Below are 56,369 nucleotides of genomic sequence, written 5' to 3'. Positions count from 1 at the left end.
CGGCAACCATGTGACGCCCCCGCCGTGTCGCAGACGCCCCGCACGGTCGCCGGCTCCCACGACGTGGACTCGCCGACCGACCACTGGGCGCCGACAGCAAGGCCCGCTGACAGCCCACGGCAAGGCCCCGCCGGGAGCCAACGGCAAGACCGCTACATCCAGCCGTCCGGCTCCGGCTCCGCGTCCATCTCGGGCCATTGGTCGTCGTCTCCCGTCGCCCCGGCGACCACGGGAGCGGTGCCGGGCGCCCCGCCCTCCAAGCCGGGTCCGCCGCCCTCCAGCGCGGCCAGTACCGCGATGACACCTTCCCCGTACGTCGTGAGCTTCTTCTCGCCGACCCCGCTGATGCCGCCGAGCCCTCGCACCGATGTGGGCCACACCGTGACGATCTCCCGGAGCGTGGCGTCATGGAAGATCACATACGCCGGGACGCCCTGCTCACGGGCCTGCTCGGCACGCCACGCGCGCAGCGCTTCGAAGGCGGGGAGCAGCGACTCGGGCAGTTCGGCCACGGCCGCCTTGGGCTTGCGGTCGCCGCGGCCGGACGAGGAGGACGTCGTACGCGCGGGCGCCGGCTTCTTCGGCTCCTTGCGCAGCGGCACCTCCCGCTCCCGCCGCAGCACCGCCCCGCTCGCCTCGGTCAGTACCAGCGTGCCGTACTCCCCCTCGACCGCGAGCAGCCCCTGCGCCAGCAACTGCCGTACGACGCCCCGCCATTCGGCCTCGGACAGCTCCTCGCCAATACCGAACACGGAGAGCTGGTCGTGGTCGAACTGGATCACCTTGCCGGTGCGCTTGCCCAGCAGGATGTCCACGATCTGGACCGCGCCGAACTTCTGCCCCCGCTCCCGCTGCAGCCGCACCACCGTCGACAGCACCTTCTGGGCGGCGACGGTGCCGTCCCACGTCTCCGGCGGGGTCAGGCAGGTGTCGCAGTTGCCGCAGCCCGCCGGATCGGGATCCTGACCGAAGTAGGCGAGCAGCTGGCCCCGGCGGCACTGAGCCGTCTCGCACAGCGCCAGCATCGAGTCCAGGTGGGCGGCGGCCCTCCGCCGGAACGCCTCGTCCCCCTCGCCGGACTGGATCAGCTTGCGCTGCTGTATGACGTCGTTGAGCCCGTACGCCATCCAGGCGGTGGAGGGCAGACCGTCCCGGCCCGCACGCCCTGTCTCCTGGTAGTACCCCTCCACCGACTTCGGCAGATCCAGGTGCGCGACGAACCGTACGTCCGGCTTGTCGATCCCCATGCCGAAGGCGATGGTCGCCACCACGACCAGACCGTCCTCCCGCAGGAACCGGGACTGGTGCGCCGCGCGCGTGCCCGCGTCCAGACCGGCGTGGTACGGCACCGCCTCGATGCCGTTGCGGCTGAGGAACTCGGCCGTCGACTCCACCGACTTGCGCGACAGGCAGTAGACGATGCCCGCGTCGCCCGCGTGCTCCTCACGCAGGAAGCTCAGCAGCTGCTTCTTGGGGTCGGCCTTCGGCACGATCCGGTACTGGATGTTGGGCCGGTCGAAGCTCGCCACGAAGTGGCGGGCCGTCGGCATCTTCAGCCGCTGGGTGATCTCCTGGTGGGTCGCGTGCGTGGCCGTAGCCGTGAGCGCGATCCGCGGGACGTCCGGCCAGCGCTCGCCGAGCAGGGAGAGGGCCAGATAGTCGGGGCGGAAGTCGTGGCCCCACTGGGACACGCAGTGCGCCTCGTCGATCGCGAAGACGGCGATCTTGCCGCGCGAGAGCAGGTCGAGGGTGGTATCCAGCCGCAGCCGCTCCGGCGCCAGATACAGCAGGTCCAGCTCGCCCGCCAGGAATTCCGCCTCCACCACCCGGCGCTCGTCGAAGTCCTGCGTGGAGTTCATGAACCCGGCGCGCGCACCGAGCGCCCGCAGCGCGTCCGCCTGGTCCTGCATCAGCGCGATGAGTGGCGAGACGACCACGCCCGTACCGGGTCTGACCAGGGACGGGATCTGGTAGCACAGTGACTTGCCGCCCCCGGTCGGCATGAGCACGACGGCGTCCTCGCCGGCCACGACATGCTCGATGACCGCTTCCTGCTCGCCGCGGAAACTGTCGTATCCGAAGACCCTGTGGAGCGTGGCCAGAGCCTCGCTCTCGGCTACCGCTGTCATGCCACCGATCCCGCCCGTCCCACCCATCGCTGTGCCCCCGTACGCCGTACCTCGACCACTGCCTCCACGATAGGGGCCCGCTCTGACAGTGCCGGAGTTATCCACAGGCTCCGTCCGCCCCGCGACCCACGGAACAGCAGCCCCTCACGCACCGCCGCCCGGCACCCCAGAGCAAGGGGTGCCGGGCGGCCGTACGTCCGGATCGGTTCAGCGCACGAACACTCCCGACTGGCTGGCCAGGTCCAGGAAGTACTGCGGTGCCACACCGAGCACCAGCGTGACCGCCACGCCCACGCCGATGGCCGTCGTCGTCAGCGCGGACGGCACGGCGACCGTCGGGCCCTCGGGCCGGGGTTCGCTGAAGAACATCAGCACGATGACGCGGATGTAGAAGAACGCGGCGATCGCCGACGAGATCACGCCGACCACGACCAGCGGACCCGCGCCACCCTCCGCCGCCGCCTTGAACACGGCGAACTTCCCGGCGAAACCGGAGGTCAGCGGAATGCCCGCGAAAGCCAGCAGGAACACCGCGAACACGGCCGCCACCAGCGGCGAACGGCGCCCGAGACCGGCCCACTTGGACAGGTGCGTCGCCTCACCGCCGGCGTCCCGTACGAGCGTGACCACCGCGAACGCGCCGATCGTCACGAACGAGTAGGCGGCCAGATAGAAGAGGACGGACGACACCCCGTCCGGCGTGGTCGCGATGGCACCCGCGAGGATGAAGCCCGCGTGCGCGATCGACGAGTACGCCAGCAGCCGCTTGATGTCGGTCTGCGTGATCGCGACGATCGCACCGCCGAGCATGGTGACGATCGCGACCGCCCACATGACCGGCCGCCAGTCCCAGCGCAGACCGGGCAGCACCACGTACAGGATCCTGAGCAGCGCGCCGAACGCGGCCACCTTGGTCGCCGCCGCCATGAATCCGGTGACCGGCGTCGGTGCGCCCTGGTACACGTCCGGCGTCCACATGTGGAACGGGACCGCGCCCACCTTGAACAGCAGACCCATCACCAGCATCGCCGCGCCGATGAGCAGCAGCGCGTCGTTGCCCATGGTGTCCGCGAGCGCCGGGGTGACGTTCGTGACCGTGCCGTCGACGACCTGCGCGATCGTCGCGTACGACACCGAGCCCGCGTAGCCGTACAGCAGCGCGATGCCGAACAGCGTGAACGCGGAGGCGAACGCGCCGAGCAGGAAGTACTTGACCGCGGCCTCCTGCGACATCAGCCGCTTGCGGCGGGCGAGCGCGCACAGGAGGTACAGCGGGAGAGAGAAGACTTCCAGGGCGATGAACAGCGTCAGCAGGTCGTTGGCCGCCGGGAAGACCAGCATGCCCGCGATCGCGAACAGCAGCAGCGGGAACACCTCGGTGGTGGTGAACCCAGCCTTGACCGCGGCTTTTTCACTGTCGCTGCCCGGCACCGACGCGGCCTGCGCGGCGAACGAGTCGACCCGGTTGCCGTGCGCCGCCGGGTCAAGGCGCCGTTCGGCGAAGGTGAACAGACCCACCAGACCGGCGAGCAGGATCGTGCCCTGCAGGAACAGCGCCGGCCCGTCGACCGCGATGGCGCCCATCGCCGCGATGCCCGCGCGGGTCGTGCCGTATCCGTCCGCCGCGAGCGCGATGACCGCCGCGAAGGCGGCGACAAGCGCCACGACGGAGACGAACACCTGTACGTAGTATCGGGACTTGCGCGGCACGAGCGCTTCGACCAGCACCCCGACCACCGCCGCGCCGACGACGATCAAGGTGGGCGACAACTGTCCGTATTCGATCTTCGGCGACTCGATCTGCGAGATCGGTTCGGCCGCGGTTGTCCACAGGCTGTGGACGACTGGTGCGCTCACTTGGCCGCCTCCACCTCGGGCTGGGGGTCCTTCTTCTCTACGTCGGACATGGTCTGCTTGACCGCCGGGTTGACGATGTCCGTGACGGGCTTCGGGTAGACGCCCAGGAAGATCAGCAACGCGACCAGCGGGGCCACGACCACGAGTTCACGCACCCGGAGATCGGGCATCGCCGCGACCTCCGCCTTCACCGGGCCGGTCATCGTCCTCTGATAGAGGACCAGGGTGTAGAGCGCGGCGAGCACGATGCCGAACGTGGCGATGATCCCGACGACGGGGTAGCGCGCGAACGTGCCGACCAGGACCAGGAATTCACTCACGAAAGGCGCCAGCCCGGGCAGCGACAAGGTCGCCAGGCCGCCGATCAGGAACGTGCCGGCGAGCACCGGAGCGACCTTCTGCACGCCGCCGTAGTCCGCGATGAGCCGCGAGCCGCGCCGCGAGATCAGGAAACCGGCCACCAGCATCAACGCGGCCGTCGAGATCCCGTGGTTGACCATGTACAGCGTCGCGCCCGACTGGCCCTGGCTGGTCATCGCGAAGATGCCCATGATGATGAACCCGAAGTGCGAGATCGACGCGTACGCCACCAGCCGCTTGATGTCCCGCTGCCCGACGGCGAGCAGCGCCCCGTAGATGATGCTGATCAGCGCCAGTACGAGGATGACGGGCGTCGCCCACTTCGACGCCTCCGGGAACAGCTGGAGGCAGAAGCGGAGCATCGCGAAGGTGCCCACCTTGTCGACGACCGCGGTGATGAGGACGGCGACCGGAGCGGTGGCCTCCCCCATCGCGTTGGGCAGCCAGGTGTGCAGGGGCCACAGCGGCGCCTTCACCGCGAACGCGAAGAAAAAGCCCAGGAACAGCCAGCGCTCGGTGTTGGTCGCCATGTCGAGCGAGCCGTTGGCCCGCGCCTCGGCGATCTCCTGGAGCGAGAAGTTCCCGGCGACCACATACAGGCCGATCACGGCGGCCAGCATGATCAGACCGCCGACCAGGTTGTAGAGCAGGAACTTCACGGCCGCGTACGACCGTTGCGTCGACGCCACCTTCTCGCCGTGCTCGTGGGCACGGTCGCCGAAGCCGCCGATGAGGAAGTACATCGGGATCAGCATGGCTTCGAAGAAGATGTAGAACAGGAAGACGTCGGTGGCCTCGAAGGAGAGGATCACCATCGCCTCGACGGCCAGGATCAGGGCGAAGAAGCCCTGCGTCGGCCGCCAGCGCCTGCTTCCGGTCTCCAGCGGATCGGCGTCGTGCCAGCCCGCGAGGATGATGAACGGGATCAGCACGGCGGTCAGCGCGATCAGCGCCACCGCGATGCCGTCCACGCCCAGCTCGTACCGGACCCCGAACTCCGCGATCCAGGCGTGGGATTCGGTGAGCTGGTAGCGGTCACCGTCGGGGTCGAAGCGCACCAGCGTCGTGATGGCCAGCCCGAGGGTGGCCAACGAGACCAGCAGCGCCAGCCACTTGGCGGCGTTGCGCTGGGCGGCCGGTACGGCGGCCGTGGCGATCGCCCCGAGCGCGGGAAGCGCCGCCGTCGCTGTCAGCAGTGGAAAGGACATCGGTATCAGACCGCCCTCATCAGCAGGGTCGCGGCGACGAGGACCGCCGCGCCGCCGAACATCGAGACCGCGTACGACCGCGCGTAGCCGTTCTGCAGCCTGCGCATCCGTCCGGAGAGGCCGCCGACCGAGGCCGCCGTGCCGTTGACGACTCCGTCGACCAGCGTGTGGTCGACGTACACCAGGGACCGCGTCAGGTGCTCGCCGCCGCGGACCAGGACGACGTGGTTGAAGTCGTCCTGGAGCAGGTCGCGCCGGGCGGCCCGGGTGAGCAGCGACCCGCGCGGGGCGACGACCGGGACCGGGCGGCGGCCGTACTGCGCGTAGGCGAGGGAGACACCGATGACCATGCAGGCCACGGTCGCGCTGGTGACAGTCCCCGCGCTGATCGGCGAGTCGCCGTGGTCGTGTCCGGTGATGGGCTCCAGCCAGTGCAGGAAGCGGTCACCGATGCTGAAGAAGGCACCGCCCGCGACCGAGCCGACGGCCAGCAGGATCATCGGGATCGTCATCGACTTCGGCGACTCGTGCGGATGCGGCTCCGCGTGCTCGCCTCGGGTCTCGGCGGCGGGCTCCACGCTCGGCTCGGCGGGGGAAGCCGTCTTGGCGTGGCGCCAGCGTTCTTCTCCGAAGAACGTCATCAGCATCACGCGCGTCATGTAGTACGCCGTGATGGCCGCGCCGAGCAGGGCCGCGCCGCCGAGGATCCAGCCCTCGGTGCCGCCCTTGGCGAATGCCGCCTCGATGATCTTGTCCTTGGAGAAGAAGCCGGACAGACCCGGGAAGCCGATGATGGCGAGGTAGCCGAGGCCGAAGGTGACGAAGGTGACCGGCATGTACTTCCGCAGGCCGCCGTACTTGCGCATGTCGACCTCGTCGTTCATGCCGTGCATGACCGAACCGGCGCCGAGGAACAGCCCGGCCTTGAAGAAGCCGTGTGTCACCAGGTGCATGATCGCGAAGACGTATCCGATGGGGCCGAGGCCCGCGGCGAGGACCATGTAGCCGATCTGCGACATGGTCGAGCCGGCCAGCGCCTTCTTGATGTCGTCCTTCGCGCAACCGACGATCGCACCGAACAGGAGCGTGACGGCGCCGACCACGGTGACCGCCAGCTGCGCGTCCGGCGCGGCGTTGAAGATCGCTCCGGAGCGGACGATCAGATAGACGCCCGCGGTCACCATCGTCGCGGCGTGGATGAGGGCCGAGACCGGGGTCGGGCCCTCCATCGCGTCCCCGAGCCAGGACTGCAGCGGCACCTGGGCGGACTTGCCGCAGGCGGCCAGGAGCAGCATCAGCCCGATGCCGGTGAGGGTTGCCTCGCTGGTGTCACCGGCGAGGCCGGGCTCCTCGTGGCTGCCGAGCACCGGGCCGAAGGCGAAGGTGCCGAACGTCGTGAACATCAGCATGATCGCGATCGACAGGCCCATGTCGCCGACCCGGTTGACCAGGAAGGCCTTCTTCGCGGCGGTCGCCGCACTGGGCTTGTGCTGCCAGAAGCCGATCAGCAGGTAGGAGGCGAGACCGACGCCTTCCCAGCCGACGTACAGCAGGAGGTAGTTGTCGGCGAGGACGAGCAGCAGCATCGCCGCGAGGAACAGGTTCAGATAGCCGAAGAAGCGGCGGCGGCGCTCGTCGTGCTCCATGTACCCGATCGAGTACAGGTGGATCAGCGAGCCGACGCCGGTGATCAGCAGGACGAACGTCATCGACAACTGGTCGAGCTGGAAGGCGACGTCGGCCTGGAAGCCCTCGACCGGCACCCAGCTGAACAGGTGCTGGCCGAGTTCGCGTTCCTCGGCACCCTTCCCCAGCATGTCGACGAAGAGGACCACGCCGATCACGAAGGAGACGGCCGCGAGGACCGTCCCGATCCAGTGGCCGACGGCATCGAGCCGCCGGCCGCCGCACAGCAGTACGGCCGCTCCGAGCAGAGGCGCCGCCACCAGCAGCGCAATCAGGTTCTCCACGATTCAGCGACCCCTTAGAGCTTCATCAGGCTGGCGTCGTCGACCGAGGCCGAGTGGCGGGAACGGAACAGCGACACGATGATCGCGAGTCCGACCACGACCTCCGCGGCGGCGACGACCATCGTGAAGAACGCGATGATCTGGCCGTCGAGATTGCCGTGCATCCGGGAGAAGGCGACGAGCGTGAGGTTGCAGGCGTTGAGCATCAGCTCGATGCACATGAAGACCACGATCGCGTTCCGCCGGATGAGCACTCCGGTGGCGCCGATCGTGAACAACAGGGCGGCGAGATAGATGTAGTTGACCGGGTTCACTGCGACGCCTCCCCGCTGTTCGTGCGCTCCAGGCGGTCCTTGGCGCGCTGCTCCAGGGCCTTGAGGTCGCTGATCGCCTCGGTGGACACATCACGGATCTGGCCGCGCTCACGCAGTGTCTTGCTGACGGTGAGCTCGGACGGTGTGCCGTCGGGCAGGAGGCCCGCGATGTCCACCGCGTTGTGCCGGGCGTAGACGCCGGGCGCGGGCAGCGGCGGCAGGTGCTTGCCCTCGCGGACGCGCTGCTCGGCCAGCTCGCGCTGGGTCTTGGCCCGCTCGGTGCGCTCGCGGTGGGTGAGCACCATCGCGCCGACGGCGGCGGTGATGAGCAGGGCGCCGGTGATCTCGAAGGCGAAGACGTACTTGCTGAACAGGAGGGTGGCGAGGCCCTCCACATTGCCGTTCGCGTTGGCCTCGGTCAGGCCGTTGAACTCGTTCAGGGAGGCGTTGCCGATGCCCGCGACCAGCAGGATGCCGAAGCCGAGCCCGCAGAGCAGGGCCAGCCAGCGCTGGCCCTTGATGGTTTCCCTCAGGGAATCCGCCGCCGTCACGCCGACCAGCATCACCACGAACAGGAACAGCATCATGATCGCGCCGGTGTAGACGACGATCTGCACGACGCCCAGGAAGTAGGCGCCGTTGGCGAGGTAGAACACCGCCAGAACGATCATGGTCCCGGCAAGGCAGAGCGCGCTGTGCACGGCCTTCTTCATGAAGACGGTGCACAGGGCGCCGATCACCGCGACGGTCCCGAGGACCCAGAACTGGAAGGCCTCTCCGGTGGAGGTGGAGTAGGCGGCGAGCTGCGCGTTCATGCGTCCGCCCCCTTTTCCCCGGCCGCGCCCGAAGGGCTTGCCGATGGATGCTGTTCGCCCTTGGAGACGGCGACTTGGCGCTCCGTGCCGGGCGCGGCTTCCGTCACCAGGCCCCGGTAGTAGTCCTGCTCGTCCGTCCCCGGGTAGATGGCGTGCGGTGTGTCGACCATGCCGTCGTCGAGACCGGCCAGCAGTTGTTCCTTGGTGTAGATGAGGTTGGCGCGGCTGGAGTCGGCGAGCTCGAACTCGTTCGTCATCGTCAACGCGCGCGTGGGGCACGCCTCGATGCACAGGCCGCACAGGATGCAGCGGGCGTAGTTGATCTGGTAGACGCGGCCGTACCGCTCGCCCGGTGAGTAGCGTTCCTCGTCCGTGTTGTCCGCGCCCTCGACGTAGATCGCGTCGGCGGGGCAGGCCCAGGCGCACAGCTCGCAGCCGACGCACTTCTCCAGGCCGTCCGGATGGCGGTTGAGCTGGTGCCGTCCGTGGAACCGGGGGGCAGTGGTCTTCTGCTGCTCCGGGTACTGCTCGGTCAGCCGCTTCTTGAACATGGCCTTGAAGGTCACGCCGAAGCCGGCCACCGGGTTCTGGAAACCGGGTTTGGTCTCCTTGGACTCCTCAGCCATCGGACGCCTCCTTTCCATCCAGAGATCCGTCACTGGCAGTATCCGGCCCACCACTGACAATCAGCTCCCGCTCGCCGCGCGAACGGCGCCGGGGCACCGGCGGCAGCTCCTGTCCCGGCAGTGGCGGCACGGGGAATCCGCCCGCCAACGGGTCGAAGCCCGGAGGCTCTTCAGTGGGCCGCTCGGCCGCCTTCGCCCGCTCGCGGAACATGTCGGCGGCGAAGGAGAGCAGCAGCAGGGCGAGGACACCGCCGCCGATGTACAGGGCGATGTCGGCGAAGTCGTAGTTCTCGTTCCGCAGCGTCCGCACCGTGGCGACGAGCATCAGCCAGACCACGGAGACCGGGATGAGCACCTTCCAGCCGAGCTTCATCAGCTGGTCGTAGCGCACCCGTGGGAGCGTGCCGCGCAGCCAGATGAAGAAGAACAGCAGCAACTGGACCTTGACGACGAACCAGAGCAGCGGCCACCAGCCGTGGTTCGCGCCCTCCCAGAACGTGGAGACCGGCCACGGGGCCCGCCAGCCGCCCAGGAAGAGCGTCACCGACACGGCCGAGACCGTCACCATGTTCACGTACTCGGCGAGCATGAACATCGCGAACTTGATCGACGAGTACTCGGTGTTGAAGCCGCCGACCAGGTCGCCCTCGGACTCCGGCATGTCGAAGGGGGCGCGGTTGGTCTCGCCGACCATCGTGATGATGTAGATCACGAAGGACACCGGCAGCAGGATGATGTACCAGCGGTCCTGCTGCGCCTCGACGATCGTCGAGGTCGACATCGACCCCGAGTAGAGGAAGACGGAGGCGAAGGCGGCGCCCATGGCGATCTCGTACGAGATCATCTGCGCGCACGAGCGCAGGCCGCCGAGAAGCGGATAGGTGGATCCGGAACTCCACCCCGCGAGGACGATGCCGTAGATGCCGACCGAGGCGACCGCGAGGATGTAGAGCATCGCGATCGGCAGGTCGGTGAGCTGCATCGTGGTGCGGTGGCCGAAGATCGAGATCTCGTTCCCGGCCGGTCCGAAGGGGATCACCGCGACCGCCATGAAGGCCGGGATGGCCGCGACGATCGGCGCGAGGATGTAGACCGCCTTGTCCGCGCGTTTGACGATGACATCTTCCTTGAGCATCAGCTTCATGCCGTCGGCGAGCGACTGGAGCATGCCCCAGGGGCCGTGCCGGTTGGGGCCGATGCGCAGCTGCATCCACGCGACGACCTTGCGCTCCCAGACGATGGAGAACAGCACGGTCAGCATCAGGAAGGCGAAGCAGAACACCGCCTTGATGACGACCAGCCACCAGGGGTCGCGGCCGAACATCGAGAGGTCTTCAGCGGCGAGGTACGGGCTCATGCCTCCACCTCCTTGGGGGCCTCGGTCGGTTGCGTCGCCGGGCCGATACGGACCAGGGAGCCGGGCAGCGCCCCGGTGTCGGAGGCGACGCCCCCGCCTGCGGAGTTCAGCGGGAGCCAGACCACGCGGTCGGGCATCTCCGTCACCCTGAGGGGTAGTTCGACCGTTCCCGCGGTTCCGGTCACGGCGAGGATGTCGCCGTCCTTGACGCCGGCCTCGGCGGCCGTCGCGGCCGACACGCGCGCGTGGGCGGCGTGCCGCGTCCCGGTGAGCGCGTCGTCGCCGTCCTGCAGGCGGCCCTGGTCGAGCAGCAGCCGGTGCCCTGCGAGCACGGCCTCCCCGGCGGCCGGCCGCGGCAGCACGCCCGCGGTTTCCAGCGGTTCGGTGGCCCGCGGCCCGTCCCAGGCACCGAGCCGGTCCAGCTCCGCGCGCGCGGTCCGCAGGTCCGGCAGCCCCAGGTGTACGTCCATGGCGTCGGCCAGCATCTGCAGCGCACGCGCGTCGGTCGGCGCGAGGGTGCGAGTCATGTGGTCGGGCTTGAGCGCGGCCTCGAAGGAGCGCACCCTGCCTTCCCAGTTGAGGAACGTGCCCGCCTTCTCGGCCACCGCGGCGACGGGGAGCACGACGTCGGCGAGTTCACTCACCTCGCTGGGCCGCAGCTCCAGCGACACCACGAAGCCGACCTCGTGAAGTGCTTCACGCGCGCGTGCCGGGTCGGGCAGGTCGGCGACCTCGACGCCCGCGACGAGCAGCGCCTGGAGTTCGCCCACGGCGGCGGCCTCGACGATCTGGCCGGTGTCCCGGCCGTAGCGGAGCGGCAGTTGAGCGACTCCCCAGGCCGCGGCGACCTCCTCACGCGCGCGCGGGTCGGTGGCCGGGCGCCCGCCCGGCAGCAGCGACGGCAGTGCGCCGGCCTCGATCGCGCCCCGCTCGCCGGACCGGCGCGGAATCCACACGAGGCGGGCGCCGGTCGCGGTGGCGACCCGTGCGGCGGCGGTGAGCCCGCCCGCCACGGCGGCCAGCCGCTCGCCGACGACGATCACCGCGCCCTCGGTGCGCAGCGCCTCGGCGGCCCTGGCACCGTCGTCCTCCAGGCCGACCCCGCTCGCGAGCGCGTCCAGCCACTCGGTCTCGGTGCCGGGAGCGGCGGGCAGCAGCGTGCCGCCGGCCTTCTCCAGGCCGCGCGTGGCGTGCGTGGCCAGCGCGAAGACCTTCTGCCCGTGTCCTCGCCAGGCCTTGCGCAGCCGCAGGAAGACGCCGGGCGCCTCCTCCTCGGCCTCGAACCCGGCCAGCAGGACCGCGGGCGCCTTCTCCAGGGAGGTGTACGTGACGCCCGTACCGTCGAGGTCCCGTCCGCGCCCGGCTACCCGGGCGGCCAGGAAGTCGGCCTCCTCGCCGGTGTGCACGCGCGCGCGGAAGTCGATGTCGTTCGTGTCGAGGGCCACGCGCGCGAACTTGCTGTAGGCGTAGGCGTCCTCGACCGTCAGGCGCCCGCCGGTCAGGACTCCGGTGCGCCCGCGCGATGCGAGCAGCCCCTGAGCCGCGATCTGCAGGGCCTCCGGCCACGACGCGGGGACCAGGTCGCCCTCGGCGTTGCGCACCAGCGGCGTGTCGATGCGGTCCCGCCCTTGCGCATACCGGAAGGCGAAGCGCCCCTTGTCGCAGATCCACTCCTCGTTGACCTCGGGGTCGTTGGCGGCGAGCCGTCGCATGACCTTGCCGCGCCGGTGGTCGGTGCGGGTCGCGCAGCCGCTGGAGCAGTGCTCGCACACGCTCGGCGAGGAGACGAGGTCGAACGGGCGGGAGCGGAAGCGGTAGGCCGCCGAGGTGAGCGCGCCGACCGGGCAGATCTGGATGGTGTTGCCGGAGAAGTACGACTCGAAGGGGTCGCCCTCGCCCGTACCGACCTGCTGCAGCGCGCCCCGCTCGATCAGCTCGATCATGGGGTCGCCCGCGATCTGGTTGGAGAACCGGGTGCAGCGGGCGCACAGCACGCACCGCTCCCGGTCCAGCAGCACCTGGGTGGAGATCGGGACCGGCTTCTCGTAGGTCCGCTTCTTTCCTTCGAAGCGGGACTCGGCGTTGCCGTGCGACATCGCCTGGTTCTGCAGCGGGCACTCGCCGCCCTTGTCGCAGACCGGGCAGTCCAGCGGGTGGTTGATGAGCAGCAGTTCCATCACACCGTGCTGGGCCTTCTCGGCGACCGGCGAGGTGAGGTGGGTCTTGACCACCATTCCGTCGGTGCAGGTGATCGTGCAGGACGCCATCGGCTTGCGCTGGCCCTCGACCTCGACGATGCACTGGCGGCAGGCGCCGGCCGGGTCGAGGAGAGGATGGTCGCAGAACCGGGGGATCTCGATGCCGAGTTGCTCGGCGGCCCGGATGACCAGGGTGCCCTTGGGCACACTGATCTCGACGCCGTCGATCGTCAGCGAGACGAGATCCTCCGGCGGGACCGCCGCCTCTCCCCCGCCGGAGGGAGCGTTGGTGGTCACGGTCATGCGTTCACCTCCGTGCGGTCGGCCCAGGCCGTCGACTTGGCCGGGTCGAAGGGGCAGCCGCGGCCCGTGATGTGCTGCTCGTACTCCTCGCGGAAGTACTTGAGCGAGGAGAAGATCGGCGAGGCGGCACCGTCGCCGAGGGCGCAGAACGACTTGCCGTTGATGTTGTCGGCGATGTCGTTCAGCTTGTCGAGGTCACTCATGACGCCCTTGCCGGCCTCGATGTCACGCAGCAACTGCACCAGCCAGTACGTCCCCTCGCGGCACGGCGTGCACTTGCCGCAGGACTCATGGGCGTAGAACTCGGTCCAGCGGGTGACGGCCCGTACCACGCAGGTCGTCTCGTCGAAGCACTGCAGGGCTTTCGTGCCGAGCATGGAACCCGCGGCGCCCACTCCCTCGTAGTCGAGAGGGACGTCGAGGTGCTCGTCGGTGAACATCGGCGTCGAGGACCCGCCCGGCGTCCAGAACTTGAGGCGGTGGCCCGGCCGCATGCCGCCGCTCATGTCGAGGAGCTGGCGGAGCGTGATGCCGAGCGGTGCCTCGAACTGGCCGGGATTGGCGACATGGCCGCTGAGTGAGTAGAGCGTGAAGCCCGGGGACTTCTCGCTGCCCATCGACCTGAACCAGTCCTTGCCGTTTTTCAGGATGGCGGGAACCGACGCGATCGACTCGACGTTGTTCACAACAGTCGGGCAGGCATAGAGGCCCGCGACCGCAGGAAAGGGGGGACGGAGCCGCGGTTGACCCCGGCGGCCTTCGAGCGAGTCGAGCAGTGCGGTCTCTTCACCGCAGATGTACGCGCCCGCGCCCGCGTGCACGGTGAGCTGGAGATCGATCCCACTGCCCAGGATGTTCTCGCCGAGGTAGCCGGCCTCGTAGGCCTCGCGCACGGCCTCGTGCAACCGCCGCAGAACAGGGACGACTTCACCACGCAGATAGATGAAGGCATGCGAAGACCTGATGGCATAACACGCGATGACAATGCCCTCGATGAGGCTATGCGGGTTCGCGAAGAGGAGCGGGATGTCCTTGCAGGTTCCGGGCTCCGATTCGTCGGCGTTGACAACTAGATAGTGCGGTTTTCCATCACCCTGGGGAATGAACTGCCATTTCATTCCCGTCGGGAATCCCGCGCCGCCGCGGCCACGCAGCCCGGACTCCTTCACATACGCGATGAGGTCGTCCGGTGACATGGCGAGTGCCTTGCGGAGCCCCTCGTATCCTTCGTGCCTTCGGTAGACGTCCAGCGTCCAGGACCTGTCCTCGTCCCAGAAGGCCGACAGCACGGGTGCGAGCAGCTTCTCCGGACTCGTGTCCTTGATCTCGGCAGCCAAGGTCATCACTCCCCCTCCTCGGCGGTAGGACCTGCTGGGTGGGCCGGATCGGAGGCCGAGGTGTCCTGCGGCGCGTCGTGCGAGCTCAGGTGCTCGGCCGGTGACGGCTCGTGTACGGCCCTGTCCTGCGGCTCGGTGTGCGGGCCGCCCTCCCGCGGATGGACCACGCGCGCGGGTGCGGTCTCTCCCCTGGCCAGGCGGAGGCCCACCAGCGAAGCGGGTCCCGCTCCGCCGCTCGCCTCGACGGCCCCCGGCCGCTCGTCGGGGAAGCCGGCGAGGATCCGGGCGGTCTCCTTGAAGGTGCACAGCGGCGCCCCGCGCGTGGGCTCGACCGGGCGTCCCGCGCGGAGGTCGTCGACGAGACGCTTGGCGCCGGCCGGGGTCTGGTTGTCGAAGAACTCCCAGTTGACCATCACGACCGGCGCGAAGTCGCAGGCCGCGTTGCACTCGATGTGCTCCAGGGTGACCTTGCCGTCGTCGGTGGTCTCGCCGTTGCCGACGCCGAGGTGCTCCTGGAGCTCCTCGAAGATCGCGTCCCCGCCCATCACCGCGCAGAGCGTGTTGGTGCAGACACCGACCTGGTAGTCACCGCTCGGCCTGCGCCGGTACATGGTGTAGAAGGTGGCGACCGCGGTGACCTCGGCCGTGGTCAGGTCGAGCATGTCCGCGCAGAACTGCATCCCGGTGCGCGTGACATGGCCCTCCTCCGACTGGACGAGGTGCAGCAGCGGCAGGAGCGCGGACCTGGAGTCCGGGTAGCGGGCGATGATCTCGCGCGCGTCGGTCTCCAGCCGGGCTCGAACGTCGTCCGGGTAGGCGGGCGCGGGCAGCTCGGGCATGCCCAGGCTGACGCCCCGCTCCGAAGAAGAGGTGGTCACCGGTCGACGCCTCCCATCACGGGGTCGATGGACGCGACGGCGACGATGACGTCGGCGACCTGGCCGCCCTCGCACATCGCCGCCATGGCCTGCAGGTTGGTGAAGGACGGGTCGCGGAAGTGGACCCGGAAGGGGCGGGTGCCTCCGTCGGACACGGCGTGCACCCCGAGTTCGCCCTTGGGTGACTCGACTGCCGCGTACGCCTGTCCCGGCGGCACGCGGAAGCCCTCGGTCACCAGCTTGAAGTGGTGGATCAGGGCCTCCATGGAGGTGCCCATGATCTTCTTGATGTGGTCGAGGGAGTTGCCGAGCCCGTCCGGACCCAGGGCGAGCTGGGCCGGCCAGGCGATCTTCTTGTCGGCGACCATCACCGGTCCGGGCTGCAGCCGGTCCAGGCACTGCTCGACGATCCTGAGCGACTGGCGCATCTCTTCCAGGCGGATCAGGAAGCGCCCGTAGGAATCGCAGGTGTCGGTGGTCGGGACATCGAAGTCATAGGTCTCGTAGTCGCAGTAGGGCTGCGTCTTGCGCAGGTCGTGCGGCAGGCCGGTGGAGCGCAGGATCGGGCCGGTGGCGCCGAGGGCCATGCAGCCGGCCAGGTCGAGATAGCCGATGTCCTGCATACGGGCCTTGAAGATGGGGTTCCCGGTGGCGAGCTTGTCGTACTCCGGGAGGTTCTTCTTCATCTTCTTCACGAACTCGCGGATGTGGTCCACCGCGCCCGGCGGCAGGTCCTGCGCGAGTCCGCCGGGGCGGATGTACGCGTGGTTCATCCTGAGGCCCGTGATGAGCTCGTAGATGTCGAGAATCATTTCACGATCACGGAATCCGTAGATCATGATCGTGGTGGCGCCGAGTTCCATGCCGCCGGTGGCGATGCACACCAGGTGCGAGGAGAGCCGGTTCAGCTCCATCAGGAGCACCCGGATGATCTTGGCTCGCTCGGTGATCTGGTCCTCGATGCCGAGGAGTTTCTCGACGGCGAGACAGTAGGCGGTCTCGTTGAAGAAGGACGTCAGGTAATCCATGCGCGTGACGAAGGTGGTGCCCTGCGTCCACGTGCGGAATTCGAGGTTCTTCTCGATGCCGGTGTGGAGGTAGCCGATGCCGCAGCGGGCCTCGGTGACCGTCTCGCCGTCGATCTCCAGGATCAGGCGGAGCACTCCGTGAGTGGAGGGATGCTGGGGGCCCATGTTGACGACGATGCGTTCGTCGTCGGCGCGGGCCGCGGACTGGACGACCTCGTCCCAGTCGCCGCCGGTGACCGTATATACGGTGCCCTCGGTGGTCTCACGCGGAGTTGCGTGCTGCGTGCTCATGAGTACGACCTCCGCTGGTCCGGAGCCGGGATCTGGGCGCCCTTGTACTCGACGGGGATGCCGCCGAGGGGGTAGTCCTTGCGCTGCGGGTGGCCCTGCCAGTCGTCCGGCATCATGATCCGCGTCAGGGCCGGGTGACCGTCGAAGACGATGCCGAAGAAGTCGTAGGTCTCGCGCTCGTGCCAGTCGTTCGTCGGATAGACGGAGACCAGGGACGGGATGTGCGGGTCGGCGTCCGGGGCGCTGACTTCCAGGCGGATCAGCCGGTTGTGGGTGATCGAGCGCAGGTGGTAGACGGCGTGCAGCTCGCGGCCCTTGTCGTGGAGGTAGTGGACACCGCTCACGCCTGTGCACAGTTCGAAACGCAGGGCGGGGTCGTCGCGCAGGGTGCGGGCGACGCGGAGCAGGTGCTCGCGTTCGACGTGGAAGGTGAGTTCGCCGCGGTCGACGACCGTCTTCTCGATAGCGTTGTCGGGGAGGAGGCCCTGTTCCTCCAGAGCGCCTTCGAGTTCGTCGGCGACCTCGTCGAACCAACCGCCGTAGGGGCGGCTCGCCGGTCCCGGGAGCCGGACCGAGCGGACCAGGCCGCCGTAGCCGGAGGTGTCGCCGCCGTTGTTGGCGCCGAACATGCCGCGCTGGACGCGGATCTCCTCACCGCCCTCACCGCGCTGGCCGGGGAGGTTGGAGGCGCCGAGGTCCTTTTCGGGGTTCACCCCGTTCGACGCCCCGTTGGTGCCGTTGGCGTCGCTCATCGCAGCAGCCCCTTCATCTCGATCGTCGGCAGGGCCTTGAGCGCCGCTTCCTCCGCTTCACGAGCCGCCTCCTCGGCGTTCACACCGAGCTTGGAGGTCTGGATCTTCTGGTGGAGCTTGAGGATCGCGTCCATCAGCATCTCCGGCCGTGGCGGGCAACCGGGAAGATAGATGTCGACCGGGACGATGTGGTCGACGCCCTGGACGATGGCGTAGTTGTTGAACATGCCGCCGGAGGACGCACACACCCCCATGGAGATCACCCACTTGGGGTTCGGCATCTGGTCGTAGACCTGCCTGAGCACCGGCGCCATCTTCTGGCTCACCCGGCCCGCGACGATCATCAGGTCCGCCTGGCGCGGTGAGCCGCGGAAGACCTCCATGCCGAAGCGCGCCAGGTCGTAGCGGCCGGCGCCGGTGGTCATCATCTCGATGGCGCAGCAGGCGAGGCCGAACGTGGCCGGGAAGACGGACGCCTTGCGCACCCAGCCCGCGGCCTGCTCGACGGTGGTCAGCAGGAATCCGCTCGGCAGCTTTTCTTCGAGTCCCATGACTTAAAGGCCCCTCAGTCCCATTCCAGGCCGCCGCGGCGCCAGACGTACGCGTAGGCGACGAAGACGGTGAGCACGAAGAGCAGCATCTCCACGAGCCCGAAAACACCCAGGGCGTCGAAGGTGACGGCCCAGGGGTAGAGGAAGACGATCTCGATATCGAAGATGATGAAGAGCATCGCCGTCAGGTAGTACTTGATCGGGAAGCGCCCGCCGCCGGCCGGCGTGGGGGTCGGCTCGATACCGCACTCATAGGCCTCAAGCTTGGCCCGGTTGTAACGCTTCGGACCGATCAGCGTGGCCATGACCACGGAGAAGATCGCAAAGCCTGCCCCGAGGGCTCCCAGTACGAGGATGGGCGCATACGCGTTCACCGCTCCTCGCTCCTCTCAGTCGGCACTGACTGCTGGCGGTTGGCCGGGCTCACCCACCCGCCTCACAGGTCCCACGAACCCCGCTCGTCCCGGCGAAGATCGAGAACATGTGAAGCAGGTCACAAGCCCAACTGCCTCGCATCCTATGCCCGACACTCTGTGATCTGCGACACGGGGTATTACACAAGCTTTGTGATCTCCACCACCTGACGAAGGATCATGAAGTCGGATGAGCGGTGATCTTCGCACGAGAGGCGTCCGAGTGATCACCAGAGGTGACATTTTCGCTCGTCGACCCAGCTGGAGGGCGGCATCTCCATATCAAGAGACTTCCCTTGCATGCAAATTCGCGCTGGACGTGAGGCCTTGATAGAGGGCCGCGTTCACACATCAGAGGGAGGGGCGGGCGAGGTATGGACGCGTGCACGCATTCACGAGCGGATTTCGTGGAGGCGCGCACGCAGGACGCACTCGACCCCGTGACCGTTGCGTGACCTCGGCCACACCCATGAGGGGCCGATGAGAACGGGGGTTGGCCACCTGTCCCAACAGGTGGTAGGTGGGGGGCAATTCGGGCGTAACGAAGAAAGGGCGTGATCACCGGCCAGATGGAGGCCGTCCGCAATGTCCGTTACGGCGTCAATAAAGAGCGACACACCCGGGATTCAGGGCTCCCATTGAACAACTGTGGCGCAGCACACGTTTCTTGAAGGTATGGAGGAGCCCCTGGTACCCGTTGTTCCCATGTCCCACACCGCTCACATACGCAGCCACCGGAAGCCCCGCCGCACCGCGTCGTCGACAGTCGCGATGCGGGCCGGAGTTGCCGGTGGCATCCTCAGCACCGTGGCAGTGGCCGGCACGTCCGCTTCGGCGAACGCGGCTGAGCCGGTGACGCAGACGCTCGAACTGCCCACGCTCACTGCCGACCTGGCCGCACAGGTCGAGCAGTCCGCGCAGGCCACCCAGTTGGCCGCGGCCACCTACGAACTGCAGGCCGAGCGTGACGCGGCCGCCGCCGCGGCGGCCCAGGAGGCCAAGAAGGACCTCGCGGAAGCGAAGAAGAAGGCAGAGGCCAAGAAGAAGGCGGAGGAGGCCCGTAGGGCTGCGGCGGAGGAAGCCGCCTCCCGCGCCGCCGAGCGGACGGCGCTCTCCGCCGACGCCGACACGTCCACGTCGGTGTCCGCGCCGGCGAGCGGCAGTGTCGCGACGGTCATCTCCTTCCTCCAGGCGCAGGTGGGCGACGCCTACGTCCTGGGAGCCTCCGGCCCCGACGCCTGGGACTGCTCCAGCCTGGTGCAGGCCGCGTTCAAGCAGGTCGGCGTGGACCTTCCGCGGGTCTCGCAGGACCAGTCGATGGCCGGCACCGATGTCTCCCTGTCCAACCTTCAGGTGGGCGACATCCTGTACTGGGGCGGCAAGGGCTCCGCGTACCACGTGGGCGTCTACATCGGAAACGGCCAGTACCTGGACGCGGCCAACCCCTCCAAGGGCGTGGTGATCCAGGATCTGTCCGGGTACCCGGCGTCAGGTGCGGTGCGCGTGCTCTGAGCCGCGCCACAGCGAACGTACGACCGGAAGGGCCGCAGCCGCTCGGGGGCAGCGGCCCTTCCGGTGGCGTTCTCCGGCCCGTTCAGCCGCGGTCGAAGGTTCCGGGCAGGCCCAGCCGGCAGCGGGCCTCGTCGATGCGTTTGAGCGGGTTCCATCTCCGGCGGGCGGGACAGCTGTTGAGGGAGGCACCCTGCGGCGGGCGGGCCGTCCGGGCAGCAGGCCCTCACCTGCTGCCCGGACGGCCCGCTGACCCGCCGGACGGCTACGCCTTCGGCGCCACCTTGCTCAGCCCGTTGATGATCCGGTCCATCGCGTCGCCGCCGGTCGGGTCGGTGAGGTTGGCCAGCATCTTCAGGGTGAACTTCATCAGGAGGGGGTGGGTCAGGCCGCGCTGGGTCGCGATCTTCATGACCTTCGGGTTGCCGATGAGCTTCACGAAGGCGCGACCGAGGGTGTAGTAGCCGCCGTAGGTGTCCTTGAGGACGCGTGGGTAGCGCTGGAGGGCGATCTCGCGCTGGGCCGGGGTGGCACGCGCGTGTGCCTGCACGATGACGTCGGCGGCGATCTGGCCGGACTCCATGGCGTAGGCGATGCCCTCGCCGTTGAAGGGGTTCACCAGGCCGCCGGCGTCGCCGACGAGCAACAGCCCGCGCGTGTAGTGGGGCTGGCGGTTGAAGGCCATGGGCAACGCGGCCCCGCGAATGGGCCCGGTCATGTTCTCCGGCGTGTAGCCCCAGTCCTCCGGCATCGACGCGCACCAGGCCTTGAGCACCTCGCGCCAGTCCAGCTCCTTGAAGGAGTCGGAGGTGTTCAGGACGCCCAGGCCGACGTTGGACGTGCCGTCGCCCATCCCGAAGATCCAGCCGTAGCCCGGCAGCAGCCGGTCCTCGCCCGGGCCCCGGCGGTCCCACAGCTCCAGCCAGGACTCCAGGTAGTCGTCGTCGTGGCGGGGGCTCTCGAAGTACGTCCGGACCGCGACGCCCATCGGGCGGTCCTCGCGGCGGTGCAGGCCCATCGCCAGGGAGAGGCGGGTGGAGTTGCCGTCGGCGGCCACCACCAGCGGGGCGTGGAAGGTGACCTCCCGCTTCTCCCCGGAGTCGCCCAGCTTGGCGTGCACGCCGGTGATGCGGCCGGTGCGGTCGTCGATGATCGGGGCGCCGACGTTGCAGCGCTCGTACAGGCGGGCACCGGCCTTCTGGGCCTGGCGGGCGAGCTGCTCGTCGAAGTCGTCGCGCTTGCGGACGAGGCCGTAGTCGGGGAAGGAGGCGAGATCCGGCCAGTCCAGCTGGAGCCGCACACCACCGCCGATGATGCGCAGGCCCTTGTTGCGCAGCCAGCCGGCCTCTTCCGAGATGTCGATGCCCATCGCGACAAGCTGCTTGGTGGCGCGCGGGGTCAGCCCGTCGCCGCACACCTTCTCGCGGGGGAAGCTGGTCTTCTCCAGCAGCAGTACGTCGAGTCCGGCCTTCGCCAGGTAGTACGCGGTCGTGGAGCCGGCTGGCCCCGCGCCGACGACGATCACATCGGCGGTGTTTTCGGAGAGGGGCTCGGTCACGACGGGATCTCCCCAAGTTCGAAATGTACGTGCCGACGGGCACTGGACATGGGCAGTCTATTCAGCGTTACTGATCACCCGGCTGAAGGGCTGCCCCGTGAACCGAGCACTTCCCGTGGTACGGCTCCGTGTCCCCACCGACGAGGACGCCGTCGCCTGGCACCGGATCTTCGACGACCCGGATGTCATGGAGTTCCACGGCGGCCGGTCGGCCGAGTTGTCCGTGTACGAGGAACTCACCGCCCGCCAGCGCAGACACGACGCCGAACGCGGCTTCTGCCTGTGGACCGTGCTCGACGAGCCCGGCGAGGTCATCGGCTTCACCGGCGCACAGCCGTGGGAGCGTGGCTGGGGCCCCACGGGCGAGATCGAGATCGGCTGGCGGCTCGGACGGGCGTACTGGGGGAAGGGGTACGCCACCGCCGCCGCGCGGCTGACGCTGGAGCGCGTGCGGGCGGCCGGGGTACCGAGTGTCGTGGCGATGGTCCTCGCCGACAACGCGCGGTCGATCGCGGTGACGCGGCGGCTCGGCATGCGTCTCGCCGAGGTCTTCACGACGCCGGAGTCGAAGCAGCAGGGACACTGCTACCGGCTCGACTTGTAACTCCACGTAACCAGCTGCTACAGAAAGCCACTTGACGCTTCCGGACAACACTCCCGTGCGGTTACCCTGCCAGTACCGCTGGGGGTGACATCTGTGCACATAACACCCAAGACGCCCGAAGTGCGCGTACCGAAGCTGGTCGGTCTGATGGCCATGGACGCGCGCGAGGAGGCAGAGGCTCACGGAGTGCTCCTCGCCGCACCCGACCGGCCCGACTTCCACCTCACGGTCGTCGACTATGTCGTACGGCAGTACCCGCTGCCCGGCGTCGAGGTGCCGCGCGGGGCCGTGGTCACCGTATGGTTCGACCTCGGCGAGGGCGAGGGCGGCGGAGGCGCGGGCGTGCGTGAGCCGCGGATCCCCAATCCGCCGAGGGGCGGAATGCAGCGCGAGCTGGACGCAGCCGGGGACGCCTTCGAGGTGATCCACTGAAAGGTCCCCCCTGAAAAGTGCCCCCTGAAATCTGGGTCAGCTCTCCTTGAAGCCCCGGTGCAGAGCGACCACCCCGCCGGTCAGGTTCCGCCAGGCCACCTTCGACCAGCCGGCCTTGCCCAGCCGCTCGGCCAGCGCGGGCTGGTCGGGCCAGGCGCGGATGGACTCGGCGAGATAGACGTACGCGTCGGGGCTGGAGGAGACCGCGCGGGCGATCGGCGGCAGGGCGCGCATCAGGTACTCGGTGTAGACCGTGCGGAAGGGCGTCCAGGTCGGGTGCGAGAACTCGCAGATCACGACCCGGCCGCCGGGCTTGGTCACCCGGTACATCTCGCGCAGCGCGGCATCCGTGTCCTGGACGTTGCGCAGCCCGAAGGAGATCGTGACGGCGTCGAAGACGTCGTCCCTGAACGGCAGCCGCGTCGCGTCGCCCGCGGTCAGCGGCAGCCAGGGGTGGTTCCGCTTCCCGACCTGGAGCATGCCGAGGGAGAAGTCGCAGGGGACGACATACGCGCCGCTGCGGGTGAAGGGCATCGAGGACGTCGCCGTGCCGGCCGCCAGGTCCAGGACCTTCTGGGCGGGACGGGCGTCGACGGCCCTGGCGACCTCCTTGCGCCACAGCCGGTCCTGGCCGAGCGACAGCACGTCGTTCGTCAGGTCGTACCGTTCCGCGACGTCGTCGAACATCGAGGCGACTTCGTGCGGCTGCTTGTTCAGGGAAGCGCGGGTCACGGCCCCATTCTTGCAGTACGGCTCCCAGCACCGGCTCAGGGGATGAGCCTCGGTCGCCGCTTCCCCGCCACGTCCTCCGCCCATCCGCACAACAGGACGAACACCGCGATCAGGATCCACCCGATCCCGAACATGAACCACTGGCTCTCCAGCGGCAGCCACTTCTCGAACGCGGGCACGTTCCAGAACTGGTCGATCAGCGGAACGGCGAGGATCAGGGCGATCTCGTGCCACAGGTAGATCGTCACCGCGCGGGAGTTGAAGATCGTGACGATCCGGTCCGTCCGCCGGAAGCCGGTCAGCCAGGCGAAGTCGATTCGGAAGTACGACTTCACCCAGAACAGCAGCGTCACGAAGCCGGCCGACCAGAAGGCCTGGGCGAGCGGGATGTCGTCGAGGTCGTACGAACCCGTCTCGGCCTGGTGCGTGAAGGTGTACCAGCCGCCGTAGCCGATCGCGGCGAGCGAGAGGATCACTACGGCGGCCGGCTTCAGTCGCTGCAGGACTCCGTCGCGGTGCGCGAAGCCGAGGATCCAGCAGAAGAGGAAGGTGGCGAGGTCGGTCAGCGCGCTGCCGAAGCGGTCGTCGGGGGGCTCCCAGAGGAAGTGCAGGACCAGGATCGGGGACAGGGACAGCAGCAGGACCGGTACCGGGGCCGGCCGGAACACCTTCAGCAGGAGCGGGGACAGCAGCACGAACCAGAGGTACGTCCGCAGGTACCAGAGGATCTCCCAGGCCTGGACAGCCCATGCGTTGCCCGGCGGGTCGCCGAGCGGCACGACCCAGAAGACGATCTGCCAGCCCGGCATCCAGCCGTGGATCAGCATCGCGAGGACCACGAAGAAGCCCCAGAACCAGAACGGGGGCAGGAGCCGGCGCATCCGGCTGCGCACCACCTTGAACGCCGGGCGCTCCAGGGACCTCGCCATCAGGGTGCCGGCCAGGCCGAACATGATGCCCATGGAGGGGAACACCATCCCGGCCCAGGCCCAGCCGAAGGTGTGGTAGGTGACGACGCGGATGAGAGCGACGGCCCTCAGGGTGTCGAAGTAGCGGTCACGGGTGGGGTTCTGTGCCGGACGGGCGGCAGCGGCCGGACGGTCGACGACCACGCCGCCCCTGCGATGCGAGCCCATCTCAGCTCGCCCCCGCCGGAGTCCCGACCTCACCGGTCCGCTTCAGCTTCTGCCAGCGGAGTCGGCCGCCGGTGAGGGCGGTGATGCAGGAGTGGATGAGGACGAGGTACATCATCTGGCGGTAGGCCAGTTGCTGGAGGGGCATCATCAGGAGGTAGCGGTACCGCTCCCGGTCGAGGCGGAAGGCGTACGCCGCGCAGACGAGCTGGACGCCGAGGACCGCGAGCCAGGCCAGCAGCGCCGCCTCGAAGTCGACGAAGATCATCGAGTAGACGGTGAAGACGTCGATGAGCGGGGCGAAGACCGGCGTGATGATCTGGAAGATGACCACCAGCGGCATGCCCACCCGGCCGAAGCGGCCGGAAGGGCCCTTGTCCGTCAGGGACTTGCGGTGCTTCCACAGCGCCTGCATCGTGCCGTACGACCAGCGGTAGCGCTGGGACCACAGCTGCTTCAGCGAACCGGGCGCCTCCGTCCAGGCCTTGGCGTGCTCCTGGTAGACGACCCGCCAGCCCTGGCGGTGCATGGCGATGGTGATGTCGGTGTCCTCGGCGAGCGTGTCCTCGCTCATGCCGCCGACCTCCAGGACCGCCGCGCGACGGAACGCGCCGATCGCGCCGGGGATGGTCGGCATGCAGCGCAGCAGGTCGTACATGCGGCGGTCGAGGTTGAAGCCCATCACGTACTCGATGTGCTGCCAGGCGCCGATGACGGTGTCGCGGTTGCCGACCTTGGCGTTGCCGGCGACCGCGCCGATCCCGGGGTCGGCGAAGGGCTGCACCAGCCGGCGCACGGTCTCCGGCTCGAAGACGGTGTCGCCGTCCATCATCACGACGATGTCGTGACTGGCGCTGCGCACACCGTTGTTCAGCGCGGCCGGCTTGCCCGCGTTCTCCTGGCGGATGACGCGGACGTTGGTCATGCCGAGCGAGTCGGCCGCAGCCCGCGCGATCTCCGACGTGCCGTCCGACGACCCGTCGTCGACGATGATGATCTCGATCGGATGGGTGCTCTTCGCCAGCGACTCAAGGGTGTTGGCGATGCACTCCTTCTCGTTGTACGCCGGGACGATCACGCTCACCGGCCGGGTGACCGGCGGTCCCCAGGTGAACCGGCGCTTGTTGCGCTGTCTGTAGTGGCGGCGGGCCAGGACCAGCATCATCCCGAACCGGCCCAGCACGGCCACGCCGACGACGATCAGCCCGACGGACAGCGTCGGCACGGTCCACTCGGCGACCGCGACGGCGGCGATGAGGGCCTTGCCCTCGTAGAGGGTGGCGCCGGTGGCGGTGCGGTGGGCGGCCTGGAGGCTCGCAGCGCCGTCACCGGGCTGCTGGCCGCCCGGCTGCTGACCGCCGGTTCCAGGGACACCCGCACCAGCCTGCTGGCCGGAGGACCCTTGCCCGGAAGCCGCCTGGCCGGACCCCGTCTGCCCGCTCGCCTCCTGCTGCTGGATCGCCCCGCTGATGGTGGTGAAGGTGTACCCCTTCGCCTTCATCTTCTTGATGTACGTCGGCAGCGCCTTGATCGTCTGCTCGCGCACGCCCCCCGCGTCATGGAAGAGGACCGACGCGCCCTTGCCGTCCTCCGGCGTGGCCCACTTGACGATCTTCGAGACGCCCGGCTGCTTCCAGTCGTCGCTGTCGGTGTCGATGAAGACGCTGGTGAACCCTTCCTCGCCCAGCTTCTTGTAGACCGGCCAGCTGTAGTTGTCGATGGCGTCCGTCTCCGAGGAGTACGGGGCGCGGAACAGGGTGGTCGTGATGCCGGCCGCGCCCGCGAGCGCGAGCTGCGTCTGGGTCATCTCCCGCTGGATGCGGGCGTCGCTCTGGTACGACAGGTCGACGTGGGTGAAGGTGTGGATGCCCACCTCGTTGCCCTGCTCGACCACGTCCTTCACGATGCCCGGGTAGCGGGAGACCATCGAGCCGACCACGAAGAACGTGGCGGGGACGTCGTACTTCTCCAGGATCTTCAGGACCTGGGGCGTGTACGTGGGGTTGGGACCGTCGTCGAAGGTGAGCGCGATGGTCTTCTCCGGCACGGAGACCGTGGTGGCCTGGCCGCCCCGGAAGGTGACGATCGGGCCGCCGTCGAGGATCTTGTCCGGGACCTTGCTGGAACTGGCGCCGCTGCGCACCCGCTGATCACCGCCGACCTCGGCGCGCAGATAGCCGTCGAGCAGCATGATGCTGGTCAGCGCCAGCAGGAGAAGCAGGGCGAGGATCACACGCGGCTTCTGCAGCGCCGCGGCCTTGCCTGCGGCCCGCTGCACCTTCGAGGGGGCTCGCCTGCGGCCGCGGGAGGACGTCGTCGAAGTCATGAGAGTGGCTGCGTCCCGGTCAGTTGGCGGCGGAGGTCGCGGTCGGGGTGGCGCTCGGAGTGGCGCTCGGAGTGGCGCTCGGCGGAATGCCGGTGGGGGTGCCCGTGGGCGGGGCACCGGTGGCGGTGCCCGCGGGCGGGGTGCCGGTGGGCTGCGCGGGCGGGGTGCCGGTGGGGGCGACGCCGCCCTGCGGCTGCTGGCCGCCGGGTCCCTGGTCGCCGCCGGGGGCGCCCTGGCCGTTGTTGCCGAAGGGCAGCAGCTGGGACGGGTTGAGCGAGATGCCCACGCCCATGAACGCCATGCCCAGGACGACCGCGTAGCCGAGGCAGACGACACCGACGAGGACGCCGATCCGGCGCAGCGCCTTCGACCGGCGCCCGGAGTTGTCAACGAACACGGGGCCTTCTGCGGAGGGCCCGCTGCCGCGTTTGCGGCGGCGACCGCGGACCGCGGCGCGGGTTTCGGTGGCAGGCTCGGAATGCATTCCCCGGATATTAGGGAGCCTTTATGTGGCAAAAACTCGGGAGTTCATATGAGACAGCCATGAGAAACGCCTCAACCTGTCCGTTCACTGTGAGATTACGGATTCTGCCCTCGTGAAGCCCAGCTCCGTGTGAGACATTCCCACCCCAGAAATCACGAGAGCGGGTGCGTACACAATGCGGAGTTTCCTGAGGCCGGCGGCCGGGCTCACCTGTCTGATCGCCCTGGCCACCGCGGGGTGCTCCAGTGGCTCCGCCGACTCCTCGGACGCGGCGGCCCCCGCCGGATCCGCGTCACCCGGCGCGACGTCCAGCCCGTCGTCCAGTACGTCGTCCAGCCCGTCGTCCAGCACCTCGTACGCCCCGTACGTCAGTGCCACGGCCGCGTCCGACAACGACTCCACGGGCTCCCCCACGACGTACAATCTGGCCTTCGTGATCTCCGGCGGCAGCGGCTGCACGCCGAAGTGGAACGGCACGGCCGCCATCGGCGATACGACCGTGCAGTCCCGTATCTCCGCGCTCAAGGAGTCCGGCGCCGCCGTCCGCGTCTCCTTCGGCGGGGCCTCCGGGGAGGAACTGGCGGAAAGCTGCGACAGTGCGCGCGAGTTGGCCGAGGCGTACGGCAAGGCGCTGGACGCCGCCGGGTCCGAGCAGGCCGACTTCGACATCGAGGGCGATGCGCTGACCGACTCCACGTCAGTCGAACTGCGCTCCAGGGCCATCGCGTTGCTTCAGCAGGAGCGCAGCGACCTGAAGGTGTCGTTCACGCTGCCGGTCATGCCGTCGGGGCTGGACGAGGACAGTCTGACGTTGCTGGAGTCGGCCAACAACAACTCCGTGCAGGTCGCCACGGTCAACCTCATGACCATGAATTACAGCGAGTCGTACGACGGGGACATGGGGGGCTATGCGATCACCGCGGCGAAGGCCGCGCACGATCAACTGGCCGATGTCTTCGGGCTGTCCGACGCGGCGGCGTGGCGTGGAATGGCGCTGACTTCGATGATCGGGGTGAATGACGTGGACGGTGAGACGTTCACGTTGTCCGATGCGGCACAGGTGCGGGCGTTCGCGGAGGAGAAGGAGGTCGCGTGGGTGTCGATGTGGTCCACGCTCCGGGATCAGGAGTGCGAGGACGGGAACGCGGACGACGATGACGCGGCCACCAATTGCAGTGGGGTGGAGCAGGAGGCGGGGGCGTTTGCGGAGGCGTTCGCCGAGTGAGGGTCTGTGACTGGCGCCCGCCTTACCGGCGTCTGTGCACCAAACGGCCCGCGCACACCGTCGCGATGCAGTCGCCGCCGTCGTCCAGGACCGCCAGATCCGCCCGGCCGTTCTCGGTGATCGCCGTGGGCCGAGGGTGCGGCACTACGAGCACGTCGTTCCGTGCCGCCGCCGCCCGGAGTTCAGCGGTGCCGGCGTACTCCTCCAGCACAGCCACCGCCCCCCGCTTCAGCACGGCGTGAATCCGTTCGCGCGGTGTCGGGGCGTCCGGGAGCGGGCCGTCGTACACGCGCGCGGGCCCGAGCACACCGCCGGGCCAGCGCCGTACCCGCGCGCCCGGGAACCGCTCCGTCAGCTCGGCGAGCGGACCCACCGCGGCGACCCGACCGCCGTCCACCGCCACGGCACCGCCCGCGACGGGCTCTCCGCTCCCCCAGACGGTCCGTACCTCGTCCGCCGTATGAATCGTCAGCACGGGTACGTCAGTTGGAAGCGAGCAGCTTCAGTTCGGGGTGTGCGGTGCCGCCCTCGATCGCGGTGGACGAGATGTGGGACATGACGCGCTCGTCGACGGGGTCGTTCGCCGGGTCGTCGTGCACGACGAGGTGCTCGTACGTGGTCGAGCGCTGGGCGGGCACGCGGCCCGCCTTGCGGATCAGGTCGATGATCTCCAGGCGGTTGGAGCGGTGCTTGGCGCCCGCGCTGGAGACGACGTTCTCCTCCAGCATGATCGAACCGAGGTCGTCGGCGCCGTAGTGGAGGGAGAGCTGGCCGATCTCCTTGCCGGTGGTCAGCCAGGATCCCTGGATGTGCTGGATGTTGTCCATGAACAACCGCGCGATGGCGATCATCCGCAGGTACTCGAAGAGCGTCGCCTGCGTACGGCCCTTCAGGTGGTTGTTCTCCGGCTGGTAGGTGTACGGGATGAAGGCCCGGAAGCCGCCCGTCCGGTCCTGTACGTCCCGGATCATCCGCAGATGCTCGATGCGCTCGGCGTTGGTCTCACCGGTGCCCATGAGCATCGTGGACGTCGATTCCACGCCCAGCTTGTGCGCGGCCTCCATGATCTCCAGCCAGCGCTCACCGGACTCCTTGAGGGGCGCGATGGCCTTGCGGGGGCGCGCGGGGAGAAGTTCCGCGCCGGCGCCGGCGAACGAGTCGAGGCCGGCGGCGTGGATGCGCCGGATCGCCTCCTCGACGCTCACCTCGGAGATCCGGGCCATGTGCTCGACCTCGCTCGCCCCCAGGCTGTGGATGACGAGCTGCGGGAAGGCCTGCTTGATCGCCGAGAAGTGCCGCTCGTAGTACTCGACGCCGAAGTCCGGGTGGTGGCCGCCCTGGAACATGATCTGCGTACCGCCGAGCTCGACGGTCTCGGCGCACCGCCGCAGGATGTCGTCCAGGTCGCGGGTCCAGCCCTTGGCCTCGTCCTTGGGGGCCGCGTAGAAGGCGCAGAACTTGCAGGCCGTGACGCAGACGTTCGTGTAGTTGATGTTGCGCTCGATGATGTACGTCGCGATGTGCTCGGTTCCGGTGTACCGGCGGCGGCGTACGGCGTCGGCGGCGGCGCCCAGCGCGTGCAGCGGGGCGTCACGGTAGAGGTCGAGCGCCTCCTCGGGGGTGATCCGCCCACCCTCGGCCGCACGGTCGAGGACGGACTGAAGGTCGGCCTTCTCGGTCACCGGAGCGTCCCTTTCGTCAAGGGTTGTGGACAGACCCAGCCAGCCTACGCCAGCCCTTTTGCCCGCCCTACCTCAGGCCGTGAACGCCCCGACCTCAGGCCGCGCACGCCCCGACCTCAGGCCGCGCACGCCCCGACCTCAGACCGCGTACGCCCCGACCTCAGACCGCGCACGCCCCGCTCAGCAGCCCGGCATACGCCCCCGCGATCAGGAACGGCCCGAACGGGATCGCCGTCTTCCGGTCCGCCTTCCGCGCGACGACGAGCGCACCGCCGTAGAGCGCCCCCAGCAGGAACCCCGCCAGCGTGCCGAGCAGCACGGTCGGCCAGCCGTACCAGCCGAGCGCGGCCCCCACGCCGAGCGCCAGCTTGACGTCGCCGAAGCCCATGCCGCCGGGGTTGATCCGGAACAGCACGAAGTAGCCGCCGCCGAGCGCGAGCGCGCCGGACAGGGCGGTGAGCCAGTCCCCGGTGTGCTCGGGGACGAGCGCGACCAGCCCGAGGAGGACCAGGACCGCCGCCGCGAGCGGGAGGGTCAGCGCGTCCGGCAGGCGCTGCACCCGGAAGTCGACGACCGCGAGGAGCACGCCGAGGGGGGCGAGGAGGAGCCACACGGCGACTTCGGGACGGGTGTCGGTGGCGGCGGCGAGGACGGCGCAGACGACTGCGGTGGTGAGCGGGAGGAGGGGGGTGGCGGGGCCGTACGACGGATCGGGGCACTCGGCGCAGCGCGCCCGCCCGGCCCACCCCCGGATCGCATGCCCGCCCGGACACAGCTCTCGCCACTCCTCCCCCGACGGGACGGAGAAGCGGTAGGCCGCGCGGGGCAGCAGCGCACCCGTCACCCCGCCCCACAGCGCGGCGACGATCACGAGGAGGCCGGTCACAAGGAGCCAGTATGGCAGCGGCAGTTCTACCGGCCCCGGCCCTTCGGCAGCATGATCGTGCGGGACACCACGAACGTCGCCGGAATCGCCACCATCGACGCGAGCAGCGGGGCGAAGCGGCTCCCGGCGTGCAGGATGTCGACGATGACGTACACCCCTGCCGTCGTGACGACGAAGCTCGTCGCGTTCGTCAGGGGGAACAGCAGGAACTTCCGCCAGGTCGGCCTCGTCCGGTAAGTGAACCGGGTGTTGAGGAAGAAGGACCCGATCATGCTGAGGCAGGAGGCGAGGAGGTGCGCGGCCATGTAGGGCAGGTGCGGCAGAAGCAGCAGATATAGGCCGTAGTACGTCCCGGTGTTGATGACACCGACGACCGCGAAGACGAGGATCTGCCCCGATATCGGGCGGGGCTCCGCCACGGTTCCGGTTCGCGCGCTCGCCAGTGAGTTGCTCATCACGGAATTACTCATCAGGTAATGAGGTCCTTGGTCGCTTGGCTGCCGCACGGTGCCTGGTCCTGGGTTCGCTTCACATTCGTGGCCTTCACCAGGAAGTGCGGGCGCCCCTTGACCTCGTAGTAGATCCTGCCCGTGTATTCGCCGATGATCCCCAGCATGATCATTTGCATGGCCGCGGCGGCGGTGACGGCCGTGATGATGGTGACATAGCCCGGGGTCTCCACGCCATTGATGAGCGCGGCGCCCACGATCCACGCCGTATACAGGCCCGTGCACAGCAGCAGTGCCATGCCGAGGTGGAGGGCGGCGCGCAGCGGGCGGTTGTTGAAGGAGAGCAGGCCGTCGAGGCCGTAGTTGAGGAGGCTGCGGAAGTTCCAGGAACTGCTGCCGTGGGCGCGGGTGGCGTTGTCGTACTCGAAGGTGGTGCTGGGGAAACCCACCCAGGCGAACAGGCCCTTGGAGAAGCGGTTGTACTCGGTGAGGTCCAGGATCGCGTCCACCACACGTCGGGAGAGCAGCCGGAAGTCACCGACGCCGTCGACGAGTTCGACGTCGACGAGGCGGTTGATGAGGCGGTAGTAGAGGCGCGCGGTGACCGTGCGGGTGAAGCGGTCGCCGGTCCTGGTCCGCTTGGCGATGACCTGGTCGTGGCCCTGTGCGTGCAGTTCCACCATGCGGTGGATCAGCTCCGGCGGGTGCTGGAGGTCGGCGTCCATGACGATCACGGCGTCTCCCGAGGCGTGGCGCAGGCCGGCGAGCAGGGCTGCCTCCTTGCCGAAGTTGCGGCTGAAGGAGACATAGCGCACGCGCGCGTCGAGTTCGGCCAGCCGCTGCAGCTCTCCCAGAGTCCTGTCGCCGCTGCCGTCGTCGACGTAGACGAACTCCATGTCGTGGCCGAGCGGCAGGAGTTCCTCCGCGATCTTCTGGGCCGCGTCGTGGAACCGGGCTATGACGTCTTCTTCGTTGTAACAGGGTGCGACGATCGAGATGAGCATGGTTCGGGTACTCCCCGTGAGGTTCGGTCGGCGAGCGGTGGTCATGCGCTCGGGCGGTGGTGTACGCGCCGTCGCCTGACCGCGGCGAGGACGCTGAGGACGATGAGGGTCAGCAGCGAGGCGGCGCCGACGGCTCCGCCCAGGCGCAGGCCCGGTGGGTGGAAGGTGCAGGTGAGGCTGGTCGAGGAGCCGTCCAGGGGGACGGCGATCAGGCCGTAGTACTGCTTCGCGGGTACGGCGTCGGCGTCCCCCGCCGCACAGCGCCAGCCGGCGATGCGCGGCGCGGCGACGACCGCGGTTCCCTCGCTGCCGGGCGGGAGTTCGGCGCGGATCGTGCCGTCGGAGACGGACACCTTCGTGGCGCCGGTGGTCTTCAGCTGGTCGACGGCGGTGCGCAGGCGCCCGGTGTCCAGGCAGCCGACCGCGTCCCCGGGGACGACACCCGGCCGGTTGGGGGACAGCTCGACGCGGAGCCGTCCGGAGGCCGGGACCGTGCCGAGGCGCTGCATCGCGGCGATCTTGGTGCCGGGGTCGGACCGGAAGCGCGCGGGGGTGCGCGCGCCGGTGATGCTCGCGGTGCCGGAGAAGTGCGGGGCCCAGAGGTACGCCTCGCTGCCGGCCCGGCAGGTGGCGGTGAGCGTCGAGTTGCCGGGGCCTTCGACCCGCAGGCCGGGCCGGCTGTCGGCGCTGCGCGGCGGCTGCTTCCCCGCGGGGGTGCGGACGGTGACGGTGGGCACGGTGTAGACCTGGGTGCCCAGCAGCAGTTCCTGGTTGCGGTACGGCGACGGCCCGTAGGCGGAGACGTCCGCGCCGGCGTCCGGCCGTACCGTCACCAGGGGCGGCACGTCCTCCCGGTCCACCGTCACCTTGGTGCCGTCCTGCGGGAACCAGTCCTGATGCGGGTCCGGCGGTGAGTGCACCCGCGCCCCGACGGAGAAGATCGCGTCCGTGACGGCGTTGTCCAGGCTCTGCACGCTGCGGCCACGGGAGGTGTAGCCGTCCCCGAGCGCGACGAGCGTGCGGCTGAGGACGTCGGAGGTCATGCTGCTGTAGTACTGGCCGCCCTGACCGCCCACCATCAGCGCGTCGTTGGCGACGGTCTGCTGCCGGCCCGGGTCGGTCCGGTACCGGGGCCAGCCGTCGGCCTCGGCGATCACCTCCGACTGCTGCTGCTGCCGCGGGCCCCAGGGCGCGTAGTCGTCGAGGTGGCCGTAGCGCAGCCGGGTGGCGACGGCGGAGGTGGCGGTGGCCTCGCCGACCTGTGTGCCGATGAGGAGGGTGACGGCGAGGCCGGCCAGGACGGTCTTGCGCCCGCTGTGGTGGCGGGCGAGCAGGGCCAGCCCGCACAGGGCGCCCGCGGCGGCGAGAAGGGTGAGCGGCAGGGTGAAGGAGCGGTCCGTCAGCGCGCTGCGGCTTGCGACGGCGATGATCAGCGCCAGCAGTCCGCCCGCCGCGGCCAGCGCGCGCCGGCCGGGAGGACCGTACGACAGTGCGTGCCAGGCGGCGATCACCAGCAGCCCGCAGAGCACGAAGGTCTGTCGGTACGGGCTGCCGTTCGGGGTGGAGAAGGCGTGCCAGAGAAGGTGGGTCGGGCCCCACTGGAACGACAGCGCGACGGCGGCGACGAGCAGCGTCCAGCCGTAGCGGATCCGGCGCGGGACCTTCCGGTGGAAGGGCAGCGCGAGGGCGAGCAGCAGCGCCGTGGTTCCGACGTAGATGGCCGGGCTGCTGAAGCTGTATGTCGTCGGCAGCAGCCGGGCCAGCAGGTCCTGCGTCGCTGCGGGGGTGAACGTCCGGACCATGCCGGGGTAGGCGTGCTTGGTGCCGAAGTACACGGTGACCACCAGCGGAGCCGCCAGCCCCACCCCGAGCGTGACGGTCAGTACGGCCCGTCCCGCCGCGGCGAGGCGTTGCCTCCGGTCGAGGTCCGCGAGCCACAGCCTGAGCAGCAGGACGAGACCGGCGGCGAGCGTGGCCATGTACGCCGTGTAGAAGTTGGCGATCCAGACGAGCGCCACGACGATCACGCCGAGCACCGGGCGCCGGCCGTTCAGCGCCCACTCGCCGACCAGGCACAGCAGCGGCAGGGCGAGCAGACCGTCGAGCCACATCGTGTTGTAGACGGCGGTCGCCAGCGTCCAGCCGCACAGGGCGTACGACGCACCGAGCAGCCCCGCGGCCCACCAGCGGCCGGGGCGCAGCCTGAGCAGCAGCCAGGCCATCGCGGCCCCCGCCGACGCCACCTTCAGCAGAGTGATCACATACACCGCGAGATCGATCTCGTCCCGCGGGAACACCCCTACGAGCAGGGCGAACGGGCTGCTGAGATACGTACCGAAGTCAGGCAGGAAGCTGGAGCCGTACCCGGACTGCCAGTTGACGAGGAGACCACCGTCGGCCCGCCCGTGCAGCAGGTCCCACAGGTGGGCGTGGAAGGGTACGTACTGGTTGCCGAGGTCGTTGACGCTTCGGGTGCGGGAGCCGAAGGGGTAGCTGCGGGCGATGATGTCGCCGGCGCAGAGGACGGCGACGGTCAGGGCCGCGGCCAGCAGGGCGGCGGTCGGGGCGGCACCGGCGGGGCGGTGGGGCAGACGGAGGCGGGGATGGAGGCGGAGGCGGAGCCGCGTCCGGGTTCCGGGCGCGGCTCCGGGCGACGGCGTTGCCGGGGTGGCCTGTTCCGTCCGTTCGGGACGGGTGGTCTGGTTCACACCCTGTCCCTGTCCGGGCGAACGGCTCGCGTTCCTGTGAGGAACGCCACTTGTAACCATTCTCGGCAAGCCTCCGAAGTACTGCGAGTGGTCGCCGTCTTAGATGAGCGCTGCTCACGAATGGTTGTGTGACTTGAGAAAAGTGCGGGTCCGAATTCCGGTTACGCGTACGGAGTTCCCGAACGGGGCGCCGCTAAAAGGTGACTAAAAGGTAGCCAAAGGACGTCCTGGAAACGGAAACCGCTAATTGATCTTCGACATCCGGGACGTCGGATTCCCCGACTCCGCGCTGTCCGACCGGTAGTCGAGATCGTCCCCGACCGGAGTGATCCGCACCGTCGCGGCGGCCTGACTGCATCCCGCGTGATTGCCCGCCGCCCCCACGGACGTCGCCACGATCTGCTGCTCGGACACGCTCTTCAGCGTCAGTACGTCATTGCAGACGAGGCCGAGCTGATCGGTCTGCCGGAGAGTCCCCAACTCCTCGCCCACGTCCGCCTTGTGGACGATGAGGGGGAAGGTGCCCATGGGAAGGCTGCCGTCGAGCGCGGTGGCCGGGCCCTCCCAAGTGCCGAGGTAGGCGGCGGGGACGGCGGTCGCGCTGCTGTAACCGGGCACCGGGCCGGACGCCGAGCTGGACGGCGAACCGCCCGCCGCGTCCTGCCCGTTGCCCTCACCCGGCAACAGGTCGAACACGACCACCGACCCCACGGTCACCGCCGCCAGCGCCCCCGCGATCGCCAGAGCCACCGTGCAGCTCACCTTCCGTCCCCGCCCTCCGTCACCAGGCACCGAAGTCGCCGCCACGGAAACGGAGAGCCTGCCGGGCCGCTGCGGTGACACCGTGGGCCCGGCATCCCGCGCCTGGGGCACGGAAACCGGCGGCGGGACGGGCGGCGTGGCGGATGGCGTGGCGAGTGGCGTGGCAGGAGGAACGGCAGGAGGAATGGCAGGAGGAATGACCGGCGGCGGCCCGAACTCCCCCGCGGAACCCGCAGAATCCGGCGAACCCGCAGAATCCGGCGAACCCGCAGAACCCGGCGAACCGGCGGAACCCGCCGAACCCGCCGTATTCACCGACGGACTGCTGAACCCCACCGGCCCGGACGCCACATCCCCCGCCGCCTCAAGATTCAGCAGCTGTACGGCACCCCGGCTCACCTGCTCCACCAGCGCCCCCGGCAGCCACCCACCGGCGACCAGCCGCGCCGCGCCCTCGGGAGCCAGTCGCCGGGCCACCTCGCCCGGCGCGGGCCGCGCACCCGGGTCCTTCCCGAGACATGCCGCCACCAGCGCCCGCAAGTCACCGGCCAGGGACCCGAGTTCGGGCTCTTCGTGTACGACCTTGTAGAGCAACGCCGCCGACGAGTCACCCGGAAACGGCGGCTCCCCCGTCGTCGCGTATGCCAGCACCGCCCCCAGCGAGAAGACGTCCGCCGCGCCCGTGACGCCCTTGCCGAGGATCTGCTCGGGCGACATATAGCCGGGCGAGCCGATCGAGACGCCGGTCGAGGTGAGGGACGCCGTGCCGTCCGTGGCCCTGGCGATACCGAAGTCGATCAACAGGGGCCCGTCGAGGGTGAGAAGGACGTTCGACGGCTTCACATCCCGGTGCACCAGCCCCAGTTCGTGCACCGCCGCCAGCGCCTCGGCCAGACCCGCACCCAACACCCGTACGGAAGGCGGCGGCAGCGGACCTCCGTCCGCGACCGCGGCGCTCAGCGACGGCCCCGCCGCATACGCGGTCGCCACCCACGGCACCCGCGCGTCGGGGTCGGCGTCCAGCACCGGCGCGGTCCACGCACCGCCCACCCGGCGCGCGGCGTCGACCTCACGCCGATGGGGGTCCCCCCGCGCGAGGTTGTTCGAGCGTGGGGGAGGGCGCGGAACTCCTCGTCGAGGGCGAAGTGCGGGTGCACGATCTTGACCGCGACCGTCCGGCCGCCGGAGCTGCGGCCCAGATAGACCCGCCCCATGCCGCCGGAGCCGAGCCGGCCGAGCAGCCGGTAGGGACCCACGGCGGTGGGTTCGTCGACATCGAGCGGTCGCATGGCGCCCCTCTCCCCCGCGTACGCCCGTCTCCCCGCGTACGCCTGCCGTCCCCGGCAGCCTATTGGTCCAGACGCTCCTACGGCTGGAACAGATTCACCTTCACATCCGCCGGGAAGCCGGTCGTGGGGCCGACGCGGCGGGCGAACTCGGCGACCGCCGCCAGCTGGGGACCCCCGAAGCGGAAGTCGAGGGTCGTGAAGTACTGCTCCAGGACCTGTTCGTCGAAGGCCTCCCAACGGGCCGCCTGCTCGGCGACCTTGGCGACCTCGTCGAGGGAGAGGTTGCGGGAGGCGAGGAAGGCCTCGTGGACCTGACGGGTGATCACGGGCTCGCGCTCAAGGTAGTCGCGGCGGGCCGCCCAGACGGCGAAGACGAAGGGCAGGCCGGTCCACTCCTTCCACAGCGTGCCGAGGTCGTGCACCTCAAGGCCGAAGCGCGGGCCGTCGAGCAGGTTGGCGCGCAGCGCGGCGTCCCCGATCAGTACGGCCGCCTCGGCCTCCTGCATCATCAGGCTGAGGTCGGGCGGGCAGGTGTAGTAGTCGGGCCGTACGCCGTAGCGGTCGGCGAGCAGCAGCTGGGCGAGGCGGACGGAGGTACGCGAGGTGGAGCCGAGGGCGACCCGGGCGCCGTCCAGCCGGTCCAGCGGGACCTGCGAGACGATCACACAGGACATCACCGGGCCGTCGCAGCCGACGGCGATGTCCGGGAAGGCGACCAGGTCGCCGGCGTTGCGCAGGAACTCCACGAGGGTGATGGGACCGATGTCGAGGTCGCCCTGGACCAGCTGCTCGCTGAGCTTCTCCGGAGTGTCCTTGGTCAGCTCGAAGTCGAGGAGGGTGCCGGTTCTCGCGAGCCCCCAGTACAGGGGCAGGCAGTTGAGGAACTGAATGTGACCGACGCGCGGCCGGGTGCGAGAAATGTCCACATCGCGAGACTAGACCCCATGGGGTACGGTGCACTCTTCAGGGTGCCGCTTCAGGGGGCCGCGAATCGGCTCACAGGCCCCGTCAGCCCCCGCCTGGATCTTCAAACTTCCGAGTGACGTGATCTTGGCCTCTATTGCTTTCGGCTGCCTGCGTGCTAGGCTCGCCGCAAGTTGCAGTTTGGTTTCCCTTGCAGTACAGAGCCTGCGGAGCATGTAACCGCGGGCTCTCGTCGTTTTCAGACGTATGCAGTTGTGCGGCACTGTTTTCACACTTGCAGGTTCTGGAGCAGGGCAACCCTTTGGGCCCAAGGAGGGCTTATGGCTACCGGAACCGTGAAGTGGTTCAACGCCGAAAAGGGCTTTGGTTTCATCGCCCAGGAAGGCGGCGGCCCCGACGTCTTCGTTCACTACTCCGCGATCAACGCGAGCGGCTTCCGCTCGCTGGAGGAGAACCAGCAGGTCTCCTTCGACGTCACCCAGGGCCCGAAGGGCCCGCAGGCGGAGAACGTCACCCCCGTCTGAGTCTTCGGCCTCGGAGCCTGGTGCTTTGATCCGGAACAGATAGCAGTACCCAAGGAGCCCCGCGCCGCACGGCAGCGGGGCTCCTGCCTTTCCCGCGCACATGCCCTCTCCGCGCACACACCTTTCCGCACACACACCTTTCCGCACACATGCCTTTCCGCACACATGCCTATACGTGCTGCATGACCAGCACGAACGTCGTCCCGGGCACCAGCGCCTCGTAGGAGTGCGGCACATCTGCGCGATACGACATGTAGTCGCCGGGCCCCAGATCGACCTCCTCGCCCCAAGGCCCCGCCTTCACCCGGCCCGTGCTGACGATCAGATGCTCCACACTCCCCGGAATGTGCGGCTCCGACTCCCGGGCGGCCCCCGGCTCCGCGCGCAGGTGGTAGATGTCCCGCCGGGCGCCGGGCGGGCTGGCGGAGAGCAGGGTGGCCGCGTAGTCCGCCCGTTCGGACGCGACCGTGGGCCCCTCGCCGGCCCGAATCACCTGAACGGCCGGTGCCGGCGGCTCCACCAGCGCGCTGAACGGCACACCGAGCGCGACTCCCAGCGCCCACAGCGTCTCCACGCTGGGATTCCCGCTGCCCGCCTCCAGCTGAGACAGCGTGGACTTCGCGATCCCCGCCCGCTTGGCCAGCTCGGACAGCGACAGCCCGGCCCGGGTGCGCTCGCGGCGCAGGGAGGCGGCGATCCAGGCGATGGGCTCACTCATGCGGTCCACTTCCCGTCGTTCGTTCTACAGGTACGTCTGTTCGCCTTGACGAACAACCGACCGGCGTTCATTCTGGAAAACATGCGTTCGCTTCTCCGAACACGAACACGCACACCGATGATGGCACCTCTCGTGCGCGACAGCGCCCTCGTCTGGCTGGCGAGCGGCGTGGTCGGCGTCTCCTTCGGCGCGATCGCGGTGGCCGGCGGGCTGCCGGTGTGGGTGCCGGTGCTGATGTCGCTGATCGTGTACGCGGGCTCGGCGCAGTTCAGCGCGGTCGGCGTGCTGCTGGCCGGGGGCGGACCGGTCGCCGCGGCGGCGACCGGGCTGCTCCTGAACACCCGGACGGCGGCCTTCAGCCTCGCCGTGGCGGACGTCATCGGCGGCAGGGGCCGACTCGCCCGCTTCCTCGGCGCCCACCTCGTCACCGACGAGACGGTCGCCTTCACGCTCGCCCAGACCGATCCGGTACGGCGCCGGGCGGCGTTCTGGGTCAACGGCCTCGGCCTGTTCGCCGCCTGGAACACCGGCGTCCTCGCGGGCGCACTCGCCGGAAGCGCACTCGGTGACACGGCGGCGTACGGACTCGACGCGGCCTTCCCTGCCGTCCTGGTGGCGCTGGTGCTGCCCGCGCTGCGCGAGGACGCGGGGATACGACAGGCTGCCGTGCTCGGCGCGGCCGTGGCACTGGCGGTGACTCCCGCCGTCCCGGCCGGCGTGCCGGTGCTGCTCGCGCTCGCCGGGCTCCTCGTATACGGACGGAAGCGGGCAACGGCGTGAGCGCGACGGTCGCGATGATGCTGGCGCTGGCGGTGGGGACGTATGCCTTCCGGCTGGTCGGACCGGTCCTGTACGGCCGTGTCGAACTCCGTCCGAAGGTCCGGGAATCGATGTCGGCAGGGGCGATCGTCCTGCTCGCCGCCCTCCTCGCGACCGGTGCGATGACCGAGGGCGGGGACTTCGCGGGGTGGGCGCGGCCGGTCGGGGTGGTGGTGGGGGGTGTGCTGGCGTGGCGCCGGGCGCCGTTCGTGGTGGTCGTGCTGGGCGCGGCGGTCACGACGGCGGTACTGCGGGCGGCAGGTGCGGGGTGAGTGTCAGTGGTGGTCGGTAGGGTCCCCGGTCATGACCGAAGCCGATTTCCTCACCGCCACCCGCACCTTCTACGACGCCATCGCCGAGGACTACGCCGACCTCTTCCGTACCGAGCTGGCCAAGCCGCTGGACCGGGCGGTGTTCGCGGGATTCGCGGAACTGGTGGGGGCAGGCGGTCGCGTGGCCGACCTGGGCTGCGGACCGGGGCGGGTGACCGCCCACCTCGCCTCCCTCGGGCTGTCCGTCTTCGGGCTCGACCTGTCGGAGTCGATGCTCACGATCGCCCGGCGGGAGAATCCCGAACTGCGGTTCGAGCGGGGCTCGATGCTGGACCTGGACCTCCCCGACGGTTCGCTCGCGGGCGCCGTGTCCTGGTACTCCTCCATCCACACGCCCGTGGATGAACTCCCCTCCCTCTTCACCGAGTTCCGTCGTGTCCTGGCCCCGGGCGGCCACCTCCTGATCGCCTTCCAGATCGGCGACAGGCCCCGGCGCCACGACCGCCCCTTCGGACACGAGGTGGTCCTGGACTTCCAGCGGCGACAGCCGGACCAGATCAGCGAACTCCTCCAGACCGCCGGTCTCGCCCCCGTCATGAGGATGGTGCGCGAGCCCGCCTGGAACGAGACAACGCAGCAGGCGTCCCTGATAGCCCGCAAGCCCGCATAGCCACAGCGTCCCGAAGGCGGGCGCGGTCCGGGCCAGGTCCGGTCTAGGTCAGGCCGATCGCCGCGCAGTCCGCCGCGTACTGCGCGGTGCAGATTTCCTCGACGGTGTAGACGCCGTCCTGGATCAGCGTCTCCTCGATGTTGTCCCTGGTGACGGCGACCACCGGCACCAGTTGGGCGGGGATGTCGTCCTGGGTGGGGCTGTCGACCCTGTCCTGGGTGAGTGCGTCGAACTCGATCGAGCGCCCCTGGACCTTGTAGACGGCCATTCTCGCGGCGTCGGTCGCCTCCTGCGCGAACGGCTTGTAGACGGTCATGAACTGGTCGCCGGCGACGATCCGCTGCACCGCGTCCAGATTCGCGTCCTGCCCGGTCACCGGCGGGATGCTGCTCGCGCCCGCCGCTTTCAGCGCCTCGATGACGGGACCCGCGAGGCCGTCGCTCGCCGCGTACACGGCGGCGAGGTTGTCCAGCCCGACGTCCTCGATCGCCTTTTCCATGTTCGCTTCGGCGACTGCGGGCGACCACTTGTCGGTGTCGTACTGCTTGACGATGTCGACCTTGCCCTCAAGTTCGCCGAGCGCGCCCGTCTTGAACCGTGCGGTGTTGGGGTCGTCGGGATCGCCGTTCATCATGACGACCTTGGCGGACGCCGCGTTCTCGCCGAGGCTTTCGACGATGGCGCGGCCCTGCACCTCGCCTACGAGCTCGTTGTCGTGGGAGACGTACGCGTCGATGGGCCCCTCCGCGAGCCGGTCGTAGGCGATGACCGGGATGTTCGCGTCCTTGGCCTTCTCCACGTCCGAGGCGATGGCCTTGGCGTCCAGCGCGTCGACGAGGATGACATCCACCGAGTCCTCGATCATCTTCTGGAACTGCTGGCTCTGCCTGGCCACGCTCGCCTCGGCGTTGGCGTAGACGACCTTGCCCTTGTCGTTGGTGAGAGCGGCGACTTCCTTCTCGATCAGCGGGTGGTCGAACTTCTCGAAACGGGCCGTGTCCTTGTCGGGCAGGAGGAGACCCACCGTGATGTCGTCGCCCTTCTCGGGGGACGCGGAGCTGTCGCCGCCCCCGATGCCGTCGATGACACCGCACGAGACCATCGAGAGGGCCGAGGCGGAGCAGGCGAGGGCTATGCCGATACGGCGTACAGCTGCCCTGTGGGAGAGTCGAGGGTTCACTACTGGAGCCTTCCGAAGCCTTCCGAGCGTAGAGCGGCGTTGCTGCCCGGGTGGCGGTAGCCAATGCCCCAACGGCATGTCACGTCAAGCAGTTGTCGTAACAAGGCTGCAACCGTTTCCCGCGATCATCGCCCGCCGCCGGCACGTCAGTTCGCGTACAGCCGCTCCACATCCGCCGCGAAGTCCCGCATGATCACCTCGCGGCGGAGCTTCATGGAGGGCGTCAGATGACCGGTGAACTCCGTGAAGTCCTGCGGCAGGATCGCGAAGCGGCGGATCGACTCGGGGCGGGAGACCAGCTTGTTCGCCTCGTCCACCGCACGCTGCAGGATGGCGGTCAACTCCTCGTCCTCGACCAGGAGTTCGGCGGGCACCGGGTGCTTGCCGTTCATCCGGCGCCAGTGGGTGATGCCGTCCATGTCGAGGGTGATCAGCGCGGAGACGTAGGGGCGGCGGTCGCCGAGGACGATCGCCTGGGAGATCAGGGGGTGGGAGCGGAGCCAGTTCTCCAGGGGGGCCGGGGCCACGCTCTTGCCGCCCGCGGTGATCAGGAGTTCCTTCTTGCGACCGGTGATGGTCAGGTAGCCCTCGTCGTCCAGCGCCCCGATGTCCCCCGTCGCCAGCCAGCCGTCGGGGGCCGCCGGGACCACTCCGCCCGCCTGCGGATCCCAGTAACCCCGCAGTACTTGATCTCCAGCCAGCAGGATCTCGCCGTCCGCGGCGATGCGGACCCGCGTGCCGGGGAGCGGCCAGCCGACCGTGCCCAGGCGGGGTTTGAGCGGGGGCGTGACGGTGGCCGCGCCGGTGACCTCTGTCAGGCCGTAGCCCTCGTAGATCTCGATGCCCGCCCCGGTGTAGAACGCGGCCAGCCGCCTGCCCAGTGGTGAGCCGCCGCAGATCGCGTACCGCACGCGTCCGCCCATGGCGTTGCGGATACGGCGGTAGACCAGCGGGTCGTAGAAGGCACGCGCGGTTCTCAGCGCCCGGCTCGGGCCCGAGCCCGTCCCCGTCTGTTTCGCCTCCATTCCCTCGCCGTATCTGATGGCCACGTTCGCCGCACGGTCGAACGACGAGGCCCGGCCGCCCGACTCCGCGCGGGCCCGTGCGCCGTTGAAGATCTTCTCCAGCATGTACGGGATGGCCAGCAGGCACGTCGGTTTGAAGCTCGCCAGGTCCGGCAGCAGCTCGTCCGGTTTCAGGCTCGGCGCATGGCCCAGCCGAACCCCCGCCCGTACGCATGCGATCGCCACCATCCGGCCGAAGACGTGCGACATCGGCAGGAACAGCAGCACCGACGCCTCTTCGCTCGTCCTCGCCTTGAAGATCGGATACAGGAGTTCGATCGCGTTGTCGACCTCGGCGAAGAAATTGCCGTGGGTGAGTGCGCAGCCCTTGGGGCGGCCGGTGGTGCCCGAGGTGTAGATGAGGGTGGCGAGGGTGTCGGGGATCAGCATCCCGCGGCGTACGTCCACCTCCTGGTCCGGCACCTGCTCGCCCCGCTCGACCAGCCGGTCCAGGTGGCCCTTCTCGATGACCCACATGTGGCGCAGGTCGGGCAGGCGTTCACGTTCGGGACCGAGGGCGGCGGCCTGGGCGGCGGTCTCGGTGACCAGGGCGACCGCGCCGGAGTCCTGGAGGATCCAGCGGACCTGGAAGACGGAGGAGGTGGGGTAGACGGGCACGGTCACCAGACCGGCGGCCCAGGAGGCGAAGTCGAGGAGCGTCCACTCGTACCTCGTACGGGCCATGACGGCGACCCGGTCCCCGGGGACCAGCCCTTCGGCGATCAGCCCCTTGGCCAGTGCGTGCGCCTGCGCCGCGAACTCGGCCGCCGTCACGTCGATCCAGTCGCCGTCATCCGTCTTGCGGCTGAGGACCACACGTCGCGGCTCCGCCTCCGCGCGGTCGAACGGCAGGTCGGCGAGCGAGCCGTGCGCCGGCGGCGCGACCAGCGGCGGTATCGACACCTCCCGCACCACTCCGTCCAGCCGCCGCACCTCCGGCGCCACGAGAACCGGCTGCCCGTCGTAGTCCAGGTCGATGCCGAATTCGGGGGTGTAGCCGGACGAAGACGTATGCGGGACCGACATGGGCAACTCCTGGTGCGTGCAGCTTCGTACCGCTCTGCTGCATGAGGTACGCGCAGCACATGCTGGGGCGTTCACCAGCGGTGCGCGGCCACGCGTGTTACCACTGGTTAGGTGGGAGATCGTACGGTGCCCAGGTGTGGAGTTCGTGCGGGTTACGGGGTGGTAAGGGGCCGGGGATGTGCAACCTCGGCGATCACTGGGCGGGCTGCCGACCGGACGTCAACCCACCTACTCTACCCGCGCGTTGAAGCCACCCTAAGGTGAGTAACTCTCACCTCCCGACCTGGTCTTACCTGGGGTAACTTTACTTCAGGGTAAGTAGAGTGTCCCGCGTGGGGAGATGACCATGGCCGACTTGACCGACGCGCCCGCGCTCGCGCCCCTCCTCGCCCGCGGCGCCCTGCTCTCCCCCTTCAAACGGCCCCGCCCGGACGCCGGCTTCCCCCGCCACCCACTCGTGCTGCCCGGCGTACGCATCGACCTCGCCCGGCTGGCCGCCTACGAGCGGGTCTGCGGGTTCGCCACCGGCGAGGACGCGCTGCCGGTGACGTATCCGCATGTGCTGGGCTTTCCGCTGGCCATGCGGCTGATGAGCGGGTGGGGCTTTCCGCTGCCGCTGCTGGGACTCGTCCATACGTCGATCGAGATCACGCAGCGGCGGTCGCTCGCGGCCACCGGGGAGTACGAAGTAACGGTCCAGATCGAGGGACTGGCGCCGCATCGGCGGGGCACGGAGGCCGCCGTCGTCACGGGGGTGCGGGCGGCGGGGGACGTCGTATGGGAGTCGAGGAGCACGTACCTCGCCCGGCACCGGACGGACGGCCGCACCGGACAGGCTCGGCAGGCGGACGGCCATACTGCGAAGACTCCGCAGGCAGACGGCCACACCGCACAGGCTCCGCAGGCAGACGGCCACACCACGCAGACTCCGCAAGCAGACGACCGCACCACGCAGACTCCACAGGCAGACGGCCACACCACGCAGACCCCGCAAGCAGACGACCGCACCACGCAGACTCCACAGGCAGACGGCCACACCACGCAGACTCCGCAAGCAGACGACCGCACCACGCGGACTCCGCAGGAAGAGGCGGGGCCGCTGCCCGTCGTCGCCGAGTGGCGGCTGGCCGGGGACATCGGGCGGCGGTACGCGGCCGCGTCCGGGGACCGCAACCCGATCCACCTCTATCCCCTGACGGCCCGCCCGTTCGGCTTCCGGCGGGCCGTCGCGCACGGGATGTGGACCTTGGCGCGTTGCCTGGCCGCGCACGGAGTGCCGGAACGGGCGCTGGTGCGGGCGCAGTTCAGGGCCCCTGTGCAGTTGCCGGGGACGGTGACGTACGCGGCACAGGGCGAGCGGTTCGAACTGCGGGGCGGCGACCGGACACAGGTGAGCGGCGCGGTCTACCCGGCCTGAGTCTCCGGCTCCTCCGGCGGGGTCCAGGGGCTGCCCGCCATCAGGTCGCCCAGGCCGGCCCAGGCGAAGTTCATCAGGGTCGCGGCGGCCTGGCGGGCGGTCACACCCGGGGTCGCGTTGGCCCAGGCGGCGAGCGACTCGGCGGCGCCGACCAGGGCCTCCGCGAGACCGGCGACCTCACGCTCCGGCAGATCCGGATCGTGGTGCGCCTCGCGGGCGCCGGCCAGGATCAGCTGGGTCACGAACGCGACGAGTTCCTCGCGCATCGCGGCGACCTCGGCGGCGAAGCGCTCGCCATGCGTGCGGGCCTGGAGGTGCAGGACCGACCAGCCGTCCGGGTTCCGCGCGGTGTGCGTGAAGAACGCCCCGAGTCCCTCCCAGAGTTGGCGGTCGGCGGGGAGGCTCGGGTCGACGCCCCCGCGGACCGCTTCGGTGAGAGCGGTCGCCTCCCGGCGGATGCACGCCGTGAAGAGGTCGTCCTTCGAGTTGAGGTACAGATAGACCAACGGCTTGGAAACACCAGCGAGTTCGGCTATCTCGTCCATCGACGCGGCCATGTATCCCCGCTGGCCGAAGGTCTGCACGGCGGCGTCGAGCATCTGCTGCTCACGTACGGCACGCGGCATCCGCTTGGTCTTCACGGCACCCATGGGGATCAGCCTACGGTCCGCAGGCCGCGGCAGAGCCTTAAGAGGCGTGCCCCTGCGCACGGGAGGCGTCGTCCGCCACGTCCTCCTGGGAGCGGTTGGCGTCCAGGTTGGCCTTCATGCGGTCCACCCTCTCGACGATCCGCACCGACGCCCGGTCCCGCTCCTTGCGCAGCACCACGAAGCTGATCGGGGCGGAGATCACCAGGGCGAGCAGGACGACCCACATGCCGTTGGAGTCGCCGAGGCCGCGCGGGGCCAGGCCGGAGTAGACGAGGCCCCAGACGACCACGAGGCAGCCCGCGAAGATCCCGAGGCGCATCAGCGTGTAGCGGAGCATCTCAATCCAGTCTTCCGATTCCAAAAGGTCCCGAGGTCCGTCGTCCAGTGAAGCACGCCGGACTGCGGATCTTGGAAGGGGGTACGGCGGTCAGTTCAGCGTCAGCAGCAGGTGGACGTCGTCCCGGTCGTCGCCGGGAGCGACGCGGATCGCGCCGGGGACCCGGCCGACCTCCTTGTAGCCGCAGGAGCCGTAGAACCGCTCCAGGCCGGTGCCGCCGCGGCAGGAGAGCCGGATCGCCTCGATGCCGTCGAAGCCGCGGGCCGCGTCCTCGGCGGCGGACAGCAGATCACGGCCGTAGCCCTGGCCCTGGTGCCGCGGGTGCACCATCACCGTGTAGAGCCACAGCCAGTGCGTCATCAGCCGGTGCGTGTTGAAGGTGAGGAAGGCGGTCGCCGCGACCTGCCCGGACCCGTCGTGCCCGACGAGCAGCCGGGTGCGGCCCTCCGCGATCGCCGACAGGTGCTTCACCAGCTCCGGGCGTATCGCCTCGCGCGTCACGGGCGGCACGAAGCCGACGGACCCGCCCGCGTTGGAAACGTCGGTCCACAGGTCGAGCACACCGTCGCGGAGGACGGGATCGACGGCAGGGTCCAGGGTGAAAGTAAGGGACACAGACCCATATTAGCTATTACGACAGTGCTCGCGCCGCCACTTTCAGATCGGAGACCAGGCCCTCGTACGCCGCCCTCCGGTCCCTGTCGTCCTGGGCGCGCAGGACCGACGACGGGTGCACGGTCGGGACCAGCCGTTCCCGACGTCCGTGGATCTCCTCCTCCAGCACCGTTCCGCGCACCTGCGACACCCGGAACGACGACCCGAGCAGCGCCTTGCCCGCGGTGGCGCCGAGCACGATGATCAGCTCCGGCTCCACCACCGCCAGCTCAGCGGCGAGCCACGGCCCGCACGCCGTCATCTCGCGCAGGGACGGCGCCTTGTGGATACGGCGCTTGCGGGGCTCGGCCCTGGTGAACTTGAAGTGCTTGACCGCGTTGGTGACATACGCGTCCGCCGGATCTATGCCGGCCTCTTCCAGCGCACGGTCCAGGAGGCGCCCGGCAGGTCCGACGAACGGTCTGCCCTGCCGGTCCTCCTGGTCGCCGGGCTGTTCGCCGACGAGCATGACCCGGGCGTGCGAGTTCCCGGCGCCGAAGACGGTCTGCGTGGCGTCCCGGTGCAGGGGACAGCCACGGCAGTCGGCGGCGGCGCGGCGGAGGGCGGGGAGGCCCCCGCGGTCGGGGAGGAAGGGTTCGGCGGTATAGGCGTCCTCAGGCGCCTTGATGGCAACCATGCCGGGCCGAGTACCCACGTAGGGGGCGCGGGACTGCAGCACTATGCGGCTCCGCCGCGTGGGCGCGACAAGCCCCCGCTCACCCGCAGCCAAGAGACGACCTGAGGCCCCCGAAATTCATACGCGCATCGGCTGCGGCGACTCCCTGCGCGACGGATCCGGACCGTCGTACTCCCGAATGATCTCGTACCGCGTGTTCCGCTCCACCGGCCGGAAGCCCGCGTCCCTGATCAGGTCCAGCAGATCGTCGCGGGTGAGCTTGTTCGGCGTGCCGAAGTCGTCCGCGTCGTGGGTGATCTTGTACTCGACGACCGAGCCGTCCATGTCGTCGGCGCCGTGCTGGAGGGCCAGCTGGGCGGTCTGGACGCCGTGCATGACCCAGAAGACCTTGACGTGCGGGACGTTGTCGAAGAGCAGTCGGGAGACGGCGAAGGTCTTGAGGGCCTCCGCGCCCGTCGCCATCTGCGTGCGCGACTGGAGGCGGTTGCGTACCTTGCCGTCCTTCATGTCGACGAAGTCGTGCTGGTAGCGCAGCGGGATGAAGACCTGGAAGCCGTTCGTCTCGTCCTGGAGTTCGCGCAGGCGAAGGACGTGGTCGACGCGGTGCCGCGGCTCCTCGATATGGCCGTACAGCATGGTGCACGGGGTCTTGAGACCCTTCTCGTGCGCCAGGCGGTGGATGCGGGACCAGTCCTCCCAGTGGGTGCGGTGGTCGACGATGTGCTGCCGCACCTCCCAGTCGAAGATCTCCGCGCCGCCGCCGGTGAGCGACTCAAGGCCGGCGTCGATCAACTCGTCGAAGATCTCGGACGCGCTCAGGCCGGAGATCGTCTCGAAGTGGTGGATCTCCGTCGCCGTGAATGCCTTCAGGGACACGTTCGGCAGGGCGGCCTTCAGCTCCCGCAGGGAGCGGGGGTAGTAGCGCCACGGGAGATTGGGGTGAAGTCCGTTGACGATGTGCAGCTCGGTGAGGTTCTCGCCCTGCATCGCCGTGGCGAGCCGGACGGCCTCCTCGATGCGCATCGTGTACGCGTCCTTCTCGCCCGGCTTGCGCTGGAAGGAGCAGTAGGCGCAGGACGCCGTACAGACGTTGGTCATGTTGAGGTGCCGGTTGACGTTGAAGTGCACCACGTCGCCGTTCTTGCGCGTCCGCACCTCGTGCGCGAGCCCGCCCAGCCACGCCAGGTCGTCCGACTCGTACAGCGCGATGCCGTCCTCGCGAGTCAGCCGCTCACCGGCCCCGACCTTCTGCTCCAGCTCACGCTTGAGCCCGACATCCATGGGGGTCACACCTTTCTGAGACAGACTCCGTAACGGTACTCCCCCACCCTCCGGGCGGAAGGTGCCCCATAGGCTCTCCGCGCCTACGCCTCTCCCGGCAGCTCACCCACCCGGTTCTCCCACTTCGTGGAGAGCACGATGGTGGTACGGGTCCGGGAGACGCCCTTCGTCCCGCTGAGCCGGCGGATGATCTTCTCCAGGCCGTCCACGTCCGCCGCGCGCACCTTGAGCATGTAGGAGTCGTCGCCGGCGATGAACCAGCAGTCCTCGATCTCGGAGAGATCCTTCAGCCGGCCGGCCACGTCCTCGTGGTCGGTGGCGTCGGAGAGCGAGATGCCGATCAGGGCGGTGACGCCGAGACCGAGCGTGGCGGCGTCGACGGTGGCGCGGTAGCCGGTGATGACACCGGCCGCCTCCAGCCGGTTGATGCGGTCGGTGACGCTGGGTCCCGACAGGCCGACGAGGCGACCCAGCTCCGCGTACGAGGCCCGGCCGTTCTCTCTCAGGGCCTGGATGAGCTGCCTGTCCACCGCGTCCATGCGATCGAAGCCTTCCGATGAAAAGAGATGAAAGAGATGACGGGTTTTCGGGGTGTTGCCAAGTGACTCAGTGACTCAATGCCTCAGTGGCCTGGCCTCAGTGGCCTCAGTGGCCTCAGTGGCCTCAAATGCTCAGGTCGGGACGGACCCGCCGCCGAGTTCGCCCTTCCAGCGGCGGTAGAGGTCGTGCCCGACACCGGCCGCGTCCAGGACCCGGCCGGCCACGAAGTCCACCAGGTCCTGGATGTGCGTGGCCCCCTGGTAGAAGGCGGGCGAGGTGGGCACGACGGCCACGCCCGCATCGTCCAGTGTCACCAGGTGGCGCAGGGTCTGCCCGCCCAGCGGTGCCTCGCGTACGGCGACGACCAGCTTGCGGCCCTCCTTGAGCGTCACGCTCGCCGCGCGCTGCAGCAGGTCCTTCGACAGCCCGAGCGCGACGCCCGCGACGCAGGCCGTGGAGGCGGGCACGATCAGCATCCCCTTTGCGGGGTACGACCCCGAGGACGGGCCCGCGGCCAGGTCCCCGGCACTCCAGTGCCGTACGCCCGTGACGTCCACGGCGAAGCTGTCCGGCTTGCCGTCGGCCCCTCGCGCCAGCCATTCCCGCAGGTCGTCCTGCCAGTGGGCGTCTCGGTAGGAGATGCCGGTCTCATCGAGCAGGGTGAGCCGGGAGGCGCGGCTGACGATCAGGTCGACGCTCTCGCCCGCGGCCAGCAGGGCACGCAGCACGGCGGCGGCATACGGGGTGCCAGAGGCGCCGGACACCCCCACGATCCAAGGCGTACGCGCCGTCTCTCCTGGCTTGACTCGGTCCACGACACCGAGCCTATCCGGCTTCGCCGGGCGGGAACCGGCCGAGGGTGCGGGCCGTTGCTATGAGTGACGGGACAGGGCTGGGGGATGCCATGGCGGGTATGGGTGCGGGCGCGGGGCGGCGGCCGGATGGGCGCTCGGGCTGGCGGCCGGGTCAGCGGGCGGGTTGGCGGCCGGGTGAGGTTCTGCGTCGGGGTCCGGGTGCCGGATCCGGTGCGGGCCTCGCGTTGACGCGGGGCGACCGGGCGAAGGCCGCGGCCAAGCTGATGGCGGGCTGGGTGGCCCTTCTGTGGCTGCTGGAAGTGGTGGACGTGATCAGCGGCCATGCGCTGGACGGCCTCGGCATCACCCCGCGCGAACCGTCCGAGCTGGTCGACATCGTCCCCGCCGCCTTCCTCCACTTCGGCTTCGCCCACGTCGCCGCCAACAGCGTGCCGCTCCTGGTCCTCGGCTTCCTCGCGGCCCTCGGCGGCCTGCGCCGGTTCGCCCTCGTCTGCGCGCTGATCATCGTCGCCGACGGACTGGGCGTATGGCTCGTATCCCCGGCACACAGCAACACCGCGGGCGCCTCCGGCCTCATCTTCGGCCTCTTCGGCTTCCTGCTGGTGACCGGCTTCGTGGAGCGCCGTCCTCTAGGCGTCCTCGTCGGCCTGCTGATCGCCGCGGTCTGGGGCGGCTCGATACTGGCGGGGCTCGCGCCGACCCAGACGAGCGTCAGCTGGCAGGGACATCTGATCGGCCTGGCGTCGGGAGTCGCGGCGGCGTTCGTGTTCCGCCGCCCCGCGATACCCACGCGCGGGTGAGCGGGGCGCCTGAGCGGGGCGCCGACAAAGTCACCCGCGGTTCTGCCGCACCCTGCAAGGGGCACGGGGCCATGCCATCGACGACAGACCGCCCCTAAACGGTCAAACGGTGAGTCCGCGCACCATCAGATCCAGCAGCGCACACACGAACAGGGCGATCCCGATGAACCCGTTGACGCTGAAGAACGCCCTGTTCACGCGGGACAGGTCATGCGGGCGGACGATCGAGTGCTCGTAGACGAAGGCGGAGGCGACGATCAGGAGGCCGAACCAGAAGAAGGTGCCCGCGTCGGTCGCGATCGCGTACCAGACGAACAATCCGGTCGTCGCGGCGTGGCAGACGCGCGCCCCCCAGACCGCCGCCGGAATACCGAAGCGGGCCGGAACCGACATCACCCCGATCTCACGGTCGGTCTCGACATCCTGGCAGGCGTAGATCAGGTCGAACCCGCCGATCCAGATGCCCACCGCGAGCCCGAGGATCACCGCGTCCCACGACCACTCACCGGTGATCGCCAGCCAGCCGCCCACCGGGCCCATCGCCTGGGCGAGACCGAGGATGGCCTGCGGGAAGTTCGTGAACCGTTTGCCGTACGGGTAGACCACCATCGGGATCACCGCGATGGGGGCGAGGGCCAGGCAGAGGGGGTTCAGCAGCGCCGCCGAGCCCAGGAAGACCACCACGGCGATCAGCGCACCGGTCCAGGCGTGCTTCACCGACATCGCGCCGGTGACCAGCTCGCGGTGTGCCGTCCGGGGATTGCGGGCGTCGATCTCGCGGTCGATGATCCGGTTGACCGCCATCGCGAAGGTACGCAGGCCGACCATGCAGACCGTCACCAGGAGCAGCCGCCCCCAGTGGATGTTCCTGTCCACCTGGAACATCGCGGTCAGCGCGGCGATATAGGCGAAGGGGAGTGCGAAGACGGAGTGCTCGATCATCACCAGGCGCAGGAACGCCTTGGTGCGTCCCGGCTGCGGGATCGCGGCGGCGGCCGAACTCACAGTCCGTACTCCTTCCACCGGCGGTCGACCTTCGCCGCCGTCTCCGGGTCGGACAGCACCATCTCGGGCCATCCGCCGTCTCGCGTATAGCCCTCCTCGGGCCACTTCTTCGTCGCGTCGATGCCTGCCTTGCCGCCCCAGAACTGCTGGTAGGAGGCGTGGTCGAGATGGTCGACCGGGCCCTCCACGACCGAGAGGTCACGGGCGTAGTCCGTGTTGCCGAGGGCCCGCCAGGCGACCTCGTGCAGATCGTGGACGTCGCAGTCGGAGTCGACCACCACGATCAGCTTGGTCAGGGACATCATGTGCGCGCCCCAGATCGCGTGCATCGTCTTCTGGGCGTGCTTGGGGTACTTCTTGTCGATGGAGACGATCGCGCAGTTGTGGAAACCGCCGGCTTCCGGCAGGTGGTAGTCCACGATGTCCGGGACGATGATCTTCAGCAGCGGGAGGAAGAAGCGTTCCGTCGCACGGCCCAGCGGTCCGTCCTCCGTCGGGGGGCGGCCTACGACGATCGACTGCAGAAGCGGCCGCTTCCGCATCGTCAGGCAGTCGATCTTCAGGGCGGGGAAGGGCTCCTGCGGGGTGTAGAAGCCGGTGTGGTCGCCGAAGGGACCCTCGGGCAGCATCTCGCCCGGCTCCAGCCAGCCCTCCAGGACGACCTCCGCCTGCGCCGGCACCTGAAGCGGCACGGTCTTGCAGTCGACCATCTCGATCCGGCGGCCCGAGACGAACCCGGCGAACAGGTACTCGTCGATGTCACCGGGGAGCGGCGCGGTCGAGGCGTACGTCACGGCGGGCGGGCACCCGAAGGCGATCGCGACCGGCAGCCGCTCACCGCGCCGGGCCGCGACCTGGTAGTGGTTCCGGCTGTCCTTGTGGATCTGCCAGTGCATGCCGATGGTGCGCTTGTCGTGGCGCTGGAGGCGGTAGAGCCCGAGGTTGCGGATGCCGGATTCGGGATCCTTGGTGTGGGTGAGGCCGAGGTTGAAGAAGGAGCCGCCGTCCTTGGGCCAGGTGAAGAGGGCGGGCAGGTCGTCGAGGTCGACCTCGTCGCCGTACAGGACGACGTCCTGCACGGGCGCGCTGTCGGGCTTCACCTTCTTCGGCGGCACATGGGTCATCGCGCCGAGTTTCCCGAAGGCCTCGCGTACGCCGACGAAGCCGTGCGGCAGCTCGGGACGGAGCAGGCCGCCGATCTTCTCGGAGATCTCGCCGTACGACTTCAGGCCCAGTGCCTTCAGCAGGCGCCGGTCGGTCCCGAAGACGTTCATGGCGAGCGGCATGCTGGAGCCGCGCACGTTCTCGAAGAGCAGCGCCGGGCCACCTGCCTTCTGGACCCGGTCGACGATCTCCCCGACCTCCAGATACGGGTCGACCTCGGCCCTGATGCGCTTGAGGTCACCCTCGCGCTCCAGCGCCCTGAGCAGGGAGCGAAGATCGTCGTAAGCCATGTGTCCAGTATCGGCCAAGGGCTACCCTGGGCCCGTCACCGGGGCCGCCCGAGCCCTCTCCTCGTCTGTTGGGGGACCGCCACCGACATGCTCAGGTATCTGCCGCTCCTGCTGGTCCTCGCCCTGTGGATCTACGCCTTCATCGACTGTCTGAACACCCCGGAGGACGAGGTGAAGGGGCTGCCGAAGGTGGCGTGGGTGTTCATCGTGCTGCTCTTCGGCCAGGTCCTGGTCGGCCCGGTCGCCTGGTTCGTGGCGGGCAAGGTCCGCAAGGACCCGGCGCGCGGCATCACTCCCTTCTCCCCGGGCGGCCGTACGAACTTCGTCGCGCCCGATGACAACCCCGAGTTCCTCAAGTCCCTCCAGGACGAGGAGGACAAGAAGCGCCGCGACGACCCCAAGGGCGACTGACACGCTGTAGGCCGGGGAGCCCCCCGGGCGTCGCTCCCTCCGCGGGCACGGCCCTGCGCGGGCAGCCCTCCCTTTGAGGGCATCCCCGGGGCCTGCCGGAGCGGATCCGGTCGTCGGTCAGCGCAGAGACGACGTGAACGCCGCCGCCCAGGCGGAGGTGAACTCGGCGGCGATTTCCAGGCAGTCGCCGCCGTTGTCCCCGCTGAAGCTGCTTTTGACCCAGGTCGCCGCGCTGGGTTCGGGCCTGTTCATGATGCTCGTACCTCTCCATCGCGTCGCTGATCAGAGCGGCGGAACGCGGGCTGACGGTACGTCCGCCCTGAGAACATCATGGGTCTGGCTGTGGCGCGCGTAGAGGGCCGGATCGTTGTCGAAATGGCCGCGGTCCAGCGATTCTGAACACCATCGCGAGGGCCGCGGCGAGGCTGCCGGCGCCGCGGGGGTGCTCGCCGGGGACTTCACCCGCGAGTTGACGTGCTCGATGGGGGTTGTAGCGCCGCAGCCGCACGAACTCCTGGCGCAGGATGGGGACTTTGGTGAGGATCTCCTCGACCGCGAACTCCTTCTCCATCCGGATGAGCTCGAACTCGCGGCGCAACTGCCGGGCCGCCGCCACCATCTCAGCGCCCGGCGGCTCCGACCCGGCAGGAGCCGGCGTCGCATCGGTCCCGACGGGCCATCGCGATCCCCTCCTCGTCCTTCGATCAGGCAGCCTGCACGGCGGAGGTGATCAGCATCTGCTTGCCGAAGGTGCTTGAGTCCTCGATCATCGCCAGCATCGCGGCGGCGACGTCAGAGCGGCGCGTGCGGGGCGCGCGCGGCATCTGCCGGCCGGTGGCGGCGTCGACGATCAGCGGGTGCGGGGTCCGCGGCGCGTCCGACAGCGGGCCGGGGTGCACCGTGGTCCAGTCCAGGCCGCTGCCGACGAGCTGCGACTCGCCGGCGACGTGGTCGCGGAAGTTCGAGGCGAGGAAGGTGCGGCACCCGAACCGGTACGGGTACTGGGTGTTCTCGAACGTGTCGCCGACGCCGAGGGCCGAGAGCACCACGATCCGCTTCACGCCGTTCTCCTTGGCCGCGGCGATCACCGGAGGCATGGCCGTGGCCATGATCGGCGCGTTGCGCTGGCTGATCTTCGGGCCCAGCGTCACCGCGACGGCGTCACAGCCGGCCAGAGCGCCCTTCACAGCGTTTCGGTCGTCGAGCTGGCCGCCGACCACGCTCAGCCCAGGACGGGCCCCGAGTGCCTCCGGGCGGCGCACGTAGGCCACAACCTCATTGCCCGCGGCCAGAGCCTGCTCCATGAACTCGGTGCCGGTCCGCCCGGTGGCACCCAGCAGGGCGATCCTCATATCTCTGCTCCTTCGTTCGGCCTGCCCGGCGGCGGGTCCGCTTGTCCGGTGGGTGACGACGCACTCAGGCGTCGAAGGTCTCAGCGAGGGCGTCGAGGAAGGCCCGCTGGTCGAAGCCGGGCATCGTCAGACGCTGCATGATGAAGCCGGGGATGATCGCGACCAGCACCGGGACCCGACGGGCGGCCCAGGCGGCGGGGTCGCCGCCCGCGCGCTGCGGGTGAGACATCGCCCACTCCGTCAGTTCGGCGCGCAGCAGCCCGCCGAACTGCTCGAACACCCCCGCCACAGCGGCGCGCGCCTCGGGCTCCACTGCCGCCTCGGCCCAGACCTGCGGGGCGATGGTGTAGATGTCCTCGCCCAGCTCGGCGATCACCGACCCCAGCAGTTCCCCCGGCGGGCGCGGGACATCCGGCCTGACCTGCGTGATCGCGGCCGTGCGGGTGGCGAACGTCCGCTCGACCACGGCGTGGAACAGCTCCTCCTTGCTGGAGTAGTAGCTGTAGACCGCCCCGGCCGACAGGCCGGATGCCTTGACGATCTGCGTGATCGAGGAACCCCGGTAGCCGTGGGCGGCGAACACGCGCTGCGCGGCGTCGAGGATCTCGCCCCGGCGGGCGACTCGATGGGCTTCGGTGACTTTCGGCAT

Annotated in this window: 54 protein-coding genes and 1 pseudogene; 11 read left to right on the top strand and 44 right to left on the bottom strand. The window is 69.4% G+C overall.

Features of this window, described 5'->3' with window-relative positions; translation table 11 throughout:
* Positions 1-152 precede the first annotated feature (152 nt).
* From recQ to GFH49_RS33655, 15 genes are all read right to left on the bottom strand, one after another.
* Positions 153-2,156: a DNA helicase RecQ gene (recQ, locus tag GFH49_RS33725; RefSeq protein ID WP_155059861.1), complete on the bottom strand. Its 2,004-nt coding sequence runs from the start codon at positions 2,154-2,156 to the stop codon at positions 153-155.
* A 180-nt stretch (positions 2,157-2,336) separates the two neighbouring features.
* Complete coding sequence (gene nuoN / locus GFH49_RS33720) at positions 2,337-3,986, bottom strand: NADH-quinone oxidoreductase subunit NuoN (RefSeq protein WP_155059860.1); 1,650 nt, start codon at positions 3,984-3,986, stop codon at positions 2,337-2,339.
* Positions 3,983-5,554 (bottom strand): NADH-quinone oxidoreductase subunit M, encoded by a 1,572-nt coding sequence (locus GFH49_RS33715; RefSeq protein WP_155059859.1) that lies wholly within the window; start codon positions 5,552-5,554, stop codon positions 3,983-3,985. The genes nuoN and GFH49_RS33715 overlap by 4 nt, the downstream gene beginning before the upstream one ends.
* A 5-nt stretch (positions 5,555-5,559) precedes the next feature.
* The gene (gene nuoL / locus GFH49_RS33710; RefSeq protein WP_155059858.1) at positions 5,560-7,524 is read right to left on the bottom strand and encodes an NADH-quinone oxidoreductase subunit L; all 1,965 of its coding nucleotides are present in this window, start codon (positions 7,522-7,524) and stop codon (positions 5,560-5,562) included.
* Between the two features lie 14 nt (positions 7,525-7,538).
* Positions 7,539-7,838 carry an NADH-quinone oxidoreductase subunit NuoK gene (gene nuoK, locus GFH49_RS33705; protein ID WP_107904232.1) on the bottom strand — a complete coding sequence of 100 codons (300 nt, stop codon included), beginning with the start codon at positions 7,836-7,838 and terminating at the stop codon, positions 7,539-7,541.
* Positions 7,835-8,653 carry an NADH-quinone oxidoreductase subunit J gene (locus GFH49_RS33700; RefSeq protein ID WP_155059857.1) on the bottom strand — a complete coding sequence of 273 codons (819 nt, stop codon included), beginning with the start codon at positions 8,651-8,653 and terminating at the stop codon, positions 7,835-7,837. Before GFH49_RS33700 ends, nuoK begins: the two co-directional genes overlap by 4 nt.
* Positions 8,650-9,279 carry an NADH-quinone oxidoreductase subunit NuoI gene (nuoI, locus tag GFH49_RS33695; protein ID WP_155059856.1) on the bottom strand — a complete coding sequence of 210 codons (630 nt, stop codon included), beginning with the start codon at positions 9,277-9,279 and terminating at the stop codon, positions 8,650-8,652. The genes GFH49_RS33700 and nuoI overlap by 4 nt, the downstream gene beginning before the upstream one ends.
* Positions 9,272-10,636: an NADH-quinone oxidoreductase subunit NuoH gene (gene nuoH, locus GFH49_RS33690; protein ID WP_155059855.1), complete on the bottom strand. Its 1,365-nt coding sequence runs from the start codon at positions 10,634-10,636 to the stop codon at positions 9,272-9,274. Before nuoH ends, nuoI begins: the two co-directional genes overlap by 8 nt.
* A complete protein-coding gene (locus GFH49_RS33685; RefSeq protein ID WP_155059854.1) occupies positions 10,633-13,137 on the bottom strand; it encodes an NADH-quinone oxidoreductase subunit G in 2,505 nt (834 codons plus the stop codon). Before GFH49_RS33685 ends, nuoH begins: the two co-directional genes overlap by 4 nt.
* On the bottom strand, positions 13,134-14,483 hold the full coding sequence (gene nuoF, locus GFH49_RS33680) for an NADH-quinone oxidoreductase subunit NuoF (RefSeq protein WP_196218209.1): 1,350 nt from the start codon (positions 14,481-14,483) through the stop codon (positions 13,134-13,136). Before nuoF ends, GFH49_RS33685 begins: the two co-directional genes overlap by 4 nt.
* Entirely contained in the window at positions 14,480-15,352 is an 873-nt protein-coding gene (gene nuoE / locus GFH49_RS33675) for an NADH-quinone oxidoreductase subunit NuoE (RefSeq protein WP_155059852.1), read from the bottom strand. Before nuoE ends, nuoF begins: the two co-directional genes overlap by 4 nt.
* Positions 15,349-16,671, bottom strand: coding sequence for an NADH-quinone oxidoreductase subunit D (locus GFH49_RS33670; RefSeq protein WP_155059851.1), 1,323 nt, complete (start codon positions 16,669-16,671; stop codon positions 15,349-15,351). Before GFH49_RS33670 ends, nuoE begins: the two co-directional genes overlap by 4 nt.
* Positions 16,668-17,423, bottom strand: coding sequence for an NADH-quinone oxidoreductase subunit C (locus GFH49_RS33665; RefSeq protein WP_155059850.1), 756 nt, complete (start codon positions 17,421-17,423; stop codon positions 16,668-16,670). The genes GFH49_RS33670 and GFH49_RS33665 overlap by 4 nt, the downstream gene beginning before the upstream one ends.
* Positions 17,420-17,974 carry a NuoB/complex I 20 kDa subunit family protein gene (locus tag GFH49_RS33660; protein ID WP_003998928.1) on the bottom strand — a complete coding sequence of 185 codons (555 nt, stop codon included), beginning with the start codon at positions 17,972-17,974 and terminating at the stop codon, positions 17,420-17,422. The genes GFH49_RS33665 and GFH49_RS33660 overlap by 4 nt, the downstream gene beginning before the upstream one ends.
* Positions 17,975-17,988: 14 nt before the next feature.
* Entirely contained in the window at positions 17,989-18,348 is a 360-nt protein-coding gene (locus tag GFH49_RS33655; protein WP_033319564.1) for an NADH-quinone oxidoreductase subunit A, read from the bottom strand.
* A gap of 714 nt (positions 18,349-19,062) precedes the next feature.
* On the opposite strand from GFH49_RS33655, the gene GFH49_RS33650 reads away from it, so the two are divergent.
* Complete coding sequence (locus GFH49_RS33650; RefSeq protein WP_155059849.1) at positions 19,063-19,899, top strand: C40 family peptidase; 837 nt, start codon at positions 19,063-19,065, stop codon at positions 19,897-19,899.
* Positions 19,900-20,161: 262 nt separating this feature from the next.
* Here GFH49_RS33650 and GFH49_RS33645 read toward each other — a convergent pair whose 3' ends face one another.
* Positions 20,162-21,454: a geranylgeranyl reductase family protein gene (locus GFH49_RS33645; RefSeq protein ID WP_155059848.1), complete on the bottom strand. Its 1,293-nt coding sequence runs from the start codon at positions 21,452-21,454 to the stop codon at positions 20,162-20,164.
* A 97-nt stretch (positions 21,455-21,551) separates the two neighbouring features.
* Between GFH49_RS33645 and GFH49_RS33640 the strand changes: the two genes are divergently transcribed.
* Together GFH49_RS33640 and GFH49_RS33635 are read left to right on the top strand one after the other, a co-directional pair.
* Positions 21,552-22,058, top strand: a complete 507-nt coding sequence (locus GFH49_RS33640; RefSeq protein WP_155059847.1) for a GNAT family N-acetyltransferase — start codon at positions 21,552-21,554, stop codon at positions 22,056-22,058.
* Between the two features lie 93 nt (positions 22,059-22,151).
* Positions 22,152-22,490 carry a PASTA domain-containing protein gene (locus tag GFH49_RS33635; RefSeq protein WP_268867535.1) on the top strand — a complete coding sequence of 113 codons (339 nt, stop codon included), beginning with the start codon at positions 22,152-22,154 and terminating at the stop codon, positions 22,488-22,490.
* 36 nt (positions 22,491-22,526) lie between these two features.
* Here GFH49_RS33635 and GFH49_RS33630 read toward each other — a convergent pair whose 3' ends face one another.
* From GFH49_RS33630 to GFH49_RS33615, 4 genes are read right to left on the bottom strand one after another with little or no spacing between them, the layout of a single operon-like run.
* On the bottom strand, positions 22,527-23,222 hold the full coding sequence (locus GFH49_RS33630; protein ID WP_155059846.1) for a demethylmenaquinone methyltransferase: 696 nt from the start codon (positions 23,220-23,222) through the stop codon (positions 22,527-22,529).
* Between the two features lie 35 nt (positions 23,223-23,257).
* Entirely contained in the window at positions 23,258-24,358 is a 1,101-nt protein-coding gene (locus GFH49_RS33625) for an acyltransferase family protein (RefSeq protein ID WP_155059845.1), read from the bottom strand.
* Between the two features lies 1 nt (position 24,359).
* Entirely contained in the window at positions 24,360-26,681 is a 2,322-nt protein-coding gene (locus GFH49_RS33620; RefSeq protein ID WP_155059844.1) for a bifunctional polysaccharide deacetylase/glycosyltransferase family 2 protein, read from the bottom strand.
* A 19-nt stretch (positions 26,682-26,700) separates the two neighbouring features.
* Complete coding sequence (locus GFH49_RS33615) at positions 26,701-27,165, bottom strand: hypothetical protein (RefSeq protein ID WP_155059843.1); 465 nt, start codon at positions 27,163-27,165, stop codon at positions 26,701-26,703.
* A 175-nt stretch (positions 27,166-27,340) separates the two neighbouring features.
* Here GFH49_RS33615 and GFH49_RS33610 point away from each other — a divergent pair, with 175 nt between their 5' ends.
* A complete protein-coding gene (locus GFH49_RS33610; RefSeq protein ID WP_155059842.1) occupies positions 27,341-28,390 on the top strand; it encodes a chitinase in 1,050 nt (349 codons plus the stop codon).
* Positions 28,391-28,412: 22 nt separating this feature from the next.
* On the opposite strand, the gene GFH49_RS33605 is transcribed toward GFH49_RS33610, so the two are convergent.
* The 8 genes and pseudogenes from GFH49_RS33605 to GFH49_RS33570 all read right to left on the bottom strand — a co-directional run bounded on the left by GFH49_RS33605 (position 28,413) and on the right by GFH49_RS33570 (position 38,096).
* The gene (locus GFH49_RS33605) at positions 28,413-28,865 is read right to left on the bottom strand and encodes an imidazolonepropionase-like domain-containing protein (protein ID WP_155059841.1); all 453 of its coding nucleotides are present in this window, start codon (positions 28,863-28,865) and stop codon (positions 28,413-28,415) included.
* 7 nt (positions 28,866-28,872) lie between these two features.
* Complete coding sequence (gene mqnC / locus GFH49_RS33600) at positions 28,873-30,072, bottom strand: cyclic dehypoxanthinyl futalosine synthase (RefSeq protein WP_155059840.1); 1,200 nt, start codon at positions 30,070-30,072, stop codon at positions 28,873-28,875.
* A gap of 160 nt (positions 30,073-30,232) precedes the next feature.
* Positions 30,233-30,958 carry a prepilin peptidase gene (locus GFH49_RS33595; RefSeq protein WP_155059839.1) on the bottom strand — a complete coding sequence of 242 codons (726 nt, stop codon included), beginning with the start codon at positions 30,956-30,958 and terminating at the stop codon, positions 30,233-30,235.
* A 26-nt stretch (positions 30,959-30,984) separates the two neighbouring features.
* Complete coding sequence (locus GFH49_RS33590) at positions 30,985-31,413, bottom strand: GtrA family protein (RefSeq protein WP_155059881.1); 429 nt, start codon at positions 31,411-31,413, stop codon at positions 30,985-30,987.
* Positions 31,414-31,427: 14 nt separating this feature from the next.
* Positions 31,428-32,411 carry a glycosyltransferase family 2 protein gene (locus tag GFH49_RS33585; RefSeq protein ID WP_155059838.1) on the bottom strand — a complete coding sequence of 328 codons (984 nt, stop codon included), beginning with the start codon at positions 32,409-32,411 and terminating at the stop codon, positions 31,428-31,430.
* Between the two features lie 41 nt (positions 32,412-32,452).
* Positions 32,453-35,002: a YfhO family protein gene (locus tag GFH49_RS33580; RefSeq protein ID WP_230396648.1), complete on the bottom strand. Its 2,550-nt coding sequence runs from the start codon at positions 35,000-35,002 to the stop codon at positions 32,453-32,455.
* Between the two features lie 360 nt (positions 35,003-35,362).
* Positions 35,363-37,170: pseudogene (locus tag GFH49_RS33575) on the bottom strand (serine/threonine-protein kinase).
* Positions 37,171-37,247: 77 nt separating this feature from the next.
* The gene (locus tag GFH49_RS33570) at positions 37,248-38,096 is read right to left on the bottom strand and encodes a menaquinone biosynthetic enzyme MqnA/MqnD family protein (RefSeq protein ID WP_155059836.1); all 849 of its coding nucleotides are present in this window, start codon (positions 38,094-38,096) and stop codon (positions 37,248-37,250) included.
* Between the two features lie 318 nt (positions 38,097-38,414).
* Here GFH49_RS33570 and GFH49_RS33565 point away from each other — a divergent pair, with 318 nt between their 5' ends.
* Positions 38,415-38,618: a cold-shock protein gene (locus tag GFH49_RS33565; protein ID WP_003992177.1), complete on the top strand. Its 204-nt coding sequence runs from the start codon at positions 38,415-38,417 to the stop codon at positions 38,616-38,618.
* Positions 38,619-38,787: 169 nt separating this feature from the next.
* Here GFH49_RS33565 and GFH49_RS33560 read toward each other — a convergent pair whose 3' ends face one another.
* Positions 38,788-39,336 carry a helix-turn-helix domain-containing protein gene (locus GFH49_RS33560; RefSeq protein WP_155059835.1) on the bottom strand — a complete coding sequence of 183 codons (549 nt, stop codon included), beginning with the start codon at positions 39,334-39,336 and terminating at the stop codon, positions 38,788-38,790.
* An 81-nt stretch (positions 39,337-39,417) separates the two neighbouring features.
* On the opposite strand from GFH49_RS33560, the gene GFH49_RS33555 reads away from it, so the two are divergent.
* From GFH49_RS33555 to GFH49_RS33545, 3 genes are read left to right on the top strand one after another with little or no spacing between them, the layout of a single operon-like run.
* Entirely contained in the window at positions 39,418-40,116 is a 699-nt protein-coding gene (locus tag GFH49_RS33555; protein ID WP_155059834.1) for an AzlC family ABC transporter permease, read from the top strand.
* Positions 40,113-40,427 (top strand): AzlD domain-containing protein, encoded by a 315-nt coding sequence (locus GFH49_RS33550; RefSeq protein ID WP_155059833.1) that lies wholly within the window; start codon positions 40,113-40,115, stop codon positions 40,425-40,427. Before GFH49_RS33555 ends, GFH49_RS33550 begins: the two co-directional genes overlap by 4 nt.
* Positions 40,428-40,458: 31 nt before the next feature.
* A complete protein-coding gene (locus tag GFH49_RS33545) occupies positions 40,459-41,097 on the top strand; it encodes a class I SAM-dependent methyltransferase (protein ID WP_155059832.1) in 639 nt (212 codons plus the stop codon).
* Positions 41,098-41,140: 43 nt separating this feature from the next.
* Here the strand turns inward: GFH49_RS33545 and GFH49_RS33540 are convergent, their stop codons facing one another.
* Both GFH49_RS33540 and GFH49_RS33535 read right to left on the bottom strand, forming a co-directional pair.
* Positions 41,141-42,199, bottom strand: coding sequence for a sugar ABC transporter substrate-binding protein (locus tag GFH49_RS33540; protein ID WP_408055982.1), 1,059 nt, complete (start codon positions 42,197-42,199; stop codon positions 41,141-41,143).
* A 224-nt stretch (positions 42,200-42,423) separates the two neighbouring features.
* On the bottom strand, positions 42,424-44,367 hold the full coding sequence (locus tag GFH49_RS33535) for an AMP-dependent synthetase/ligase (protein ID WP_155059830.1): 1,944 nt from the start codon (positions 44,365-44,367) through the stop codon (positions 42,424-42,426).
* A gap of 346 nt (positions 44,368-44,713) precedes the next feature.
* On the opposite strand from GFH49_RS33535, the gene GFH49_RS40745 reads away from it, so the two are divergent.
* Entirely contained in the window at positions 44,714-45,784 is a 1,071-nt protein-coding gene (locus tag GFH49_RS40745; RefSeq protein WP_230396644.1) for a MaoC family dehydratase, read from the top strand.
* Here the strand turns inward: GFH49_RS40745 and GFH49_RS33520 are convergent.
* The 7 genes from GFH49_RS33520 to GFH49_RS33490 all read right to left on the bottom strand — a co-directional run bounded on the left by GFH49_RS33520 (position 45,772) and on the right by GFH49_RS33490 (position 50,698).
* Positions 45,772-46,434, bottom strand: a complete 663-nt coding sequence (locus GFH49_RS33520) for a TetR/AcrR family transcriptional regulator (RefSeq protein WP_155059829.1) — start codon at positions 46,432-46,434, stop codon at positions 45,772-45,774. The two genes, GFH49_RS40745 and GFH49_RS33520, sit on opposite strands and share 13 nt — an antisense overlap.
* 37 nt (positions 46,435-46,471) lie before the next feature.
* Positions 46,472-46,771, bottom strand: coding sequence for a DUF4229 domain-containing protein (locus GFH49_RS33515; protein ID WP_155059828.1), 300 nt, complete (start codon positions 46,769-46,771; stop codon positions 46,472-46,474).
* A 90-nt stretch (positions 46,772-46,861) separates the two neighbouring features.
* The gene (locus tag GFH49_RS33510; RefSeq protein ID WP_155059827.1) at positions 46,862-47,386 is read right to left on the bottom strand and encodes a GNAT family N-acetyltransferase; all 525 of its coding nucleotides are present in this window, start codon (positions 47,384-47,386) and stop codon (positions 46,862-46,864) included.
* A gap of 16 nt (positions 47,387-47,402) precedes the next feature.
* Positions 47,403-48,062, bottom strand: coding sequence for a UdgX family uracil-DNA binding protein (locus GFH49_RS33505; RefSeq protein ID WP_155059826.1), 660 nt, complete (start codon positions 48,060-48,062; stop codon positions 47,403-47,405).
* 117 nt (positions 48,063-48,179) lie between these two features.
* Positions 48,180-49,343 carry an aminofutalosine synthase MqnE gene (gene mqnE / locus GFH49_RS33500; RefSeq protein ID WP_155059825.1) on the bottom strand — a complete coding sequence of 388 codons (1,164 nt, stop codon included), beginning with the start codon at positions 49,341-49,343 and terminating at the stop codon, positions 48,180-48,182.
* An 83-nt stretch (positions 49,344-49,426) separates the two neighbouring features.
* A complete protein-coding gene (locus tag GFH49_RS33495; protein ID WP_155059824.1) occupies positions 49,427-49,882 on the bottom strand; it encodes an Lrp/AsnC family transcriptional regulator in 456 nt (151 codons plus the stop codon).
* A gap of 132 nt (positions 49,883-50,014) precedes the next feature.
* Positions 50,015-50,698 carry a UbiX family flavin prenyltransferase gene (locus GFH49_RS33490; RefSeq protein ID WP_155059823.1) on the bottom strand — a complete coding sequence of 228 codons (684 nt, stop codon included), beginning with the start codon at positions 50,696-50,698 and terminating at the stop codon, positions 50,015-50,017.
* Between the two features lie 263 nt (positions 50,699-50,961).
* On the opposite strand from GFH49_RS33490, the gene GFH49_RS33485 reads away from it, so the two are divergent.
* Positions 50,962-51,498 (top strand): rhomboid family intramembrane serine protease, encoded by a 537-nt coding sequence (locus GFH49_RS33485; protein ID WP_155059880.1) that lies wholly within the window; start codon positions 50,962-50,964, stop codon positions 51,496-51,498.
* Positions 51,499-51,600: 102 nt separating this feature from the next.
* Here the strand turns inward: GFH49_RS33485 and mqnP are convergent, their stop codons facing one another.
* Positions 51,601-52,503 (bottom strand): menaquinone biosynthesis prenyltransferase MqnP, encoded by a 903-nt coding sequence (mqnP, locus tag GFH49_RS33480; protein ID WP_155059822.1) that lies wholly within the window; start codon positions 52,501-52,503, stop codon positions 51,601-51,603.
* A complete protein-coding gene (locus GFH49_RS33475; RefSeq protein WP_155059821.1) occupies positions 52,500-53,957 on the bottom strand; it encodes a menaquinone biosynthesis decarboxylase in 1,458 nt (485 codons plus the stop codon). The genes mqnP and GFH49_RS33475 overlap by 4 nt, the downstream gene beginning before the upstream one ends.
* A gap of 87 nt (positions 53,958-54,044) precedes the next feature.
* On the opposite strand from GFH49_RS33475, the gene GFH49_RS33470 reads away from it, so the two are divergent.
* Positions 54,045-54,368 carry a PLD nuclease N-terminal domain-containing protein gene (locus GFH49_RS33470; RefSeq protein ID WP_155059820.1) on the top strand — a complete coding sequence of 108 codons (324 nt, stop codon included), beginning with the start codon at positions 54,045-54,047 and terminating at the stop codon, positions 54,366-54,368.
* A 117-nt stretch (positions 54,369-54,485) separates the two neighbouring features.
* Here GFH49_RS33470 and GFH49_RS41675 read toward each other — a convergent pair whose 3' ends face one another.
* The 4 genes from GFH49_RS41675 to GFH49_RS33450 all read right to left on the bottom strand — a co-directional run.
* Positions 54,486-54,620, bottom strand: coding sequence for a DUF397 domain-containing protein (locus GFH49_RS41675; protein ID WP_155059819.1), 135 nt, complete (start codon positions 54,618-54,620; stop codon positions 54,486-54,488).
* A gap of 76 nt (positions 54,621-54,696) precedes the next feature.
* Positions 54,697-54,987, bottom strand: coding sequence for a hypothetical protein (locus tag GFH49_RS33460; RefSeq protein ID WP_155059818.1), 291 nt, complete (start codon positions 54,985-54,987; stop codon positions 54,697-54,699).
* Positions 54,988-55,072: 85 nt separating this feature from the next.
* On the bottom strand, positions 55,073-55,720 hold the full coding sequence (locus GFH49_RS33455) for an NAD(P)-dependent oxidoreductase (protein ID WP_155059817.1): 648 nt from the start codon (positions 55,718-55,720) through the stop codon (positions 55,073-55,075).
* Positions 55,721-55,784: 64 nt separating this feature from the next.
* On the bottom strand, positions 55,785-56,369 hold a 585-nt coding region (locus tag GFH49_RS33450; protein ID WP_155059816.1), incomplete at its 5' end, for a TetR/AcrR family transcriptional regulator.

Origin of the sequence: Streptomyces blattellae (genome assembly GCF_009709555.1) — a bacterium.
GTDB lineage: Bacteria > Actinomycetota > Actinomycetes > Streptomycetales > Streptomycetaceae > Streptomyces > Streptomyces blattellae.
This window is presented reverse-complemented; position numbering and strand designations above follow the sequence as displayed.

Bases quoted from the DNA above. Each gene is read 5' to 3' on its own strand.
- recQ (WP_155059861.1), bottom strand. From the start codon at position 2,156: ATGGGTGGGACGGGCGGGATCGGTGGCATGACAGCGGTAGCCGAGAGC.
- GFH49_RS33715 (WP_155059859.1), bottom strand. From the start codon at position 5,554: ATGTCCTTTCCACTGCTGACAGCGACGGCGGCGCTTCCCGCGCTCGGG.
- GFH49_RS33700 (WP_155059857.1), bottom strand. From the start codon at position 8,653: ATGAACGCGCAGCTCGCCGCCTACTCCACCTCCACCGGAGAGGCCTTC.
- nuoI (WP_155059856.1), bottom strand. From the start codon at position 9,279: ATGGCTGAGGAGTCCAAGGAGACCAAACCCGGTTTCCAGAACCCGGTG.
- nuoH (WP_155059855.1), bottom strand. From the start codon at position 10,636: ATGAGCCCGTACCTCGCCGCTGAAGACCTCTCGATGTTCGGCCGCGAC.
- GFH49_RS33685 (WP_155059854.1), bottom strand. From the start codon at position 13,137: ATGACCGTGACCACCAACGCTCCCTCCGGCGGGGGAGAGGCGGCGGTC.
- GFH49_RS33670 (WP_155059851.1), bottom strand. From the start codon at position 16,671: ATGAGCACGCAGCACGCAACTCCGCGTGAGACCACCGAGGGCACCGTA.
- GFH49_RS33665 (WP_155059850.1), bottom strand. From the start codon at position 17,423: ATGAGCGACGCCAACGGCACCAACGGGGCGTCGAACGGGGTGAACCCC.
- GFH49_RS33660 (WP_003998928.1), bottom strand. From the start codon at position 17,974: ATGGGACTCGAAGAAAAGCTGCCGAGCGGATTCCTGCTGACCACCGTC.
- GFH49_RS33650 (WP_155059849.1), top strand. From the start codon at position 19,063: ATGGAGGAGCCCCTGGTACCCGTTGTTCCCATGTCCCACACCGCTCAC.
- GFH49_RS33625 (WP_155059845.1), bottom strand. From the start codon at position 24,358: ATGGGCTCGCATCGCAGGGGCGGCGTGGTCGTCGACCGTCCGGCCGCT.
- GFH49_RS33620 (WP_155059844.1), bottom strand. From the start codon at position 26,681: ATGACTTCGACGACGTCCTCCCGCGGCCGCAGGCGAGCCCCCTCGAAG.
- GFH49_RS33615 (WP_155059843.1), bottom strand. From the start codon at position 27,165: ATGCATTCCGAGCCTGCCACCGAAACCCGCGCCGCGGTCCGCGGTCGC.
- GFH49_RS33610 (WP_155059842.1), top strand. From the start codon at position 27,341: ATGCGGAGTTTCCTGAGGCCGGCGGCCGGGCTCACCTGTCTGATCGCC.
- GFH49_RS33590 (WP_155059881.1), bottom strand. From the start codon at position 31,413: ATGAGCAACTCACTGGCGAGCGCGCGAACCGGAACCGTGGCGGAGCCC.
- GFH49_RS33585 (WP_155059838.1), bottom strand. From the start codon at position 32,411: ATGCTCATCTCGATCGTCGCACCCTGTTACAACGAAGAAGACGTCATA.
- GFH49_RS33565 (WP_003992177.1), top strand. From the start codon at position 38,415: ATGGCTACCGGAACCGTGAAGTGGTTCAACGCCGAAAAGGGCTTTGGT.
- GFH49_RS33560 (WP_155059835.1), bottom strand. From the start codon at position 39,336: ATGAGTGAGCCCATCGCCTGGATCGCCGCCTCCCTGCGCCGCGAGCGC.
- GFH49_RS33555 (WP_155059834.1), top strand. From the start codon at position 39,418: ATGCGTTCGCTTCTCCGAACACGAACACGCACACCGATGATGGCACCT.
- GFH49_RS33545 (WP_155059832.1), top strand. From the start codon at position 40,459: ATGACCGAAGCCGATTTCCTCACCGCCACCCGCACCTTCTACGACGCC.
- GFH49_RS33540 (WP_408055982.1), bottom strand. From the start codon at position 42,199: ATGGTCTCGTGCGGTGTCATCGACGGCATCGGGGGCGGCGACAGCTCC.
- GFH49_RS33535 (WP_155059830.1), bottom strand. From the start codon at position 44,367: ATGTCGGTCCCGCATACGTCTTCGTCCGGCTACACCCCCGAATTCGGC.
- GFH49_RS40745 (WP_230396644.1), top strand. From the start codon at position 44,714: ATGGCCGACTTGACCGACGCGCCCGCGCTCGCGCCCCTCCTCGCCCGC.
- GFH49_RS33520 (WP_155059829.1), bottom strand. From the start codon at position 46,434: ATGGGTGCCGTGAAGACCAAGCGGATGCCGCGTGCCGTACGTGAGCAG.
- GFH49_RS33515 (WP_155059828.1), bottom strand. From the start codon at position 46,771: ATGCTCCGCTACACGCTGATGCGCCTCGGGATCTTCGCGGGCTGCCTC.
- GFH49_RS33505 (WP_155059826.1), bottom strand. From the start codon at position 48,062: ATGGTTGCCATCAAGGCGCCTGAGGACGCCTATACCGCCGAACCCTTC.
- mqnE (WP_155059825.1), bottom strand. From the start codon at position 49,343: ATGGATGTCGGGCTCAAGCGTGAGCTGGAGCAGAAGGTCGGGGCCGGT.
- GFH49_RS33495 (WP_155059824.1), bottom strand. From the start codon at position 49,882: ATGGACGCGGTGGACAGGCAGCTCATCCAGGCCCTGAGAGAGAACGGC.
- GFH49_RS33485 (WP_155059880.1), top strand. From the start codon at position 50,962: ATGGCGGGCTGGGTGGCCCTTCTGTGGCTGCTGGAAGTGGTGGACGTG.
- GFH49_RS33475 (WP_155059821.1), bottom strand. From the start codon at position 53,957: ATGGCTTACGACGATCTTCGCTCCCTGCTCAGGGCGCTGGAGCGCGAG.
- GFH49_RS33470 (WP_155059820.1), top strand. From the start codon at position 54,045: ATGCTCAGGTATCTGCCGCTCCTGCTGGTCCTCGCCCTGTGGATCTAC.
- GFH49_RS41675 (WP_155059819.1), bottom strand. From the start codon at position 54,620: ATGAACAGGCCCGAACCCAGCGCGGCGACCTGGGTCAAAAGCAGCTTC.
- GFH49_RS33460 (WP_155059818.1), bottom strand. From the start codon at position 54,987: ATGGTGGCGGCGGCCCGGCAGTTGCGCCGCGAGTTCGAGCTCATCCGG.
- GFH49_RS33455 (WP_155059817.1), bottom strand. From the start codon at position 55,720: ATGAGGATCGCCCTGCTGGGTGCCACCGGGCGGACCGGCACCGAGTTC.